The sequence below is a fragment of the Sulfitobacter sp. HGT1 genome, from assembly GCF_013282155.1.
Classification (GTDB): domain Bacteria; phylum Pseudomonadota; class Alphaproteobacteria; order Rhodobacterales; family Rhodobacteraceae; genus Sulfitobacter.
On record NZ_BLWI01000014.1, the window covers coordinates 57,672 to 112,451 of the forward strand.

The following is a 54,780-nucleotide window of genomic DNA, read 5'->3' on the forward strand; positions in this document are numbered from 1 at the left end:
ACAGAAATCGGCCTTGCCTATTACGACCGGGCCCGCCGCGTATTGAACGATGCAGGCGAAGCAGATGCGCTGGTCACGTCGATGCAATCGGCCCCCTCCGGCCTGCTGCGTATTTCGGTCGCAACGGATTTCGGGGTGAACCACCTGTCGCCTGCCCTCTCCGGTTTTCTGGAAGAATTCCCCGACATCACCGTCAACATGGTGCTGAACAACCGCTATGTTGAACTGATCAGCGAAGGCTTTGATATGGCTGTCCGCATCGGAGAGCTGGAAGACAGCACCCTGCGGGCCCGCAAGCTGACCGAAACCACCAAACGCATGATCGCCAGCCCCGGCTATTTCGAGAAATACGGCCGCCCTGAAAAGATCGACGATCTGAACGATCACAAGCTGCTGCATTATTCTAACCAATCCAGTGGTAACATGTGGAAGCTGACATCCCCCTCGGGCGAGAAGCGTCAGGTGCGCACCGCTGGCTGGCTTTCGGTCAATGACGGTCAATCCTTGCTGAACGCGGCTATTTCCGGTCTTGGCATCGCCTATCTCCCCAGCTTTTTATATGCCGACGCGATGGAAAAAGGCTTGGTCGAAGACGCCATCCCTGATTTGCCGCTGGAAACCCAAGGCATCTATGCCGTGTACCCGCCCGGCCGGTTCACCCAGCCCAAAGTACGCGCCTTTATTGATTTTCTGGTCCATGCCTTTGCCGACAAAGGCCCAACAGACTGGTAACCCCGAACACCACATCCCCTCGGTGCACTTGATCTGATTTCATCAGATCGCCCTCGCTCGCTGAAAGGCCAGCGGGGGATTTTTTGCTGTGGAATTTCAGGCAAGGATCGCAATCCAGCGTCTATAGGGCGAATGGCAAAATCTTTGTTGTCAGGATGGGATCAGCCGGGCGTTGTTAACAATACCACCTCGACCCTGCGATTGGCCTCGCGGCCTTCCGGCGTCAGGTTGGATGCAACAGGGGCAAGATAGCCCATGCCTTCGGCATCCATCTGCGCAGCGGGAACATCAAAATTCTGGATCAGCCTGTCGCGTACAGCAACTGCCCGACTGCGCGACAAGGCGATATTCGCGTCAAGCCCACCGACACTATCGGTATGCCCTACAAGCGCCACGCGCGCCGTTGGCTGGTCTTTCAGAAACGCCGCAAGCTGCCCCAGCGCAGCGTCGCCCGCTGCACCCAAAGTCGCCGTGCCGGATTTGAAATCAAGCCCCGACAAAACCGCATGTCCCTGACCAAGCAACGCATCGACCAGACCGTTGCCGCCTGCAGCAATCACAGGCCCTGTGGCATCGGCAACCGGAACATCGGCTTCGCCTTCCGAAATGGCCTGAATAATCTGGACATAGGCCGACGAAGACGCCGTGCTGGCAAGCACCGTCACAACAGAGGTCGGGGCCGATAGCGGACCCTGCACAGCGGTGACAAACTGATAGGACCGGATGTTGACGTACATGTTCGGACCCGGCAGCGTCTCGGTCGCAAAGCGAAAGTCGAAACCACCACAGGCCGCAGCGCTACATTCAAGCACCACGTCGTACCCTGCCGCCTCAAGCTGCGACCGAAGCGGGCGCAGCACTTGCAGCGGCGTCAGGCCCGCGGCCTCCAGCCTCCAGGCCTGTCGGGCGACGGACCCCTCAACCGTTACCGTATCAAGGGTTCCGTCCTGAAACGTGCTGATGGGTGCGGCATAGCTGTCGGGACTGGTGTTCCGTTCAACCGTCAGGCGCGCGATTTGCGGCAGCGATAGCTCTATCGCGCCGGCTTGGGTCGCCAAGACCAGCCACAGCAAACCAGCGCAACGTATCATCATCTGAATTGCGCGTGATAGCCCTCGTTGGGCTTCATGTTGGTCGCACTTGCCACGCGGTTGGTCATGTTGAAAAACGCCGCAACCGACGCGATGTCAAAGATATCACGGTCCGTGAAACCCACATCGCGCAGGGCCTGCCGGTCGGCCTCGGTGGTTTTGGCGCTGGCCACTGTCAGGTTTTCGGAAAATTCCAGCATCGCGGTTTGACGTGCATCCAGATCGGCCACGCGCCAGTTCATCACCATCTGTTCGCCCAGGATCGGATTGCCAGACAGTTGCCGCACCGCAGCCCCGTGCGCGGTCAGGCAATAGTAGCATTTATTCACTGACGACACGACGACCGCGATCATCTCGCGCTCAAGCTTGGACAGGTTCGACGCACCCAGCATCAGATCGTTGTACATCGCGGTAAAGCTGTTCAGCTTGTCGATATCAAACGCATAAGTCTGCAAGACATTCGGGATCATCCCCAGCTTTTCCTGGCAGACATCAAAGTATTTCTGTGTCGCTTCGGGCAGCGGATCGACCATTGGCAGGTCAAGGGCGGTTGGGGCGTCTTTGGCCATCTTGTGGCTCCTTCAATCAGGGGATTGGCGGTAATGATAGTCGCCCACATGGGCAAAGCCTAGCCCTTGATACAGCCGGTTTGCAGGCGCATTTTCCTTTGTGCAAAGAACCGCCAGATGGGTCGCCCCACGGGCCTGCGCCCACAGTGCCGCGCGGCGCATCATCCATTTTGCGACGCCCATGCCGCGCTGGTGTTCCAGCACCTCGACGGCATGAACCATGCACACCCCGTCGTGGATCGCGGCAAAAGCCACGCCGCCGGGCTTTTCCTTCCAGCGCGACAAGATTGCTGTCTTTTGCGCGGCGCGGCGCATCACGTCGATGCGGGCCGGACCGATGCCGCCTTTGGCCCAAATCTCGAGCATGATCGCCAGCGGTTCCCAGATCTCGAAGGCGGTCACCGGCGGGATCGGCACATCGGTCAGCTTTTCAACGGGCAGGACATACATATTGACGGGATCGATGATCTCATAGCCTCGCGCTGCCAGTTCGGCGTCCAGCGCTTCATCGCCTTGCCGGATCATGAAAAGCGGCGTTTGCCCCAATGCGCGCATGGCGGCTTCGGCAACTCCGATATCGGCATCATCGGCCACACGCGTCGCGGCCGAAGCACGCTTGCCCCCGCCTTGACCATCGCGCAAGGTCCAGCCGTTTTCTGTCCAACGTCTTGCGGCGGGCCATGTCTGGTCAACACCTTCGTACAGCTGTGGAATATCAGGCGTCATGGAAAAGCGGCCTCCAGAGTTTTCACGGCGGCGTCGATCTCGGCCTGAATACTGCCACGGATCACGATATGCGCACCGTATTTGCCGTCTTTTTGAAACGGATACGACCCGATCGACAGGGCTGGATAATCCTTGGCGATCTGCCCCAATGGCCCCGCGATATCGCCTTCGCCCCGATCAATCCGTAGGGTTGCGCTGATCAGGGGGGCACCGCCAGTCAGGGTGGGCAGAACCGACGCGACCATCGCCTCGAACACAGATGGAACGCCCGCCATCACATGCACGTTCTCAAGCTTGAAACCGGGTGCTGATGAAACGGGGTTGTCGATCAAGGTCGCATCATCGGGGATGCGGGCCATGCGCAACCGCGCCTCGTTCAGGTCGGTCCCTGACCGGGCGTAATGGGCTGCCAGAATTGCGCGGGCATCGTCGCGCACGTCGATATGTTTGCCAAAGGCCGCCGCGATGCAATCAGCCGTAATGTCGTCATGCGTCGGACCGATGCCGCCGCTGGTAAACACGTTATCATAGGCTTTCGACATGGCCTGAACGGCTGCAATAATCGTGCCGTGTTCATCGCCGATCACGCGGACCTCTTTCAGGTCGATCCCCACACTGGTCAATTGCCCTGCAAGATGGTGCATGTTGCTGTCGCGTGTGCGCCCGGACAGGATTTCATCGCCGATGACGATCATAGCTGCGGTGGGGTTTGGCATTGGCCTGTCTCCTTGAGGGGGCTATGATAGAGGTATAGGTCACACCCTATGCGCTTTCAAACTGAACTTGTCCCCGCCCGCCTGATCCGCCGCTACAAACGGTTTCTGGCCGATTGCACGCTTGACGATGGCCGCGAGGTCACGGCCCATTGCGCGAACCCCGGATCAATGATGGGGCTGGCCGAACCCGGCATGCGGATATGGCTGGAACCCAACGACGATCCCAAACGCAAGCTGAGCTATGGCTGGCGGCTGGTTGACCATGAAAACGGGCATTTCACCGGCGTTGATACCGCGCTGCCCAACCGCGCGGTCAAATCGGCCTTGATGGCGGGGCTGGTGCCGGCGCTGGCGCAATACGGCACCGTCAGACCAGAGGTGAAATACGGTGAAAATTCGCGGATCGATTTCCTTTTAACGCAGGCCGGTTTGCCCGACGCCTATGTGGAGGTGAAATCAGCGACCCTTTCGCGCACCCCCGGCTTGGTGGAATTCCCCGATAGCGTCACCGCCCGCGGTGCCAAGCATCTGAACGAGTTGGCCCGGATGGCCGAATTGGGGCACCGCGCCGTTTTGCTGTATTTGGTACAGCGCACGGATTGCACTGCGTTTTCCGTGGCCGCCGATATTGACCCGACCTATGCCGCCGCTTTTACGGCTGCCCGCGCCGCTGGGCTGGAAACATTGATCATTAGCACCCATATATCCCCCGAACAGGTCACTTTAGGCACTGAGTTACCCCTAAAGGGTTGACCTACACTGGCCCTTGGACCATCCCGAACGAAACAGTTTAGACCTACGGAGATACCGGTGATGAATGAACACCGAGGACGCCAGACAAAAGACGGCATTCGCATTTACGACCCATCGGATTTTGCAGGTATGCATGCCGCCGGCAAACTTGCCGCGCAGATTCTTGATGATATCGCCGCGCATGTTTTCGTTGGTCAAACCACAGGGGCCATCGACGGCCTGATCACCCAGATGGTCGAGGACGCAGGTGCCAAATCTGCCACGATCGGCTATAAGGGCTATCAGCATGCCAGCTGTATTTCGATCAACCACGTTGTCTGCCACGGCATCCCCGGTGACAAAAAGCTGAAAGACGGCGACATCCTGAACATCGACGTTACGGTGATTGTGGATGGCTGGTTTGGCGATACGTCCCGGATGTATGTCGCAGGCAAACTGGCCCGCAAGGCCGAGCGTTTGATCGAAGTCACTCATGACGCATTGATGCGCGGCATCGAAGTCGTCAAGCCCGGCAACACCTTCGGCGACATCGGCCACGCGATCCAAAGCTTTGTCGAAAGTCACCGGATGAGCGTTGTTACAGATTTCTGCGGGCATGGTCTGGGCCGCGTGTTCCACGCCCCGCCAAACGTACTGCACTATGGCCGCCCTGGCACCGGGGCCGTTCTGGAACCGGGCATGTTCTTTACCATCGAACCGATGGTGAATCTGGGCCGCGCCGAAACCAAGGTGCTGGCAGATGACTGGACGGCGGTCACCCGCGACAAATCGCTATCGGCGCAGTTTGAACATTCCATCGGTGTGACCGAAACGGGTTTCGAGATTTTCACCCTGTCGCCCGCCGGAAAATTCCATCCGACCTATTCGCAAGATTAAGCTTTGCGTTTGGCCAGCTTGAGTTCAATCACGGCCCACAAGACGCTGCCCGCATAGGCAAAGCAGCAGATCACAAGTGTGGTCCAGGGAAAGCTGACCAAACAGGCGATAAAGCCGGTAAAGAAGATCAGGAAATAGGTCACGTTGCTGCGCGAAAAGCTGACCGATTTGAACGACCATGTCGGGATGCGGCTGATCATGACCCAACCGACCAGCACGATGTACAGGCACGCCAGTAGATCCGGCATCGCGGCACCGGGGCCGAACGCATAGGGCAGATAGATCGGAAGCATCACCAGCATTGCGCCCGCCGGCGATGGCACGCCAGTAAAATACCCGCCATCGTCCAACGTGGTTTTGGTACGCGAATCGACGTTGAACCGTGCCAGACGCATCACGCAGCAGATTGCGAACACCAAAACGGCAAGCCAACCCGCACGGTAGGAATCCTGCAGGCCCCAGAAATACACCACCAAGGGGGGGGCCACGCCAAAGTTGACGAAATCCGCGAGGCTGTCCAGCTCGGCGCCGATTTTGCTGTCGCTGCCCAGATAGCGTGCGGCGCGCCCGTCCATGCCATCCAGAATACTGGCCAGCGTGATCAGAAACACCGCCAATGCGAATTTACCCTCGGCCCCGAAACGGATCGCTGAAATGCCTGCGCAAATCGCCGCAATGGTCAGCATGTTTGGCAACAACTGAAGCAATGAAAACTCAGCTTTCGCTTTTTCTGTGGGCGCGGGGGTTTGTTCAGTCATTTACGACAGCTCTGCCAAGACGGTTTCGCCAGCCACCATTGTCTGGCCAATGCTGACCTTGGGTTCGACACCTTCGGGCAGATACACATCCACACGCGACCCAAAGCGGATCAAACCGAAACGCTGACCTGCCTGCGTATGTGCGCCGGGCGTGGTAAAGCAAACAATGCGCCGCGCAACGAGGCCCGCAATCTGCACCACAGCAATGTCGCGGCCATCGGCCATCTTGATCCGCAGGCTGTTGCGTTCGTTATCCTTGCTTGCCTTGTCCAGCGACGCATTAAAGAACTTGCCGGCGCGATAGGCGATGTCAGTGATCTCGCCTGCGACCGGCGCGCGGTTCACGTGACAGTTAAACACGTTCATGAACACGCTGACGCGGGTCAGCGGCGTGTCGGCCATGCCCAGCTCTGCCGGGGGAACGGCAGGTTCGATCAACGAAATAATACCATCGGCGGGGCTAATCACCAGATTGTCGCCCTTGGGTGTCACACGTTCAGGATCGCGGAAAAAGTAATAGCACCAGACGGTCGCCCCAACGCCGATCCAGCCCAGAAAATCGGCCAGCAGGAATAGGACCAAGGTGATCGCGGCAAAGATCGCGACAAACTTGCGCCCCTCGGGGTGCATTGGTTTGATGAACGTACTGGTCATACTTAGGCTCATGGGGGCATCTTTCCATTGGAATAATTGACTAGCTCATAGGCGCAAGCGGGGAAAATGCAAAGCCTGAACAGGTTTTTCGGTTAGGTCACGGTCAAAAGGGTAATCCAGGTATCGCCATATTTTCTTTTGTCGATCCGCGTGAACCCGTCGGGCGGATCCATCGCGGCACTTTCCTCCCAAACGATCATCGCGTCTTTGGCAAGCCAGCCACCGGCCAGCGCTTTGACCAATGCGACCTGCCCCATCCCTTTGCCATAGGGCGGATCAAGAAACACCAGATCAAAGGGCGCTGCGATCCAATCGCCCAGCGTGGTGGCATCCGACCGCATCAACGTCGTTTCGCCTTCGGCCCGCAGTTTCTTGATGTTCTCGGTGATCAGCTTTTGCCCCACACGCCCGTTTTCAACGAACACCACTTCGCGCGCGCCCCGCGACAGGGCCTCAAGCCCCAATGCGCCCGTGCCAGCAAACAGGTCCAGAACCCGTGCGTTGTTAATGACGTTAAACGATGCCAGCATCGAAAACAGGCTTTCGCGCACACGGTCGGATGTCGGGCGCAGATGCGCGTCGTCGTCGCCGCGGCCGACCTCGGCCAGCCTTGTGCCCCGCGATTTGCCTGCGATGATCCTCATGCTTTCAGCAATGCTTTCAAATCGGTATCGGGGTTCTCGATCAGCTCCGGTGCGGGGGATTTTCCGGCCTCGATCAGACGCCGCCCGATCATGAACCCGCGCGGATCATTCATGGCATCCACGGCCAGCAGTTCGCTGCCCTTGTAATACCAGAACGCGACAGAATCTGCGTCCGTGCGGCGGGTGATGACCCGGTCATATCCGGTATTCAGACCCGCAATTTGCAGTTTCACATCATATTGATCCGACCAGAACCACGGTTTTGCCACGTAATCCTTGTCAGCCCCCATGATGTTTTCCGCAACACATTCCGCCTGATCAATGGCGTTCGGCACCGATTCAAGCCGGATACGGCCACCGCGATACGGGAATGACGCGCAATCGCCCGCAGCCCAGACATGCGGTGCCGATGTGCGGCCGTGGCTGTCGGTCTTAATGCCGTTGTCGATCTCGATCCCTGCGGCTTGGGCAAGGTCGATACCGGGGGCAATGCCGACACCGACGATCACGAAATCAACGGGCAGTTCCGACCCGTCCGACAGGTGCGCGGCGGTGACATGTGTGTCGCCGATCAGACGCTCAAGGCCTACGCCTTCGCGGATATCCACGCCGTGGGACCGATGCAGATCACGGAAAAAATCAGAGGTTTGCGGGGCCGCGACACGCTGCAAGATACGGTCGCCCATTTCAACCAGGGTCACGTTCAACCCCAGCTTGGCCGCGACCGAAGCGGCCTCCAGCCCGATATATCCCCCGCCGACGATCAACACGCGCGCCGCTTTGGTGAACCGCGGTGCCATGGCATCCACATCGGTCAGATCACGTACCACATGCACGCCGTCCAATGCACCGCCAATGCTGGCAGGCAGGCGGCGCGGGACCGATCCGGTGGTCAGCACCAAATCATCATAGGCCATATCGGCACCATTTACCCGAATGGTCTGGGCGGCCGTGTCGATGCTGTCGACATGGGTGCCAAGCCTCAGATCAATGTCATATTCGCCATAGAAACTTTCGGGGCGCAGAAACAAACGCTCTAGCGTCATGTCGCCCAGCAGGTAGGCCTTGGACAGGGGCGGGCGTTGATAGGGGGGCACGTTTTCGGCACCGATCAGGGTCACTTTACCGTCAAAGCCGGAATTGCGCAGCTTGGCCACACAAGAGGACCCGGCCTGCCCTGCCCCGATCACAATAACATGTCCCATCCTATGCCCCTAACTTGAAAAAACCAGTTTCCTGCCCGCGTCCGAAACCTATATCTAAGCAAGAGACAAACGCAATGACACGAAAGGTCACATATATGACGATTTCTCAAGGTGATATGCTGCCGGATGCCACACTGATGCAAATGGGCGCTGACGGCCCCGCGCCTGTCCAGATGGCCGACAAACTGAAAGGCCGCAAAGTTGTGGTATTTGCGGTTCCCGGCGCTTTCACACCGACCTGCCATTCGGCGCATGTGCCCAGCTTTATCCGCACCAAAGACCAGTTTGACGCCAAAGGCGTGGACGAGATCATTTGCGTATCCGTCAACGACCCCTTTGTCATGCAGGCATGGGGCGACGCGACAGGTGCTTCTGCTGCGGGCATCACAATGCTGGCCGATGGCAATAGCGCCTTTACCAAAGCGATCGGCATGGATTTCACCGCCGAACCTGTTGGCCTGATGGCGCGGTCCAAACGCTATGCGATGCTGGTGGATGACGGCAAGGTTGCGCTGTTCCAGGCCGAGGAAAGCCCCGGCATGTGCGAACTGTCCGGCGGCGAGGCGCTTTTGGACAACATGTGATCTGTACCACCCGTTAAAATGCAAAACGCCGCCCCGTAACGGGCGGCGTTTTTGTTTCCTGCGGGGTGCCGGCGCTATTAGCTGGCAGGGCCCATCAACCCGTCCATCTTGCGGGCCAGCTTGGCATCCAGCGCGCTTAGGCCATCCACATCATGGGTTGTTAGCGTGACGACCACCTTGCCATACACGTTTTCCCATTCGGGATGGTGGTTCCATTTTTCAGCCCAGATCGCGGCGCGGGTCATCCAGCCGAATGCGTCGGCAAAGTCGTTGAACTTGAATGTCTTGACGATTGCATCCCGCCCGTCGACCATTTCCCAGCCTGTTGCAAACAACGGGGCAAGGACGGTTTTGCGGGTCTCTTCGCTTAATTTTTCGCTCATTGTTGTTCCTCGATATTGGGGCGTTTAAAGGGGCCGTATTCTGTCAGTATCTCGATCTCTTCGTCCACGGCGGCGCGTTCCTGACGCAGGTAATCGCCCACTGCGCGGGCAAACCCCTGATCGCGCATCCAGTGCAGTGACCAAGTTGCGGTGGGCAAATAGCCGCGCGCCAGTTTGTGTTCGCCTTGCGCACCGGCCTCTACGGTTGCCAATTTCATGTCGATCGCGATGTCGATTGCGCGGTAATAGCACAATTCGAAATGTAGGAACGGGTGGTGCTCGCGACACCCCCAGTACCGACCATATAACGCATCAGCCCCGATAAAGTTCAGCGCACCCGCGACCCATCGCCCGTCGCGCCGCGCCAACACCAAGGCCATATCATCGCGCAAGGTTTCCTGGGCAATGTCGAAAAACTGGCGAGTCAGATACGGGGTGCCCCATTTGCGCGCACCGGTATCTTGGTAGAATTCCCAGAACGCATCCCAATGTTCAGGTTCGATCTGGTCACCGGTGAAGGTTTCAATCGTTCCGCCAAAGTCTTGCGCTTGCTGGCGTTCTTTGCGGATGTTCTTGCGCTTGCGTGAACTGAGCGTGGCAAGGAAGCCGTCAAAATCATCATATCCGTGATTTTGCCAGTGAAACTGCTGGCTCTTGCGTGCCATCAGCCCCAACTCCTCTGCCGCCATGGCCTCTGCCTCGGTGCAGAATGTGATGTGCAGCGATGATAACCCGTTGGTGTCGGTCAATTGCACAGCGCCCTGGATCAACGCGGCCACGCCTGCATCCTCGAACCCCGGACGGGTCAGAAAACGGCGGCCCGTGGCTGGGGTATGCGGCACCGCAATTTGCAGTTTCGGATAATACCGGCCACCCGCACGTTCCAGCGCATGAGCCCAGCTGTGATCAAAGATATATTCGCCCTGACTGTGGGATTTGGCATACATGGGTGCCACGCCAACCATCTGGCCGCCAATGGACGCGGTCAGGTATTGCGGCTGCCAGCCCGTACCAGGGCCGACGCTGCCGCTGTCCTCCATCGCGGACAGAAAGCGGTAGGTGGTGAACGGGTCATCGGGCCGTGCGCCATCCGTGGCTTCTGGGCAGGCACAGGCATCCCATTCGGCCTGACCGATATCGGAGATCTTGGGGAATATTCTGATTTCGACTTCTTGTGCGCTCATTCGGGTATCCCGGTTGCCATGGGTCTAATCTGTGGCCAAAGCGCCGGGGTTCAAGCGGGGCGCACCGCGTCGTAGCCCTCGAATGTGATATTATCGGCGTATTGCCGCGCTGTCGTTTCGATTTCAGTGCTTCGGACTGTCCAGCAGCATACCATCGCGCCGGTCTTTCGCAGGTCGGCCACGCGGGGGCGTGACAGGTCGTCGACCTCGTGACTGATAAAGGACGCGCCAGACCGGCCGTAATCAGGTATCTCGCGCAGGTGGTCGCAGGTGGCCTTGGACAGCGGCCAGTCGGCATAGCGATAGGCACTGCTCACGATCCCACGCGTCAGATCGGGCGCAAGCAGCGCCATGCGCGCGACCGAATGGGGGTTGAACGACATGACCGCCACATCACCGGCATAGTCGTGCAGCGCGCGGGCTGTTGCGACTTCCAGCGGGCCGATGGCATCGCCCATTGCGCCGTCCTGATCCTTGATCTCGACCAGCAGCGGGACGCGCCCGTCGATCAATGACAGGATTTGCGGCAGGGTCTGAATGGTGTCTGTGCCACCTTTCAGCTTGATCTGCGCCAGCGCCTCTGCGGTGCGTTGCTGGATGGGGCCGGATTCAGCCGTCAGCCGGTCGAGGGCGTAGTCATGAAACACCATCGCCTGACCGTCCGAGCTAAGCTGGACATCCAGTTCAATCGCATAGCCACGTTCCACCGCGGCACTGAACGCGGCCGGGCTGTTTTCAGGCCGGCCCGCGTTCAGATCATGAAAGCCCCGGTGGGCAAACGGGGCTTTTACAAGCGCAGCTGGAAAGGTCATTTGATCTCGAAGATGCCTTCGATTTCGACGGCAACACCCAAAGGCAAGGATGCCGCAGACACCGCAGAGCGCGCGTGCCGCCCCGCATCACCCAATGCTTCGACCAAAAAGTCGGACGCGCCGTTGATCACTTTGGGCTGATCGGTGAAATCAGCGGTAGAGTTCACAAAACCGGTCAGCTTTACCACACGCACAAGGCGTTCAATATCCCCACCACAGGCAGCTTTGACTTGGGCCAACAGGCTGATCGCGCAGGTTTTCGCGGCGGCGGCACCGGCGGCCACATCCATTGTATCACCCAGTTTGCCAAGGATCAGACCGTCAGGACCGTTCGAAATCTGGCCGGAAATATAAACGATATTCCCCGTTTTGACGAAAGGAACATAGTTGGCCGCTGGTGCGGGCGCGTCTGGCAATGTGACGCCAAGTTCGCTGAGACGGTTGGAAATGCTCATGGGGTTCTTCCTTTGAGGTCAGATGTATTTGCGGCCTACGTTAACGCCCTGCCAGCCAAACTGAAAGGGGGCAAAAAAGTCATAAAACAAAAGCTTTCGAAGGCTGGATACCGCCCCTCAAAGATATGTTGCTAATCGCATGTGCTGTCCGCATAAGGTGCAGAATTCTTATCGGCACAAAGGGGGCTGCTATGGTCAATTTTTCTACGGCACCCAAGGTTTTGCGGAACTTTACGGTGTGCGTTTTGGTTGCTGGCCTTGCCGCGTGTGGCAGTGCCGCGCGTGTGCAGCCGACAGGCATCAATGATCCGCACGAGCAAAGCAACCGCAAGGTGCATGCCCTGAACAAGCAAGTCGCGGGTTCCGGCAAGGGCGGCGGCTTGGCCAAGGCTGTGCCCAGCGAATTCCAGACGGTTATTCACAACGTTGCCGAAAACATGGCGATGCCGCAGGTCGCTGTGAATTCGTTCCTTCAGGGTGACGTCACAGGTTTCGGACTGGCGACATCGCGGTTTGCAATCAACACGGTCCTTGGTTTTGCAGGCGTGGTTGACGCGGCCAGCGCATTCAAAGTGCCAGAGCACGACACCGATTTCGGCGAAACGCTATATGTTTGGGGCGTCGGCGAAGGCCCGTATTACGAATTGCCGATCATCGGCCCCTCGACACGTCGGGATGTGGCAGGTCGCATCGTTGATCTGTTTACCAACCCGCTGTCCTACACGCTGGAAAGCCCCGAGAAATATGTGGGCACCGTGACCGGCCTTGCCGATCGCGTGTTCACAAAAAGCCGTCGCAGCGACGTGATCGCTGACGCGGTGGATGGCAGCACCGACAGCTATGCGCAGGCCCGCCTGAACTATCTGCAAAAACGCCGTTTTGAACTGTCACAGCCCACGGGCACAATGCGCCCTGACGCGGACTAAGCCAGCAGGCGCGGCTTGATCCGCCGCGCGTCTGCGGGGTTAGCGATCACCGGCTTTTGAATTGCCACCGCCACCACCTGACGCACCACCGCCAAAGATGTCACGCAACACCTGATCAATCAGACTGATCGGATTTTGCGGCTGTGACACCGGGGCAGGTCTGTTGTCTTGGGCCTGCGATACGTCAGCTACGGAAGGTGCCGGCATGATCATCGGCAAAGGTCGGACAGGCAATCCTTCGTGGACCCGCTCCATGACCTCTTTCCAGATCTCGGTCGGCAGGCCGCCACCCGAGACACCTGTTAGCGGCGTGTTATCGTCATAGCCCATCCAGATGCCCGCCACATAATCGGCAGAGAACCCGATGAACCACGCATCACGGTTGGCTTGGGTTGTGCCGGTTTTGCCCGCCAGTTCACGCCCCCCAAACTGCGCCCGCTTGCCAGTGCCCTCGGACACGACCTTTTCCATCATATAGACCAGCTGAAGCGCCGCATCTTCCTGGATCACCCGTTCACCGATGCCGCCGCCCGTGCCCATCAAGGGTTCGCTATCGCCCTGTAGCTTTAGATCAATCAGGCCATAAGGTTTCACCGAAGACCCCCCGTTCAGAATACCCGCATAGGCACCTGTCATCTCGAGCAGGGTACTCTCAGACGCACCAAGCGCCAGCGCGGGGCCTGCGGCCAGATCGCTTTTGATGCCGAATTGCGTTGCCACCTGACTGACCAGATCACGCCCGACGCTTTCGGACACTTTGACCGCAGGAATGTTCAACGATTCCTTAAGCGCGGTGGTCAGGGTCACATTGCCTTTAAAGCTGCTGGTATAGTTTTTGGGGCACCATTCGCCCGATCCCGGAATGTTCAGGCAATAAGGCGCGTCGTTGATCAGGTCATTCGGGGAATACCCCAGATCCAGCGCGGCGGCGTAAATGAACGGTTTAAAGGACGACCCCGTCTGGCGCATCGCCTGCGTGGCGCGGTTAAAGGCACCGGCAACCTTGGTTTTGCGCCCCCCCACCATGGCCCGCACGGCACCATCGGCAGACATTACCACAACAGCGGCCTGCGCCTTGGACCCGGCGCGCACCTTGTTGTCAAAGACCCAGTTCAACCCATCCTCGGCGGCACGTTGAATGCGCTGATCCAGGGTTGTTTTGATGATGACGTCTTCGGTGGTGTTACGGGTAAAAAATTCAGGGCCCGATGACATCACCCAGTCGGCAAAATATCCGCCCGCCTCGGCCTCGGCCGCTTCGGACAGTTCGGCGGGATGCGCGATCGCGTCATCCGCTTCGGCTTTGGTCAGGTAACCCTGACCCTGCATCAGGCGCACCACCGTGGCAGCGCGGTTTTGCGACCGGTCAAGATTGTTGGTCGGCGACAATGTGGTGGGGGCTGTCAGCAAACCGGCCAGCATCGCCCCTTCGGCAGGGCGCAAGGCGGATGCGGGTTTACCGAAAAACCGTTGTGCCGCGGCTTCGGCACCGAAGGCACCGCCGCCCATATAGGCACGGTTCAGGTAGATCGACAGAATATCATTCTTTGAATACTTCGCCTCCATCGCCATGGAGAACACTGCCTCCTTGGCCTTGCGCTTGAGCGATGAACGCCGGCATTCGGCTTCGTATTCTTTTTCGGTCTGGCCCGATGCCGTATCAAAGGGTTCGCCCAGACACAGCAGCTTGGCGACCTGTTGGGTGATCGTCGACCCGCCATGCCCCGAAAGCGGGCCACGGCCTTCGCTCAGGTTGATGCGCACGGCGGATGCGATACCGCGTGGCGATACACCAAAGTGGCTGTAGAACCGTTTGTCTTCGGTCGCGATGACCGCATTCTTTAGATGTGGCGACACGCTGGTGGCCGTTACAACGCCGCCGAACTGGTCACCCCGCCAGGCAAACACAGCACCGTTGCGGTCCAACATGGTGACTGATCCGCGCGCGCGTCCGTCCAACAGCGCCTCGAGAGGCGGCAAGGTTGTATAGAAATAGCCAACGGCACAGGCCAGAAGCAGCAGGGCGACAATTGCCACCCGCGAAACGATCTTCCAGATAAGACCGAAAATCCAACGGATAATCGCGCTGAAAAACCCCATGATACCGCCGCGCCGTACCGGGGCCTTGCGCGCTGGCTTGCGCCTTGCAGGTGCCTTTTTCGCAGGGGCTTTTTTGGCCGAAGCCGTCGCTTTGCCGCCATATCGCTTGTCAGCGACCAAAGGGCGCTTCCGCTTGGGTGAATCACTCATTCAGCTGCTCGCTCGACCGTTCTTTTTTTGCACTCTACCCTGCCTCGAGCTGATTGTTTAGCTTAGAGCGCTGTGGCGGCCATCAATTTTGTGTCTATTTTTTAATCGTTTTATTTTATTTGCCCACTTTTTAATCACAAACAGGGTTCCACGGCCCCGGCGCAGGCCCTTTGGGCTTCCTTATCCGGTCAGTCTCGCTCTTTTCTTCTCAGGTATCACGCAGGAAGAACCTGCATTCTAGAAGAGGGACTTTAGGTGAAACTCATCATAGCAACAATTAAGCCTTTCAAACTTGAAGAGGTCCGCGAAGCGCTGACCGAAGCAGGTGTGCGCGGGCTGATGGTAACAGAGATCAAGGGTTTCGGTGCCCAGTCTGGCCACACTGAAATCTATCGCGGCGCTGAATATGTCGTGAACTTTGTACCCAAGGTGAAACTTGAACTGGTCGTCGCCGATGCGCTGGCAGACCAGATGGTCGAAACCATTACCCGCACCGCCCACACCGGCAAAATCGGTGATGGCAAAATCTTTGTGCTCGACGTCGAGCAGGCCGTGCGTGTGCGCACCGGTGAAACCGGCGAAGACGCCATCTGACCCTTAATGCTTGAGGAAATGACGACATGAAATCACGAATTCTTCTTCCCCTGGCCGCGACAGCCGCGCTGTTGCCGACGCTGGGCTTTGCACAGGACGCCGAGTTTGCAAGCGCGTCCGAGACTGCATTCATCTTTAACACGCTGCTGTTCCTGATCGGGGGCTTCCTGGTCTTCTGGATGGCCGCCGGTTTTGCCATGCTCGAAGCGGGGCTTGTCCGCTCCAAGAACGTGACAACACAGCTGACCAAGAACATCGCCTTGTTCGCGCTGGCCGCGATCATGTACTGGCTGGTTGGCTATAACATCATGTATCCGGGCGATGCCTGGATCATTCAGGGTGTGTTCGGCACAATCGGCACCAAAGACATCAAAACCACGATCGACGCTGGCGGCTACTCCAATGCCTCCGACTTCTTCTTCCAGTTGATGTTCTGCGCTACCACAGCTTCCATCGTTTCGGGCACCTTGGCCGAGCGTATCAAACTGTGGCCCTTCCTGATCTTCACCGTCATCCTGACCGGCTTTATCTATCCGATCGAAGCAAGCTGGCAGTGGGGCGCAGGCTGGTTGTCTGACGCAGGTTTCTCTGACTTCGCCGGCTCCACTCTGGTACATGCAGCTGGTGGTTTTGCTGCCCTTGCAGGTGCCCTGATCCTTGGACCACGTATCGGCAAATACAAAGACGGCCGTGTTGTGCCAATGCAGGGTTCGAACCTGCCGCTTGCCACCTTGGGTACGTTTATCCTGTGGTTGGGTTGGTTCGGCTTTAACGGTGGTTCGCAGCTTGCAATGGGGTCGATGATCGATGCCGACGCTGTGGCCCAGATTTTCGCCAACACCAACATGGCCGCTGCCGGTGGTGCTGTTGCAGCGATGATCCTGACGCAGATCCTGTACAAGAAGATCGACCTTACCATGCTGCTGAACGGTGCGCTGGCAGGTCTGGTGTCCATCACTGCGGGTCCGCTTGACCCGACGTTGTTTGGTGCGCTTTGGATTGGTGCTGTTGGCGGTGTGATCGTAGTCTTCGCGGTTCCATTCCTGGACAAGCTGAAGATCGACGATGTTGTCGGTGCGATCCCTGTTCACCTGCTTGCCGGTTTCTGGGGCACCTTGGTGGTTCCGGTTTACACCGAAGGCACATCCTTTGTGACACAGATCATCGGCTTTGCCTCCATCGGTGCATTCGTCTTTATCGTGTCGACGGTTGTCTGGCTGATCTTGAAAGCCACCATGGGCATCCGCGTCACCGAAGAGGCCGAGATCATGGGCCTCGATGTATCGGAACTGGGTATGGAAGCGTATCCCGAGTTCTCGAAGAGCTAAAACCAAACGCCTTCGGGCACGCAAGAACCCGGGCGTCCGCGCCCGGGTTTTTTGTTTGTCCGGTGGATGGTTGGGCAAAAAAATAGCGCCGTGCTGGGAGACAGCGCGGCGCTATTGAGTATTTAAGAAAGGGTGAAGCGGTAAGAATCGCTTAGATCCCTACGTCGATGATTGCCTTGGCGAGGATCGGGACGGTTTTTGCATTCAGGCCCGCGATGTTCATGCGGCTGTCGCCCACCATATAGATCCCGTGATCGGCGCGCAGTTTTTCAACCATTTCCGGGGTCGTACCGAGGCGCGAGAACATGCCGCGATGTTCGGCAAGGAAGCCAAAACGGTCTGATCCGGCAAGGCGCTGCAATTCACCGGCCAGTTGGCTGCGCAAGCCGAGCATGGTGTTGCGGATGTCTTCGAGTTCGGCCATCCAATCGGCGCGCAGGGCGTCGTCATTCAGGATCATGGTCACGATCCGCGCACCGTGGTCGGGCGGGAAGCTGAAGTTCTGGCGGTTGAGGAAGGCCAAGGTGCCCTGGTTCAGTTTCTGCGCCGATGCATCGGAGGAGACCGCCATCAATATGCCGGTGCGTTCGCGGTAGATGCCGAAGTTTTTGGAACAGCTGGCGGCGATCAGGCATTCTGGCACCGATGCGGCGACCTTGCGGGTTGCTGCTGCGTCTACCTCAAGGCCATCGCCGAACCCTTGGTATGCGATGTCGATCATTGGCGTGGCACCGGTGTCGTGCAAAACCTTGATCATCTCGTCCCACTGGGCGGCATTCAGGTTTGCGCCGGTGGGGTTGTGACAGCAACCGTGCAGGAGGATCACGTCGCCCTTATGTGCCGTCTTGAGGTCCGCCAGCATGCCGTCGAAATCAACGCCGCGGGTTTCATCATCGAAATAGCGGTAGGGCACCACAGCCATGCCAAGGTATTTCAGGATCGACAGGTGGTTCGGCCAGGTCGGATCGGACACAAAGACCCGCGCATCGGGCCGTGCCATCTGGATCATTTCGAAGGCCTGACGGATGGCACCCGTGCCACCGGGGGTCGCGGCGGCAGCCACATTGGCGCGCGGCACGGCATCGCCAAGCACCATTTTAACCATCGCATCGCCAAAGGCCGGATCACCGGCAAGGCCGGTATAGCTTTTGCTGTCCTGGTTTTCCCAGATCCGGTGTTCGGCGGATTTGACCGCCCGCATGACCGGGGTCAGCCCTGATGCGTCCTTGTAGACGCCCACGCCAAGGTCGATCTTGGTGTCGCGGGGGTCGTCCTTGTACATTTGCATCAAGGCGAGGATTTTATCGGCGGGCTGCGCCTGCAGGTTTTCGAACATTATGCGTCTCCGGTCGCAACGGGCACTGTGGGGAACATCCCCCATTCGGCCCAAGATCCATCGTAAAGGGACCAGTTTTTATGGCCCATCAGTTCCAGTGCAAGGGCCAGAACCGCCGCTGTAATGCCCGAGCCGCAGCTGGTGATCACGGGGCGGGACAGATCAACGCCAGCGGCCTCGAAGGCGGCTTTCATCTGGTCCACGGATTTCATCGTTTTGTCTGCATTCAGCAGATCAGTATAGGGCAGGTTGCGCGAGCCGGGGATATGCCCGGGGCGCAGGCCTTCGCGGGGTTCCGGTTCATCACCGCGAAACCGGCCTGCGGAGCGGGCATCGACAATCTGCGGGTCTTTCAGCTTGGACGCCTGGGCCACCTGAGTGACATCGCGGACCAGATGGTTTTGGAAACGGACCGTCATGTGGCGATCGCGGGGGATCGGCGGCATATCTTCGGTCTTGCGCCCTTCGGCGACCCATTTGGGCAGACCGCCATCCAGCACCGCGACGTTATCCTGCCCCATCAGTTTGAACAGCCACCACACACGCGCCGCCGACATCAGGCCAGCGCCATCATAGACCACGACCTGATGGCCGTCACCGATGCCCATGGCACGCATGCGCGACATGAATTTTTCAGCCGGAGGGACCATGTGCGGCAAATCCGACCGCGCATCCGAAATCTCGTCTATGTCAAAGAACCGCGCGCCGGGGATGTGGGCTGCGTCGTATTCCGCTTTGGGGTCACGGCACATGTCTGGCAGGTACCAAGAGGCATCCACAAGGCGCAGGTCGGGATCTTTGAGGTGTTGTGCCAGCCAGTCGGTTGAAACAAGCGTTTTCGGATCGTCGGACATGGGTCAGCCCCCTTTGAGAACAGGTTTTGTTATGCCTAACCCTGCAGGCGGGGGCAGGCAAGGGTTTGGCCGACCTATAGCGCTGCGAAAGGGCAGATCAGATGCTGTCTTGAGCGCCCGCCGGACCCAGCGGTCAGCCGTGGTCTTTCAACAGACGCTGCTTTTGACGCGACCAGTCGCGCTTGGCCTCTGTCTCGCGTTTGTCATGCAGCTTTTTGCCTTTGGCGATGCCGATCTTGATCTTGGCCATCCCACGGTGGTTGAAATACATCACCATCGGCACAAGCGTCATACCCTTGCGCTGCGTTTCATTCCACAGGTTCGACAGTTGCTTTTTCGACACCAGCAGTTTCCGGCGGCGGCGTTCTTCGTGGGTGAACGTCTTGGCCTGGCTGTAAGGCGCGATATAGGAATTCACCAACCACAATTCGCCGTCTTCGACAGTGGCATAGCTTTCCGCGATGTTGGCCCCGCCGTTGCGCAGCGATTTGACCTCGGACCCCTCGAGGATGATGCCGCATTCAACATCGTCGTCGATCGCGTAATCAAACCGCGCGCGGCGGTTTTCAGCGATGACCTTGTAATTGGGGTCGGACTTGGATGATGATTTTACCTGTGACATGTGCTTGATGTAGGCTGCGCTGGCCCCGCGTGCAAGATCAGCCGCACATCGTTTGGGATTGTCCACCACATCATCAGCGCTGTTTCCAATCCGAGAACTCAATTCCATAAAGTTGACAGGGTTTACCAATATTCAACTATTCAACGGGAAATAACGAAGGAGATATTTGATGCGCCGTTTCTGCACTCTGCTCAGCGTTGCCGTCGCATTGGTATTGTGTTCAGCTTCGATGACCCAGGCAAAGGACCCGCTGCGCATTCTCGTGTTAGGCGATTCGTTCATGACGTCTCATGCGCAATCCGATCAGGCCGTACCGAATGTTCTGGCCAAGACATTGGGGGCCCAGGTGAAAAGCCGTGCAATCACGGGTGCGCGGTATCGCTATATGCTGCCCTTCTCGGGTGCGCTCGGGATGAACATATCAAAGCAATATCGCGACGGCCCCTGGGACTGGGTGGTGATCAATGGCGGCGGCAACGACATGTGGCTGGGCTGCGGCTGTATCCGGTGTGAACGCCGGATGAACAAATTGATCAGCCCGGACGGCACACGGGGTGAAATCCCGGCACTTGTGTCGAAAGCCCGCCGTGCGGGGGCGAAAGTTGCCTATGTCGGGTATCTGCGCAGCCCCGGCATGTGGTCCCCGATCGAGCATTGCAAAGGCGAAGGCGACGCCCTTGAGGCACGGATCGCGATGATGGCGCAGCGCGACGAAGGCGTCACCTTTATATCCCTGGCTGACATGGTGCCGACGGGCGACAGCTCGTTTCACGCGGCCGACATGATACACCCGTCTGCCAAGGGCAGCCGTGCCGCAGCCGCGCGTATTGCCCAAGTGCTTCAGACAAACTGAAGGCTGGGCTTTAGGCGGCGGGTAAAATGCAAAAATACGGCCGCCGATCCCGCGATAGGCCCTATCAGCGATAGAGCGGTTTGCGCCAAGGCAACCGCCCCAGATCCCTGTTCGCCCTGGGCAAACCGGAAAACGATGACCACTTTATGAATGGCGGCACGGTTAAGGATTATCGGGATCAGTCGCCTAGTTTGGCGTGAACCTCGTCAAGGTCGATTTCACCGATTGGCATCTTGTTGGCGGGATTATCAAAGTCGTATTTGAACAGCTCGAAATCACGCTTGTAAATTTCGCGCATCAAATGCATCGACAAGTCGTCAAAGTAATCCTCGACCGGATGGGCACGTTTCGGGCCATGGCCTTCGGATTCATTGAACCGCGGGATATCGGCCAAGGTTACCTGATGCGGTGTTTTGATCGCATCCAGTACTTCTTGCATGCCATTGTTAAAACTTTCGGTCCACACGATCTTGTCGTAGCTGCCACCGTTCACGATAAACGTGCTGACATGGCCCGCCTGACCTGACCAGTGAATGTCGGGGTCCATCGGCCTGCGCCAGCGGATGGTATCGCGCGCGAACAGCAAAAAACGGCGGAAGCTGGCGATCTGGTCGAACTCTTGCTTGCCATCGGCACCGCCGACCTCGATCCCGTATTTCTGAACCAACAGCGGCACAAGGTTCCCCCGATAGCGCTTGCCATTGCGCTGAATGCCGCAAATCTTGTCAAAGAACGAACTCAGGATCCGCGTGTAGGGGTTGCGCACACAGGTAAACGCATATGATCCGTGGCTTTGTACATTTCTGGCGATAGGCTCTTGCGAGTCCTCAAGCGCCCATTTGTGCATGCCAGACTTGGCATCGTGAATGTCGCCATCGAAAAATTCGCCATGATCCGAATAAAACATGATCTGCCCGATGGTCGAGCATGCGCATTTGGGTACCACACGGTACACAACGCTTTCACTTTCCGTCATCCACGTCCCTGGAAAACCCATATTCTGCTCGGCGTCCTTATTTTTTTACCATTTTTACCATAGTTTATGGCAACAGTTTGGCCTCTGGCCGAAAAAAGCAAATATTCGCGGTTTATTCAATCACTGATCGCCATTATCTACAGATCAGAAACAATACAAAGAGCAACCCCGTCACTCATGGCCAGAATCGCCTATATCCTGCTTTGTCACAAGGACCCTTCTGCAATTATCAAGCAGGCGGAGCGGTTGACGTCGTCTGGTGACTATATGGCGATCCATTTTGACGCCTCTGCCAAACCGGCAGAATTTGCCCAGATTACAGCCGCGCTTTCGGCCAACCCGAATGTCGCCTTTGCGCGCAAACGCATTCGCTGCGGCTGGGGCGAATGGTCTTTGGTGCAGGCCACGTTGAACGCCGTCGAAAGCGCCGTTGACGCATTTCCGCGCGCCACGCATTTCTACATGCTGTCGGGTGACTGCATGGCAATCAAATCGGCGGAATATACGCATAACTACCTTGACGATAACGACGTCGATTTCATCGAAAGCTTTGACTATTTTGAAAGCGACTGGATCAAGACAGGCTGGAAAGAAGAGCGGCTGATCTATCGCCACTGGTTCAACGAACGCACCCAGAAAAAACGCTTTTACTGGATGTACAATCTGCAAGAACGTCTGGGTCTGACCCGTGAAATTCCGGCAGATTTGCAAGTCCAGATCGGCAGCCAGTGGTGGTGTTTGCGGCGTCAAACCGTCGAGATGGTGCTGGAGTTCACCAAACGGCGCAAAGATGTCATGCGGTTTTTCCGCACCACCTGGATCCCGGACGAGACGTTTTTTCAGACAATCGTTCGGCACCTGATTCCCGAAAGTGAAATCCGGGCCCGCACGCTGACCTTCTTGATGTTTACCGATTACGGTATGCCGCTGACGTTTTACAACGATCACTATGATTTGCTCCTGGCACAGGATTACCTTTTCGCACGCAAAATCAGCAGCGAGGCAATGGACCTCAAGCGCCGGCTTGGCCTGCTGTACACGGCACAAGGCGTCGAATTCCAAATCAGCAACGAAGGGCGCAGCCTGTTCAACTTCCTCAGTGGGCGCGGCCGTATCGGACGGCGCTTTGCCACGCGGTTCTGGGAAACAGAAAGCACGTTGGGCCGCGAACGCGAATTGCTCATCGTTATCTGCAAAAAATGGCACGTGGCCAAACGTGTGCTGGAACGCATCCGCCAAACGACGAACCTGCCATCGATCGAATATCTCTTTAACGAGGAAAGCACCCCGCTCCCCGATCTTGGCGGCATTCAGAACACGCTGGGAAAACGCACACGGCACCGGCGGGCCTTGATGCGGATGCTTTTCGACTATTACGAAACCGACCGGCTGATCGTGTGTATGGACCCGGGCAATATTGATCTGCTCAACGACTTTGCCTCCGACCGGTCCGTGACACGTATCCTTGAAATCGAATGCCAGTTCTCGGATGATTATCTGGCAGGCCACGCGATGCGCGTTGGCCTCGCAGGGGAACGCACCTCCGAAGAAACGCTCGACCGGCTACTGCCCACAATCCGCAACGACATGACGTTTGAATCCGATCGCATCCGCGACGCGCAATTCGAACATTATACGCGCATGCGCGAAAATGCATCGACAGAAGAGAACGCGAGCGTCTTGGCCGCATTCCTTCAAATTCCGCAAGACAAGGCGCTTGAGATTGCCAAGACACATTATCTCTTTTCAGACTAAGGACACTCCATGGCCTACGCCTATGACGATCAAAACATCTTTGCCAAAATCCTACGTGGCGAAATCCCCAACGACACGGTCTTTGACTCCGATCACGCGCTTGCGTTTCGTGACATCCAACCGCAGGCCCCCACCCACGTGCTGGTGATCCCCAAAGGCCCCTATGTCAGCTTCGACCATTTCGCCGCCGAAGCATCGGATGCCGAAATCGTCGGCTACATCCGCGCCATTTCCGAAGTCTGCAAATCCGAAGGGGTAACGCTCGAGGCGGGCGAAGGCTTTCGGATGATCTCAAACGCCGGCGCACATGGCGTGCAAGAGGTCCCGCATCTGCATGTCCACATCCTGGGCGGCCGCCCGATGGGGCGCATGGTAGCACGCGCAGACTAATCCCCCGCTTCTCTGGCTCAAAATATCCCGGGGGGGCCCGCAGGGCGGGGGCTGGCCCCCTCCTGCCTTGCCAAAACGCGCAGCGGTTACTTTTTCCAGCTGGCGATCCAGCGTGAAAAACGTCCCTGCCGTTCCGCAAAATCATCCTCAATACGCTCCAGCGTCGGGTCGATCCGCTGTTCCCTGAACCTGCGCCACCGCACCCAGATCGCATAGACGAAGGCCGCGAACAGCGTCAGGATGATGATATTCAAAAACGGTATGCCCTTTGACACATCCGGTCCGGCGACAAGCCGCACTGAAATCGCATTCGGAAAGATCGACATGAACTCGTTGCGCCAGCCGTAATGCTTGAGCGCAACATATTGCGGCGCGCCCGAACCAGACTTCAGATCCGATGCCTCTGCCTGCAAATTAGTCGTGTCAAACTTGAAATAGGGTGGCCATCCCCAGCCGGTATCTTCGTTGCGATACACCATCACATCGCCTTTGGCGCGGCGGGTCTGGATGAAAAACACATCGCGGTTGCCCAAGGTATTGTTGTTACCGACGTCAGCATTCGACCAAAAGATCGAATTTTCGCCAAAATCAATCCGCTTTTCATAGGTGTCGGTGATCCGCACAATATCGACCTGCGGCAGCGTATAGTGAAAGAACGCGGCGACGATCGTCCAGATTGTGATCCAGAACGCCCATTTGATAATCCCCATAGTGCCGACTTTCCCTAACTGAAGTTGGTGAGGTAGATAATTAGCACGACCAGCACCACTGGAACAATATAGACACCCCAGATCAGTTTACGACGGATCGAGCTGTCATATCTCTTGAGCCCTCGTTGCACGAAACTGTCCATATCCACAAGGCGCGGGCCGCTCCGCCATTTCTGACGTAATTTGCCACGGCGGATACGGCGGGAATACATCGACAATCCAATAAAGATCACGGTCAACACAACAAAGCCGACCACAATCAGTTGAAGTAACGCAAGCATAGGTGAACGCCTCTCTGTCGTGATCCGGTTACGGGCCCAATCTTGACGCCCGCGGCACGAGGATCAAGCCCTAGACACAACCTATGTCAGTCTTTGACGGGCCACACGACGGTAATCTCGCAGCCAGTGTCGCGCTCCGGCGTCAACAATTCGCCGCCCAACTGCTGTGCAGCCGCCAGCAAGATACGCATCCCAAGGCCGGTGCCGGGTGTTTGCACCGCGGGGATACCGGGGCCGTCGTCAATGCAGCTCAGGTGATAGAACCCACCGGTATGTTTGCCCGTCACATTGAACGTACCGCGTGTGCGGCCCGCATAGGCATATTTCGCGGCGTTGGTCATTGCCTCGTTCACGAACATCCCGACTGACGACGCAGACCGCGACGAAAGCCTGCATTGCCCGATCTGCGCATTGACGGTCACGCCATCGGGCATTTGTTCCTGTGTTGACCTTACGACCTTTGACAGGAACGCAGACACATCAACAAAAGCAGAACTATCTGTCAGATACAGCGCTTCGTGCAGGCGGCTGATCGTTGCCAGACGCCCCTGCACCGCATCCAATGCAGCGCGGGCTTGGGGTGATTGTTCGGTTCTGATCTGCAACCTGATCAGCGATTCAAGCGACTGGAGCGAATTCTTGACCCGGTGATCGACCTCTTTGCGCAGGATTTCAGCATCGGCCAGCGCCTTGCGCAGCTCGATCTGCCGCATGGCTTGTCGCGCCAATACCTGAAGCGCATTGCGCTGGAAGTCATTCAGCTCACGCGGTCGCTGATCCAACACGCACAGCGTCCCGAGCGGCAGCTTTCTGCTGTCCTCAAGAAGTGCACCTGCGTAAAACCGGATTGAATCCTCGCCCGTGACAAATTCATTATCGACGGTGCGGGGGTCAGCCGACGTATCGCCAATTTCCAGATAATCATCGCCTGCAATGGCATGGGCGCACATGCTGCTTTCGATTTTGCTGCCCGGTATCTCAAGCCCGACCTTTGCCTTGAACCATTGGCGATCCGTATCAACCAAGGAAATCAAGGCAATCGGAACGTTGCAAATCTCGGCGGCCAGCCGCGTGATTTCGTCAAAGCCATCATCGGGGGCGGTATCAAGGATGTTATAGTCCCGCAGCAACGCAAGCCGCATTTCCTCTTGTTCGATCAAGGTCGCTTTCATGGGAACTACTCAAACTCTAGTGTTATCAAAATGACTGAATGTCTGAGCAGCAAGCGTTTAGTGCAATCGCGTCAGGGTGAACGAACTGACGTTAAAAAATAAAGAAATGTTATCGCGCGTCAAGCACCTTGGCGGGTGGCGGGGAAACGCACAAAAACCCCATGGACAGCGAAATTCCAGCCCTGAAACCGGCCCAAGCGGCATTGGCTGATCGCCAGCGCCGCTTGGGTTCCGGGGGCAGATATCAGCCTATGACGTTCGTTTCCGGCCCGTAGGGGAAGCCGGTAATGTTGTCGTTGCCATCGTCGGTGATCACCAAGATGTCATGTTCGCGGTATCCGCCTGCGCCGGGTTGATTGGCCCCGACAGTCAGCATCGGCTCCATCGAGATAACCATGCCCGGTTCCAGCACGGTGTCGATGTCTTCGCGCAGTTCAAGCCCTGCCTCGCGACCATAGTAATGCGACAGCACCCCAAACGAATGACCGTAGCCAAAGGTACGGTATTGCAGCAGATCGCGTTCCTCGAAGAAATCATTGATCTTATGGGTGATGTCGGCGCAGCTTGACCCCGGTTTCAGCAGGCTCATCCCGTATTCATGGGCGGCGACGTTGGCCTCCCAAATCTTCAGGCTGGCGGCATCGACTTCGCCTGCAAACATCGTGCGTTCCAGCGCGGTGTAATAGGCCGAGATCATCGGGAAGGTGTTCAGCGACAGGATATCGCCGCGCTCCAACTGGCGTGCGGTCACGGGGTTATGCGCGCCGTCGGTGTTCAGCCCCGACTGGAACCAGACCCAAGTGTCGCGGTATTCGGCATCGGGGAAGCGTTTGGCGATCTCAAGCTCCATCGCGTCACGGCCAGCCATGGCGATGTCGATTTCGCGCGCACCGACCTTGACCGCATCACGAATGGCATAGCCGCCCACATCGGCCACCTGTGCCGCCTGACGGATCAGGGCGATTTCCGCCTCTGACTTGTGCATCCGCTGGCGCATCGTGGTCTCGAACAGGTCAACCATGACGACTGGCGCAAGGAAATCCTCAAGCTTGTCGCGCTGCATCAGGGTCAGATGGTCACCCTCGTAGCCGATCACGCCCCCCTTGCCCGTGACAGAGGCAACAGCACGCCAGTAGTTATCGCGCTGCCAGTCGGTGTAGGTGATGTTATCGGCAAAGCTGCGCCGCCACGGCTGGCCCGCGTCGATACCTGCCGAAATGGTCACACAATCGGTGTCTGTGACGACCAGACCGTAAGGCCTGCCAAAGGCGCAATACAGAAAGCCCGAATAATAGGCGATATTGTGCATCGACGTGAAGATAGCAGCGGTGACACCCGCGCTTTCCATCCGCTCGCGCAGCTCTTCCAGACGCGCCTCGTATTCCGCAGCATCAAAGGGCAACGGGGATTTATCTCCGTTGTGAAAACGATACATGTCGGGGCGCAAAACTTTAGATGTGTTGGTCATTACAGACCCTCCCTTGCAGAAAGGTCCCGGCGTTCAGGACGCAAGGGCCCATATTCAGGACGACGCCATCGTCCCAGCCCAAGCATCCTTTCGCCTATTTTCGCAAACCGATCAAGGGGTCACTTAATGCCCAGCAACGCTTTCATCATGTCGCTATCGGGGTCTTCCAGAAGGTCGATGATGTCAAAATGATGCCGCCCTTCGACCGCTGTCATCTTGGCCCCCCAAACCCGAGAAAGCTGCTCTGCCTGTTCGATAAAGGCGGGGCGTTCATCGGCACCGACCCAGATTGTGACATTCACCCCATGCGGGGGGGTCATGTTCACGGGGCTTTCGGCAGCGGCTTCGGCCTCGTCCAGCTGCAAAATCTCGTTCATCGAGGTTTGCAAAAGCGGCGTCAGATCGGCAACAGGCGAGATCGAAACAATGTTGGCGATCCGTTCGCGCACATCCCCCGGCAAGATCAACGGATCGGTCATGCGTGCAACCAACTGCCCTCCGGCAGAGTGGCCCACCAGTGAAATCCCGCCCTGGGTCCGCTTGGCAACATCTGCCAGCCCTTTGGCAACCTGGGTTGTGATCTGGCTGATCCGCACATTGGGGCACAGGTCATAGCCGATCATTGCAACCGCATATCCGCGGGACAAAGCCCCGGCCGCCAGATGCGACCAGTCAGAGGGCGCAAAGGCCTTCCAATATCCGCCATGCACAAAGACGACCGTGCCGCGTGATACCCCTTCGGGTTCGAAAAAATCATAGACTTCGCGGTCTGTCGGGCCATAGGAAATGTTCTTTTGCGCCCGAAATCCCAACTTTTTGCGGAACGCTGCTGCCGCCTTTTGCCAGCGGGGCGGATAATCTTCTGCACCCTCGATATAAGCGGCATTGGCATAGGCATCATCTAACTGCATTTGGGTCTCCCTTAACGCTCCATAACAAACTGGAACTAGACAATCATAGCGAATGTTGCTTTGGGTTCCACAAACAAAAGCGGAGAGATCAAAATGACTGACGCAAAGACAGACCTGAAATCCATGCTAAAAGACCCCAGCCTGCTGGAAACCCGTGCCTATATTGGCGGCAAATGGGTGGATGGTGACGATGGAACCTTTGATGTGACCAACCCTGCGCGCGGGGATGTGATTGCCAAAGTTGCCAACCTAAGCCGCGCCCAAGTCGCAGGCGCGATCGCCCAGGCTGAGAAAGCCCAGAAAGAATGGGCATCCTGGACCGGCAAGGAACGCGCAGGCGTGATGCGCAAGTGGTTCGATCTGATGATGGAAAACCAGGACGATCTGGGTGCCATTCTGACCGCCGAACAAGGCAAACCACTGGCCGAAGCCAAGGGCGAGATCGCCTATGGCGCGTCGTTTATCGAATTCATGGGCGAACAGGCCAAACGCGTGTACGGTGAAACCATCCCCGGCCACCAGCGCGACAAGCGTATCACCGTGATCAAGCAGCCCATCGGCGTTGCGGCATCAATCACACCGTGGAACTTCCCCAACGCGATGATCACCCGCAAGGCCGCACCTGCACTGGCCGCTGGCTGTGCATTCGTTGCGCGCCCTGCTGCCGAAACGCCGCTGTCAGCCATCGTCATGGGTGTGTTGGCCGAACGTGCGGGCATCCCTGCGGGCGTGTTCAACGTGGTGCCGTCGTCGTCCTCCTCTGCCATCGGCAAGGAATTCTGCGAGAACCCCGCCGTGCGCAAGCTGACCTTCACGGGATCGACCGAAGTCGGCCGTATCCTGATGAAGCAAGCTGCCGATCAGGTTATGAAATGCTCGATGGAACTGGGCGGCAACGCCCCGTTCATCGTGTTTGACGACGCCGATCTGGATGCCGCCGTCGAAGGTGCAATCCTGTGTAAATTCCGCAACAATGGTCAGACCTGCGTGTGCGCCAACCGGATTTATGTGCAGGCCGGTGTCTATGACGCTTTCGCCAAAAAGCTGAAGACAGCGGTTGAAAAGCTCAAGGTCGGTGACGGCTTTGAAGAAGGCGTGACCCTTGGGCCGCTGATCAACCCCGCCGCTGGCGAGAAAGTCAAAGAGCATATCGAGGATGCGAAATCCAAAGGTGCCCAGGTGATTCTGGGCGAAGGTGGCGATATGAACGGCAACTTCCTGCCGCCCACAATCATGACCGGGGTCACCCAGGACATGATGGTCGCGACCGAAGAAACCTTTGGCCCGCTGGCACCGCTGTTCAAGTTCGACACCGTCGATGATGTGATCGCCATGGCCAACGACACGATCTTTGGTCTGGCGTCCTACTTCTATGCCAAAGACCTGAGCCGCGTTTACAAGGTCGCAGAGGCGCTGGAATACGGCATCGTGGGCGTGAACACCGGCATCATCTCGACCGAGGTCGCACCGTTCGGCGGCGTCAAGCAATCCGGTCTGGGCCGCGAAGGCAGCCACCACGGGATCGAGGATTACCTCGAGATGAAATACATCTGCATGTCGGTCTGATCGGCATATGCGGGCGGCGGGATGATCCTGCCGCCCGTTTTCGTTCAGGCGTCCAGCGCTTTGGTGATCAGATTGCCCAACCGCTTGATGCCTTCGGCAATCTTGGCCTCGTCCGAGGTTGCATAGCTGAGCCGCAGCGTGTTGCGCCCTGACCCGTCGGCAAAGAACGCATGACCGGGCACAAAGGCGACCCGTTCTGTTTTCAGCGATTCGGCCAGCAAATCGGCCCCGTCCAGTGTGTCTGGCAATGTCACCCAGATGAACATCCCGCCTTCGGGTTTGGTCCAACTAACGGCCTCCGGCATGTGCTCTTCCAATGCCTTCAGCATCACATCACGCCGCGCACTATAGGCGCTGCGGATTGTGGCAACATGGCTGTCGAAATGCTGTTCGGCCACCTGAGTAATCGCGATCTGATTCAGCGTCGCGCTGTGCAAATCCGCCGCCTGTTTCATCAACACAAGCTGGCTGATCACCGGCATCGCGGCACAGACCCAACCGACCCGCAAACCGGGCGACAAGGTCTTGGAAAAGCTGCCGCAATAGATCGTGCGACACGCCTCAAGATCACCGCCCTTGCGCGCGGCCTCAAGCGCCAGAATCGGCGGGATCGCCTCGCCATCGAAACGCAACGCCTGATAGGCGGCATCTTCGATCACCGCGATCTCCATCTCGTCGGCCAGATCGATGACGCGCTCGCGGGCGGCACGGCTGACGGTGGCACCAGTGGGGTTGGCGAAATCAACCGACAGATAGGCGAATTTGGCCTTGCCGCCCGCCGCCTCAGCCTCTGCCGCGTAATCGGCACCGGAGCGGTTGCTCAGCGGGTCCAGCTTGTCATAGCGCGGCTCGTAGGCGTTGAACGCCCCCAAGGCACCCAGATAGGTCGGCCAGCCGACCAAGGCGGTGTCACCGGGCGACAAAAACAGCTTGCCCAGATAATCCAGCGCTTGCTGTGAACCCGATGTGATCAGGATGTTGTCCGGCGTTGCGGGAATGCCGATTTCCTGCATCTGTTTGGCAATCCAGACGCGCAGCGGTTTATGGCCTTCGCTGGTGGAATATTGCAAGCCTTGCGCGGCCATCGGGCCGGTCAAGGCCTCGGCAAATGCGTCTTGGAACGCTTGCTTTGGAAACAGGTCAGGGTCGGGAATACCGCCCGCAAAGGATATGATATCGGGTTGATCCAGCAGCTTTAACAGCTCGCGGATTTCAGACGCTTTCATGCGTGTCGCGCGAGTGGCGAAGATTTCTTGCAAGGACATAGGACACCCCTCCCCGGATGGTTTTGAGCACATTGCTGCGGGGACAAATTCAAGTCAATATATATGACCTAAAAGGGATGACAGAAATGCAGCACAAACCCAAAAGACCCGAGGCAATGCCCCGGGCCAATTTCGTCTCGCTTGCGTGATGCTTAGTTCACCGACTTCGCATCAACCACGTCTTTTTCGATAGAACGGGGGCTCCCTGAAATCTGGATCTGGCGTGGCTTCAGTGCTTCGGGCACCTGACGTTCCAGATCGATATTCAGCATGCCATCAACATGGGTCGCACCGGTCACTTGGACGTGGTCGGCCAGATGGAAGCGGCGCTCGAAAGCACGGGTCGCGATGCCACGGTGCAGGTACTGCCGCTCTGTTGCGTCATCCGCCTTGCGGGCAGAGACGATCAGCGACTTCTCACGCACTTCGACATTTAGGTCGGCCTCGGAAAAACCGGCGACAGCAATCGAGATACGATAGGAATCGTCGTCGAATTTTTCAATGTTGTAAGGGGGGTAGCTGTTTTGTGCGACATCATTGGTCGCGACGCGATCCATCAGATTGGCGATTTGGTCAAAGCCGACTGTGGAACGATAAAGCGGTGCAAAATCAAAATTACGCATAGGTGTTCATCCTCGTTTGAGCGATTTACATATCCGGACCTTCCGTTGCGGACAGGCCCCAGTTTCAGTCCCAAAACCCTATCTAGGCATCTTGGTGAAACTGATGTGGGGATGGATAAATGCGGTTTCAAGGGGCTGATCGCAGCGCGATCAAAGCAAAATTCGGCCTAGGGTTTTACGAATTTTGCACCGGTTGTGCGGCGGCGGTCTGATGCCGTCACTGTTTTTTGCGCGATGCCGGGCTTGTGATAAACACCTTTGCCCGCGACAAGCTCGGCTTGCAGCAACGCAAGGGGCGTGCCCAATGCCGTGCCCAATGATACCTGCTGGCCGTCAACTTGGGCCTTGGCCGAAACCACCGAAACGATTTGTGGAACGCCGTTTTCAAAAGTGAATATCGGCGCGCCACTTGATCCGAAATCGACGGAACATGTGGTCACCAGAACACCTTCCTGACGCGCCAGAACGCTGCAAACTTCTTGCAGGGACGGGGCCTCGGAACGGTCTTTGGCATAGCTGACCACGCCTAACTTGTCGCCCCGGCGCGGACGGGCGGCGGTCTCGAACGGGACGATTGTGGTGTTCTGGATCGCGCGGTCCAGTTCAAGCAGGGCCAGATCGTTGCGCACCCGTTCGGAGGACACGACCCCGTCATAAACATAATCCGGATGCACCACGGCGCGGCGGATATTGCGGTAGGCCCCGGCACGACCATTGCGCCACCCCGCAAGGAACTCGACCTCGCTATGGTCAATACGTTGCTTTGTGTCGCGATCAAACAGGCAATGGGCCGCTGTCAGAACAAGACGCGGCGCGATCAGCGCACCGGTACAAAACCCCGTTCCCCCGATATCAAGCCTGCCGACGGCCTCCCAATCACGCGCATCCACACCGCTATCCAGCCGGCGCAAATGGCCGTCTTGCGACAATGCCGCCGTTGCAACGGTCAAGGACATCAATGAAAGGGCAACCCAACGTCGCACGGCAAGGCTCCCTACCTTTGGAATTCGCTCTGAGTGGATCTATGAAGTAATCGAAAGATAAGGCAGAATTAGGGCGATATTTACCGTAGCTTGGGAATTTCACCTTTCGGGTCATATTCCCGTGCCAGCGCAGGCGGTTTGGGGCCACCGCTGGCCCAATCCAGCAGTTCGACCGTGTGAACGACAGGGATACCTGCGGCAGACCCGATCTGCATCATGCAGCCGATATTCCCTGCGGCAATCACATCCGGGTTCTTGGCCTGCAACGTCTTGATTTTACGATCTTTCAACTGCTTCGATATCTCTGGCTGCATCAAGTTATACGTCCCTGCCGACCCACAACATAAATGCGAATCTACCGGTTCGACGACGGTAAAACCGGCCTGCTTCAGCAAATCCTTGGGAAAGGTTTTGATCTGCTGGCCGTGTTGCAACGAACAGGCCGCATGATAGGCAACAACCATCCCCTGATGTGCGGGTTCATTTGGCGCAACGGTGCCGGTGACATCGGCTGTGTTCAGATCAATCAGAACCTCTGACACATCACGCGCGATCGCTGAAACCCGCGCGGCATCTGCGGCCAAAGGATCATTGCGGAACATATGCCCGTAGTCTTTCACAGTGGTGCCGCAGCCCGACGTGTTGATGACAATCGCATCCAGCCCCTGCCCGTCAATCTCGGCGCACCACGCCTTGATATTCTTGGCCGCTGTTGCATGGCTCTCATTGGTTTTGCCCATGTGATGGGTCAACGCGCCACAGCACCCCGCCCCTTCGGCCACCACAACTTCGCAACCCAGCCGTGTCAGCAGACGGATCGTGGCATCGTTGATGTCGGTGTTCAGCGCCTTTTGCGCACACCCCGTCATCAACGCCACCCGCTTTTTGCGCGCCCCTTGGGCGGCAAAGCTTTGCGGATCGTCATTGCGACTGACAGGCGGAATGGTTTTCGGAGCCATCTCGAGCATGGCGCGCAGCCGCGCATCCGGCATCAACCGTGCAAAGGGCCGCCCGATCTTGGCCCCCAACAGGGCCAACCGAAACCGTGTCGGATAGGGCAATATCCGCGCCAATATCCAACGCAAGGCACGGTCGCTGAAAGGCCGTTTATACCGCTGCTCGATATAGTCACGGGCATGGTCCACCAGATGCATGTAATGCACACCCGACGGGCAAGTCGTCATACAGGCAAGGCACGACAAACACCGGTCGATATGTTTTACTGTTTTGGCATCCGGATCACGGTCGTTCTCCAGCATGTCCTTGATCAGGTAAATCCGCCCCCGAGGGCTGTCCAGCTCGTCCCCCAACACCTGATAGGTCGGGCATGTGGCCGTGCAAAACCCGCAATGCACACAGGCGCGCAATATCTCGTTGCTGCGTTTGATCGCAGGGTTTTTCATCTGCTCTGGGGTGAATGTGGTTTGCATGGATACTCCGGCGATTAAAGGTCATGGACCATAGGCATCTGAAAGGTCAGGCGGCGACAAGGCTGGCCCAGGCCAGCCCGAACCAGGGAATTGTGGTACCGATGGCCCCCAAAACAGCAGTCCAACGCCGTGTTGAAGGGCCGGGATGGGCGCGGCGCAGGGCTTGGGTGCCAAAGGCCAGCACGCCGATCCAGCCCAGCCAGATCAGCAAAAGGCTGACCCCCGCCATCAGCATGTCGTCGCCCCAGCTTTTTGTCAGCCCATAGCGGATTGCAAGGGCGCAGGCGGCGCAGACAAAAGTGAAGACTGCCAGAAACCATGTGCCGCTTTTCGACGGCGGTCTTTTCGTCAGCGCGCGAAAGATCAGCGGCCCCACGACAAAGACAAGGAAAAAGAGGGCAATCAACGTCACGCTGCGTGCTCCATCAGGCCGGCGTTGAAAATGCCCCTTGGATCAAACTGTGCCCGCAACCCTGATGTCAGTCGCGCCAACCCGGCAGGTTCGGGGTGGAACATACCCAAGCGGGCTTTGGTTTCCACATCGGCCCGAACAAGCGTCGCATGGCCATCAAACGGCCCCAACGCCGCGCGCAGATCATGGCCAGCGTTCGCCAGCAGCCAGATCAACCCGCCAGCCCAGTCATAGAACCACGCCTGCGCACCTGATCGTGCAGCAAGCGCAGGCCCGTCAGACGGTTTGCAGGATACGCGCCACACATCGCCGGGCTTTCCCTGAAACGCCGCCACATCGCGGGTTTGGACCCACAGTCTGTCAGAATCTGCTGCTCCCTGAACATCAATCTCGGCACCTGTTGCCGACAACAGCGTGCGCAGCTTGTCCATTCGGTAGGTGACCGACGTCTCGAACCCTTCAATCCGCAACATCGTATTCTGCGCGGCAGGATCATGGGCCGCACCTGTTACTTCAAACGGACTCCCAAGCGCGTTTGCCATTGCCGCAACGCCGCGCACATCATCCAACCCATGCAAGACTAACGTGGCTTGGGTTTCAGGTCTGGGCAGCACCTTAAGCGACACCTCGCTGAGCACCCCAAGTGTGCCAAAAGACCCCGCCATCAGCTTGACCAGATCATAGCCGGTCACGTTTTTCATCACCCGCCCGCCGTTTTTGACGACAGTGCCGCGCCCGTCAACATACCGGACACCCAACAGAAAATCGCGCGCGGCCCCGACCGAAATGCGGCGCGGTCCGCTTACATTTGCAGCCATCACACCACCAATCGTCGGTGTGCCCTTGCTCCCCAGCAAGGCCCGGTGATCCATCGGCTCGAAGGCCAAACGCTGGTTTTCCTTGGCCAGCGCCGCCTCGATCTCGGCCACGGGCGTGCCTGCCTTGGCAACGACGGTCATCGCACCGGGCTCGTACAAGGAAATCCCGCTTAGCCCCGCAACCGACAGGACCGTCCCGCCCGCAGGAACACCGCGTGTGCCGCCACCCTGAACGGCCACCGGCCCACCAGCGCCTTTTACCGCATCCACAAGCGCTTGTTCTGAAGTGATGTCCATTCTTCTCTGGCTCCTAAATATCCAATTCCGACCCTGCGCCAAAACCACAGCGGCCAGCGTTCAGCCTATTCCGCGGCAAGCTGTACCGCGCGGCGGCTTTCCGAGGCGTCCAATGGAAATACCTTGGCCGGGTTCAACAGCCATGCAGGGTCGAACACATCCTTCACGGCCATCTGGGCATTCAGATCGGCCGCCGCATATTGCACATGCATCAGATCGCGCTTTTCAATGCCAACGCCATGTTCGCCCGTCAAACAGCCGCCCACTTCGACGCACAGCTTCAACACCTCGGCCCCGAATTCCTCGCACAGCTCCAGATCACCGGGCTTGTTCGCGTCGAACAGGATCAGCGGATGCATGTTGCCGTCACCTGCGTGAAACACATTCCCGACCTTCAGCCCGTAATGGTCGCTCATCTCGCCGATACGTTTCAGCACATGCGGCAAGGACGACACGGGGATCGTTCCATCCAGACACATATAATCGTTGATCTGACCCATCGCCCCAAAGGCAGACTTGCGGCCCAGCCAGATTTTGGCACTTTCTTCGGCGGATTTGGACTGGCGCAGCTCGACCGGGTTATGCCGGCGCGCGATCTCGGAAATCAGCTCAAGCTGGTGATCAATCTCGGCATCCGATCCCTCGACCTCGACGATCAGCAAGGCTTCGCACATCGGATACCCGGCTTTGGCAAAGGCCTCGGTCGCCTCGATACAAGGGCGGTCCATGAATTCGATCGCAACCGGCAGCACGCCCGCCTTGATGATGTCGGACACACAGGTGCCCGCGACTTCGTTGTCGTCAAAGCCGATCAGAACGGGCCGCGCGCCTTCGGGCTTGTGCAGGATGCGCAAGGTGGCTTCGGTCACAACGCCAAGCTGCCCTTCGGACCCGCAGATCAGCCCCAACAGATCAAGCCCCCCCGCATCCAGATACGCGCCGCCGACGTCGATGATTTCACCATCCATCAACACCATTTTCACGCCCATCAGATTGTTCGTGGTCACGCCGTATTTCAGACAATGCGCCCCGCCCGAATTCATCGCGATATTGCCCGCAATGGCGCAGGCAAGCTGGCTGGACGGATCGGGTGCATAAAAGAAACCGTGTTCCTCGACCGCGCCGGTCACGCTCAGGTTTGTGCGGCCGGTCTGCACGCGGATGATGCGGTTTTCGTAATCGGTTTCGATCACGTCATTCATGCGCGCCACACCCAGAATAACACAATCGGCTGTCGGCAGCGCCCCGCCAGCAAGCGATGTCCCCGACCCGCGCGGCACGACGGGCACACCTTCTTCGTGGCAGATGCGCAGCACATCGGACACTTCCTGGGTCGATGACGGCAGCACAGCAACCATTGGTGGGCATTTATAGGCGGTCAGCGCGTCGCATTCGTAAGCGCGGGTTTCGCGCTCATCAAAGATCACGGCATCAAAGGGCAAGACCCCCTGCAACCGCTCAACAACCCGCGCTTTGCGGGCCATGATTGCCGGGTTGGGAATTGGCATTTCCATCGAGCACCTCCAATTTGGTAAAATAATATGACCAATTTATGCCATTGGCAAGCTGGAACCGTAAGGCGTATGCATCATTGCATGACTTGGATGGATCGCATCACCCTTTTTGGGCCCCTAGATAGCGCAGCGCTGGCGTGCATTTTCGCCGTTTGGGTCGTCATTGGCTGGATGATTGAAAACGCAGGCTCCAAACGCCCTTCCATGTCACAGCTCATGGCGGCACATCGGCGCGAATGGATGGTTCAGCTGATCACCCGTCAACCACGGATCTTTGATGCCCATATTCTGGGCACGCTCCGCCAAAGCACCGCATTTTTCGCCTCAACCAGCGTCATCGCTTTGGGGGGTACATTGGCGCTGCTTGGCAATTCCGAACAGATGGCAACGGTCGTCGAAGATTTATCTCTGACCGACCTTCCCACAATCGTGTGGGAGATCAAGATGCTGCTGCCGCTGTTCTTTTTGACCAACGCATTCCTGAAATTTGTCTGGTCAAACCGGCTGTTCGGCTATTGCTCTGTTCTGATGGCGGCTGTGCCAAACGACACGCAAGACCCGCGCGCGCCGAAACTGGCGTCGAAAGCCGCCGAGATCAACATCACCGCAGCGCGGAGCTTCAACCGCGGGCTGCGGTCGCTTTATTTTGCGCTGGCAAGTCTGGCCTGGCTGGTCGGGCCCATTCCCTTGGCAATTGCCGCGATTGTTACTCTTATTATCATCTGGCGGCGTGAATTCACCTCGGAGTCTCGGCGCATCCTCTTGGAAAGCTGATGTCGACGCCCTATGTCTGAGGCTAATAGTATTGGTGGAATTATGTTTAAGACTGCAATTACCCTCGCAATGATCTTAACTGCGCAGGCAGCCGCCGCAGACAACCCCGTGATTCAAAACGTCCACGCCAACCAGTCCGGCGGGCTTTGGACATTTGACGTTACCATCAGCCACGGCGACGATGGGTGGGGCCATTTCGCCGATGCTTGGCGGATTCTTGATAGTTCGGGCAAACAGATCGCCGTTCGCGAACTGATCCACCCGCATGTTGACGAACAGCCCCTCACACGGTCGCTTTCGGGCATAGCGATTCCCGCAGGCACAGCCGAAGTGGGCGTTCAGGCCCGTGACACCGTTGCTGGTTGGGCAAAAGACATCAAAAAAGTGAAGCTCAAGTAAGCTTAGATCCGATGGTACGGGCCACCGGATAGGATCGAGGCCGCGCGGTACAATTGTTCGGTCAGCATCACGCGCACCAGCATATGCGGCCAGACCATTTTGCCAAATGACACTGCGTGATCCGCGTCTTTGCGCAGGTCTTTGGCGATGCCATCCGCGCCGCCAATGACAAATGCCACGTCGCCGCGGCCCTGATCGCGCCACCCGCCAAGCCGGTTCGCAAAATCGGGTGACGATTCGACCCCTCCGCGTTCATCCAGAACGCAGATCAGGGACCCGTCAGGAATAGCGCGGCGCAGCAAAGCCGCTTCCGCGGCCATCCCGCCGTTTTTCTTGTCTTCGACTTCGAGGATTTGTGCAGGCCCAAGGCCCAATGCGCGACCCGTTCGATCAAACCGTTTCAGGTAGTCGTCGATCAGGTCTTTTTCTGGTCCGGCGCGCAAACGCCCGACCACACAGATATGAACGCGCATACCAAAAAGCCTTGCGGGCTTAGTGTGGCATTACGGCTGGCGGTTCAGGTGTGTCAGTAGGCATCCACATCTTTTCCAGCTGATAGAATTCGCGCACTTCGGGGCGGAATACGTGAACAATCACGTCACCCGTATCGATCAAGACCCAGTCGCCTGTGTCTTTACCTTCGACGCGCGGCGTGCGGCCGTACTCGTCCTTGACCATCTGTGCCAGCTTTTCGGCAATCGACGTCACCTGACGCGAGGACCGGCCGGAACAAACAACCATATAGTCGCCGATAGCCGTCTTGCCGCGCAGATCAATCTGCACGATTTCTTCGGCTTTATCGTCGTCCAACTGGGATAGAATGGAAGCAAGCAAAGCATCGCTTGATGTTACATTTGCATCGACAGTCATCATAGCTGCCTGCGGCTGCGCAGTGGGAGCTGCGTTTGAGAGAGTAGACAGGACATTGTCCTCCTTTAGGCGCGCCGACAGTCCCCCGGCGCTGGGGATACCTTACGATATGCTCCCATGGGTCAAATTTCAATGACAAGCAAGGTGATCAGGCGCTTACCAGCCGTCTTCTGTGACAATGCTGCCTTGTTTCGCGCCAAGTTCTTTCAAGGCGTCACGCATTGCATCCACAAAACCGCCGGGCCCGCACAGGTAAAATTTCTGGTTAAAACCCTTTATTTCCGCCTCCAGAAAGGACTTATCGATCTGACCATTGTGCAATCCAGCGACTTCTTCATCCGTTACGATGAAAGTCGTCTTTAGGCCCTGCATTGCCTCCCATTGGCCGCGCAGGATGATGTCTTTTTCGGTTTTATTCGAAAATATCAGATGTGATCCCTCCATCCGGCCATCAAGGGCGCGCTTTTTTAGAATCGGGATGAATGGCGTGATGCCGGCACCGGCGGCCAGAAAAACACCCGGCCCCTGATCTTGGATCGCGCCAAAAGGACCGTCGATGGTCACTTCGGCACCCGGTTCCAGCAGGGACATCTGCTCTGTCACGCCATCATGGTCGGGGTATGTTTTGATCACGAATTCCAGATCGGAATCGGACGGCATCGACGTAAAGGTAAAGGGGCGGCCTTTGTCCTTCCAGCCGTCTTTCTGAACGGCAATCTCCGCGGCCTGTCCGGGCTCGAACGCCATCCCGTCGGGCCGGCTGAACACATAGTGGTTGGTGTCGTGGGTCACTGCGGACTTTGACTTGAGGATACTTCTATCGGACATTTTGTTCTCCTTTGCGGGGAAAACGCATCGCGACAGGGCCGGGTTCCAACCACCCGCTGGTTCAGCTGCCCGCGTATCTGACAAACAGGTCGCGCCAGCCCTGATCCAATGCCGCCACAGCATTGGGATCAACCTTGCGGATGTCTTCCCAATACCGGCCGGTCGGGGTGTGATAGCCCAACGCGTCCTCTTTCTCGCGCAGGGCAGCATAGCGGGCGCGGTCCAGATCAAGGTTCACCCGACGATTGCGCAGGCTGTCAGGCTCAGCACGCGGGAAAAGAAGGGCTGACGGGTCTTTTGACAGGTTCACACAGGAACATCCCTGTTCAGCAGCCACCAATGCCAGACGCGCGGATTTTGCCCCCAGATCGCGCAGCGTGATATCATCGCGCAACGGGTCAGCGGTACCTGTTCCGTAAAAATGCGTATTGCCCGATTTGGGGTAAACCATGTCGCAGCCCATAAAAGCCAGAACTGTGGGCCGCAAAGCAGAGAGCGCCCAATAGGCTGTAGTATAGGCCATCGTTCCCCCCGCATAGACAAACCCGCCATAGACGTTTTGCGCTGGCACGAATGCGTTGGCGTCAATCAGACTTTGCTGGGCTGAAACGGCATCTGGCATTCTATCGGCGGGGAAATCTTCGGGATAGACCAGCGCGTTCCAGTCCGGGCGCACCCGCCACGCGTTGTTCATCACAACGATGTCGTCAAACCATTCGGATGGCCAGTTCTGGCTGATTGTCACATTGGGGCTACTGCCCAGGATCAACACCACTTTTTGTTCGCCGGTCATGGGAATTACCACTCTGCTAACACGCTGTGCGATTAAGATAGGTCATAGCCCCCCGCCGGCAAGTCAATCCTCGGATACGGTTGATGCGGCATCGCCAAGCATCCTGACCTCGCGTTGCGGGAACGGGATCGAGATGTTGTTTTCCTTGAACGTGTCCCAAAGCGCCAGATAGACATTACCGCGAATGTTGGTCAGTCCGGCTGTCGGGTCCTTGATCCAGAACCGCAGGATATAATCCACGCTGCTGTCGCCAAATCCGACGATATGGCACACCGGCGCATTATTGGCCAACACGCGGTTGACGCCTTTGGCCGCTTCGATCGCCAGTTTGCGCACCAAATGAGGATCATCCCCATAAGCCGTGCCAAAATAGATATCGAGACGCACAAAATCGTTGGAATGCGACCAGTTCACCACCTGTCCGGTAATCAGGTCTTCGTTCGGGATCAGGTATTCCTTGCCATCCCGTGTCACAACCGATGCGTAACGCGCGCCCAAAGTCTGAATCCAACCAAAGGTTTCGCCAAGGCTGATCACATCGCCCGGTTTGATCGACTTGTCGATCAGGATGATGATCCCTGAAACAAGGTTCGACACGACCTTTTGCAGACCAAAACCAAGGCCCACACCAATCGCACCGGACAGCACCGCAAGCCCGGTCAGGTCAATGCCAACCGCCTTGACCCCCAGAAAGAACGCAATGCCGTAGAATGTCAGCTGGATCCCTTTGACTGCCAGCACCTGCATCGACGGGCTGATGTCTTCGTTCTTGCGAATGGTCGCGGCGGTCGTCTGGCTGACAATTCGCGCAATCGAGAAGAACAAACCAATCACCACAAGCGCAGTAATCACCGTAAGAAGGGACAACCTGAAATCCCCGACATGCAGCGCCAGCGAATCCAGAAATGCCGACACATCTTCGACAACGTTCAGGAAATATAGCGTCGCGTAAATCCACAGGCCCCATGTCACCAAGCGGCGCATCGGGCGGTTGCGGACCAGCCGCGCGGCAAAGGCAATACAGACCCAGACCAGCACCAATGTCGCGAAAATGCCGATCAGGTAAGACCGCGACGGCCATGTGATGTTCTGCATCACAAGATAGATCATGCCCGCAATGACGGCGAACCAGATCAGGCCAAGCCGCCGCTTGATCTGGACGACCATGCGCAACTGCCACTTGGACCAGCCCTCGTGGCTGCGGACCCATGATTGAATCCAGTTTCCCGACAGGTGGTGCAACGCCCAAGAGGCAAGGGCCACAACGATCAGAATTAGGATCTGGTATTGACGCCAGCCCGGATGGATCAGGCTTTCCGCTAGGCTCATGCCGCCCGCGATCAGCGCCTGAACGCTTTCGATAAAACTAACGTAAGGATCAGGGGTCATGGGTGGGCATCTCGCGGACAGGTATTTGAAACTTGGTCCAATGGTGGGACAATCAGCCTGATTGAGCAAGCAGTGATCCGCCCGCCCCATGGCCGGCTCGCCAATATGCCCGCATTTGCCCGCGATGTTCCTTGTCAGAATCCTTGCTTGCAGGGCCGAAAGGGTCTAATCAGCGCGATATGACACATGTTTCAGACGACTTGTTCAACATTTGCGACCGCGCCCGCTTGCGCGAACGCTTTTTCGGGGCGACCCACACCGTGCTGGCGCGACTATAACGCCTGCCTGCCTGCGCCCCTGCGCGCACCATCTGAACACCCCAACCACACTTAATATACGGGAGAGGACCACATGTCCCCCAAAACGCTCTATGATAAAATCTGGGATGCCCATGTCGCGCATGAAGCTGACGATGGCACCTGCCTGTTGTACATCGACCGCCATCTGGTGCACGAAGTAACCAGCCCGCAGGCCTTTGAAGGTTTGCGCATGACCGGCCGCACCGTGCGTCGCCCGGATCAGACAATCGCGGTACCCGATCACAACGTGCCCACCACGCTGGACCGCGCCAATGCGGCCACAATGACCGAAGACAGCCGCGTTCAGGTGGCTGCCCTGGATACCAACGCCAAGGAATTCGGCCTGCACTATTACCCTGTGTCCGACGTGCGTCAGGGCATCGTGCACATCGTCGGCCCCGAGCAGGGCTGGACCCTGCCCGGCATGACCGTTGTTTGCGGCGACAGCCACACAGCGACACATGGTGCGTTCGGGTCATTGGCCCACGGTATCGGCACATCCGAGGTTGAACATGTTCTGGCCACGCAAACGCTGATCCAGAAGAAATCGAAAAACATGAAGGTCGAGATCACCGGCAAGCTGCCGGCAGGTGTGACCGCCAAAGACATCACCATGACCGTGATTGGTGAAACCGGCACTGCCGGCGGCACCGGCTATGTCATCGAATATTGCGGCGAAGCAATCCGCGACCTGTCGATGGAAGGCCGCATGACTGTCTGCAACATGGCCATTGAAGGCGGCGCACGCGCTGGCCTGATCGCGCCGGATGAAAAGACATACGAATACTGCATGGGTCGCCCGCACGCCCCCAAAGGCGCACAATGGGAAGCCGCCCTTGCATGGTGGAAGACACTGTATTCCGATGACGACGCGCATTGGGACAAGGTGATCACCATCAAGGCCGAAGACATCGCGCCAGCGGTCACCTGGGGCACATCGCCCGAAGACGTGCTGCCGATCACAGCCAAAGTACCTGCTGCCTCCGACTTCAAGGGTGGCAAGGTTGATGCGGCGAAACGGTCCATCGAATATATGGGCCTGACCGAAGGCATGGCGCTGACCGACATCGAAATCGACACCGTGTTTATCGGGTCTTGCACCAACGGCCGGATCGAGGATTTGCGCGCAGCTGCCGCGATCCTGAAGGGCAAGAAGATCAAGGAAGGCATGCGTGCCATGATCGTTCCGGGCTCCGGCCTTGTACGCGCACAGGCCGAGGAAGAAGGCCTTGCCGACATCTTTAAGGAGGCCGGTTTTGAATGGCGTCTGGCCGGATGTTCCATGTGTCTGGCGATGAACCCGGACCAGTTGGCACCGGGCGAACGCTGCGCTGCAACGTCGAACCGCAACTTTGAGGGCCGTCAGGGCCGGGGCGGACGCACCCACCTGATGTCGCCCGCAATGGCTGCGGCTGCGGCGATTACCGGCAGACTGACCGATGTACGCGAGATGATGTAAGGCATTGGCAAGGGGTTCGCCCCTTGCCAGCCACAAAGGACATAGCATGCACAGACGCAGTTTTCTCTCCATGATCGGCGCGGCCAGCCTGACGCCACTGTTGCCAGCCATCGGTGCATCTGCACCGGCGGCGGCAATGGCGGGCAGCTATAACCGTTACCAGTATGGGCTGGCGGTATTCCACGCCCGCACCACACGCATTGGAGTGAACACTGCCGATCTGATGGCCAAGCTTCGGGTCAATCCGGCGCAGGCGCATGCGATGATGGGGGAAATGTCAGCCTCCGGCATCTTGACCCGCGGCGTTTCCGGCGCAGTCAGCGTGTCCTCAAATCGCATCACATCCAAACCTTATGTGCGCAAAACGCTTCGTCAGATTATTGACGGCGTGTGTGACGCACCCGATGAACAGACCGCAGAAACACAGCCTGACGGTTCACAAACTGGAGTTCAGTCATGAACAAGTTTACCACCCTCAGCGGCATCGCCGCCCCCCTGCCCCTGATCAATATCGACACCGATATGATCATTCCAAAGCAGTTCCTGAAAACCATCAAACGGTCCGGCCTTGGCGTGAACCTGTTTGACGAAATGCGCTATGATGACGACCGCAACGAAATCCCCGATTTCGTGTTGAACAAGCCCCAGTACCGCGATGCACAGATTCTTGTTGCAGGCGATAACTTTGGCTGCGGGTCGTCGCGCGAACACGCGCCTTGGGCGATTGCCGATTTCGGGATCACCTGCGTGATCGCGCCCAGCTATGCCGATATTTTCTATAACAACTGCTTCAAGAACGGCATCCTGCCGATTGCCCTGCCGCAAGAGCAGGTCGATGTCTTGATGAAAGACGCTGAAAAAGGGGCCAACGCCCGTATCGAAGTTGATCTGGAAGCACAGACAATCACCAGCTCTGACGGCGAGGTTTTCAGCTTCGAGGTCGACAGCTTTAAAAAGCACTGCCTGATGAACGGTCTGGACGACATTGGTTTGACCATGGAAAAAGCCGCATCCATCGACAGCTTCGAAGCCAGCGCATCGCAAGCACGCCCTTGGGTCTAAGCTCGATTCTACCTGTGGTTATCCATTTTTGACAATGTAGTGGGCCCCTCCCAGTGGCCCACTACATCTTGTGTTTTGCCTTATTTTTACCCAACTAATGATGCAAGAACGCACCACCCTCTTCTTCAAAATGCCAGATATCTTAAGTCATATTAACGAACAGACTTGAGAACTAAGGCGAAAGAAGGCACAAATTGGGCAAGAATGAGGCAGGCCTTTGGAACCGAAGGCAACAAGGTGGAACAAGCACGCGGCATCGTATCGCGGCTGGCCAGTCTTGGAAGGGTAGTTTAGTGATTGCACGTATATCAGGCGCGGGAGCGCGTGGCATCCTTGTGGCGTTGTTAGTCGCCACACCAGCCTTGATGCTGCCGGATATCATAACCGATTCCAGCCAGATCACCATGTTGGTGGCGCTGCTGGCCTATTTCCTCACCTTCGTCGAATATAACTCCAATTACCCCAGCATAGTGGAGTTCCGCGACGCGCCGCCGTTTAACCGGCTTCGTTTTGCATCCCTGTTTGCAACCGTGATTGTGCTCACGCTGATTTTGCAGGACAAAGCACACCCCTCGGTAACCTCAAGCGCATTGACCTCCATCGGGACAATCATTGGCAACGCGATGGACTTTCCATTTTCGCCAGTGCGCATGATCGTGCTGATGCTGCCGGAAAATTCAAGCTATGAACTGGTCAACTCGGTTCGGGTGTCGGCAGGAATGGCTTATCTGATCTCGCTCATGTCGATGGCCGCGTTCCTTGTGCTGGTACGGATCATGAACTGGCCGGCCCGCAAGGGCGCGTTTAACGTCTGGGTGAACCTGCCCTTGTTTGATCCGACCGCCGGTGGCGATGTTATCCACCGTCTGCATCGCGATGCGCGGATCAATATCGTGCTGGGTTTCCTGCTGCCCTTCCTGATCCCTGCAGTAGTCAAGGCAGCCGCCGATCTGATAGACCCGATTACATTGCAGAACCCGCAAACCCAGATTTGGACAGTCGCCGCATGGGCCTTTCTTCCTGCCAGTATCATTATGCGCGGCATTGCCATGGGCAAGATCGCGGACATGATCGAGCAAAAGCGCCGCCGCGCCTATGCTGCGGATGCAGACGAAAAAGGAATGCAGCTCGCCTGATTGCAGGGCTGCTGGTCCTGCCCGCAGCCTTACCGGCCGAGCCGATCCGCATCGCCACCTACAACACCGAACTTTCCCGAGACGGCCCCGGCCTGTTGCTGCGTGATATACTGAAAGGCGATGATCCGCAGATCACCGCCGTCGTGCAGACGATTATCGAGTCGTCCCCCGATGTGTTGATCGTTCAGGGGTTTGACTATGATCTGCAAGGGACAGCGCTGGCTGCATTTGCCGAGCTGATTGCCCGCGATGGTCCCGATTATGCCACCCGGTTCGCACTGCCCCCGAATGCGGGGCTGAAAACAAACTTGGATATGGATGGCGACGGCAAGACCGGCGGGCCGCGCGATGCGCAGGGCTTTGGCCGGTTTTTCGGCGATGGTGCCATGGCGATCCTGTCGCGCTACCCTGTCGTGAAAAATCAGGTTCAGGATTATTCCGCCCTTTTGTGGCGCGATCTGCCCGCAGCATCTTTGCCCGTGACAAAATCAGGCCCCTTTCCATCGGATGCCGCGCAGGACATCCAACGTCTGTCTTCCCATGGGCACTGGGTTGTGCCCGTTGAAACGCCCACGCTTGGGGCTGTCACACTGATGACATCCCACGCCACGCCGCCGGTCTTTGATGGCCCCGAAGACCGCAACGGCCTGCGAAATCATGATGAGATCGTGTTTTGGGATCACTTCCTTGCTGGTGCCTTCGCCGCGCCACCGGTTGAAAAATTCGTGCTGCTTGGGGATATGAACAATGACCCCGACAAGGGCGAAGGATTGAAACCGGCGATCCGAAGATTGCTGGACCACCCCCGCCTTCGCGATCCCCTGAAAGGTCAGCCGACCGCAACATTCGACGGGCTTGGCGATATGCGCGTCGATTATGTGCTGCCCTCAACCGACTGGCGCGTCGTGGCATCAGGCATGGTCCGGACCCCCGCAGCCAGCCGCCACAGCCTGATCTGGGTCGATCTCGACCGTTAGCCGTTCTTGACGCCCCAAGCTGCCCGCGCTACGCCGCTTGCAACATATTTTTCAGGAGTTTTCCAATGGCCAACCCAACATTGCTTATCCTCGCCGGTGACGGCATCGGCCCCGAGGTCATGGACCAAGTTGTCCGTATCATTGACTGGTATGGCGAAAAACGTGATCTGGCGTTTGATGTCGAACATGATCTGGTCGGCGGTGCCGCCTATGACAAGCACGGCACCCCCCTGCATGACGACACGATGGCCAAGGCACTGGCGGCAGATGCCGTATTGCTGGGTGCCGTGGGCGGGCCAAAATACGATGTGCTGGATTTCAGCGTAAAGCCCGAACGCGGCTTGCTGCGTCTGCGCAAGGAAATGGACCTGTTTTCCAACCTGCGTCCGGCGCAGTGCTTTGACGCCCTGGCGGATTTCTCGTCGCTGAAAAAAGACATCGTCGCAGGTCTGGACATCATGATCGTGCGCGAACTGACGTCGGGCGTCTATTTCGGCGAACCACGCGGTATTTTCGAAGAAGGCAACGAGCGGGTCGGCATCAACACCCAGCGCTACACCGAATCCGAGATTGACCGCGTCGCGCGGTCGGCGTTCGAACTGGCCCGCCGCCGTGGTAACAAGGTCTGTTCGATGGAAAAAGCCAACGTGATGGAATCGGGCATCCTGTGGCGTGAAGTCGTGCAAAAAGTACATGACGAAGATTACCCGGATGTCGAACTGACCCACATGTACGCCGATAACGGCGCGATGCAGCTGGTCCGCGCGCCCAAGCAGTTTGACGTGATTGTCACCGACAACCTGTTCGGCGACATCCTGTCTGACTGTGCCGCGATGCTGACCGGTAGCCTTGGCATGTTGCCATCCGCGTCTTTGGGTGCCCCCAATGCCGATGGTCGCCCCAAGGCGCTGTACGAACCCGTACACGGCTCTGCCCCCGATATCGCGGGCCAGGGCAAGGCGAACCCGATCGCGTGCATCCTGAGCTTTGCAATGGCGCTGCGCTATTCCTTTGATCAGGGCGACGAGGCGACACGCCTTGAGCAAGCCGTGGAAAAGGTGCTGGCCGATGGTGCACGCACAGCCGATCTGATGGGACCAGAGGACGGCACGCCGATCTCGACCACACAAATGGGCGATGCGATTCTGGCCGCACTCGACGCCAGCCTCTAAACCTTGACCGCCCCGACCTGAAAACGGGTCGGGGTGGCACCGCCCCCAAAGACCAGGCAGACGGTATGAACCAGACAAACAACGTTGCTGAACCGTCTGTCGCACTTGGGTCCACCTTGCGCGGGATGGTGACTGGACTGGTTGCCTTTGGCGTCTATGCGACCCATGACGCCGCGATCAAACAGCTTGGGGAAAAATATTCTCCGGTGCAGATCGTTTTCTTTGTCGTCCTGCTCAGCTTTCCTGTCGTGACGCTGATGCTGATCAGTGACAAGACCGCCGCGAATTTGCGGCCGAGATCGCCGTTTCTGGCACTGGTGCGCACGGTTGCGGTTGTGGTCGGCGGCTTCAGCGCCTTCTACGCTTTTTCCGTCCTGCCCCTGGCCGAAACCTATGCGATCCTGTTTGCCGCCCCGATCCTGATCACGATCCTGTCCGTTCCCATTCTGGGCGAAGTCGTGCGCGCGCACCGTTGGGTGGCCGTGGTGGTCGGCATGTTGGGCGTGCTGGTCGTGCTGCGCCCCGGCACGGCTGATCTGGGGCTTGGCCATCTGGCCGCGTTCATCTCTGCCTTTGGCACCGCACTCACCGCCGTCGTGATGCGCAAGATCGGCGGCCAGGAACGCCGCGAGGTGTTGTTGCTTTATCCGCTGATGGCGAATTTTGTGGTGATGCTGTGCCTTCTGCCCTTCGTCTATGTCCCCATGCCGATTGAGGATTTGGGGCTGGTGCTGGCCGTATCTGTGCTGGCGGTCCTTGCGATGACCCTGATGATCCGCGCCTATACCCTTGCCGATGCTGCGCTGGTGGCCCCGATGCAATACAGCCAGATCATCTGGGCAGCGCTGTTCGGCTGGCTGTTCTTTGACGAAACAACCGACCTGATGACATTTCTGGGCGCGGGCATCATCATTACCAGCGGCATCTACATCGTCGTGCGTGAAACCGGCGGTGCCGTATCGCTGAACAAACCGGTGCTGCGCGCGCTAAGCCGCCGGCCCGAAATGGGCGGCCTGCCCCGTATCAGTGTGGCAAGCCCCGAGACACAACAGACCGTTGAGGATGCCAGCGATTAGTGCCAGTGTCGCCGAAAACCACAGCGGAAGCCTGACATGACACACCCGATCCAAGCCGAAGTTTTGCTGCCCACAAAAGAGCTGCGCGATGACCTGCCGTTCTTTACCAAAACGCTTGGCCTGCGGTTGGACAGTATCTTTCCCGCCGATGACCCGTCTGTGGCCAGCTTCTCCGGTCACGGCCTGCGCATCCGGATCGAAAAAGGCGCAGATGTGCCGCCCGGTAAAATCCGCATCCTGACCGATGATCCCGACAGCTTTGCCGGTGGTGCCCGCGCGCTGGTGGCCCCAAACGGTACGCAGATTGAAATCGCCCCGCTGTCGCCAACGGTTGACCAACCACAAACACAGCATGAATTCGCCGTGCGCCGCCTGCGCGACGAGGCCCCTTGGGTCATTGGCCGCGCAGGAATGCATTATCGCGATCTGATCCCTTCGCGGCTTGGCGGGTCGATCATCGCCAGCCATATCCGCATCCCAGATGGCGGCCCCGTGCCGGACATGGTGCATTACCACACGGTCGGGTTTCAGCTGATCTTTTGCTACCGCGGGTGGGTCGATGTCCTGTACGAGGATCAAGGCGACATGATCCGCCTGCATGCAGGCGATTGCGTGACCCAGCCCCCCGGCATCCGGCACCGCGTGGTCGAAGCGTCGCCCAACATCGAAGTGATCGAAATCGGTGTGCCTGCCGAACATGTGACCACCATCGACCACGAGATGACGCTGCCCAACGGCACAGGCGACCCCATGCGCGAATGGGACGGCCAGCGTTTTGTGCATCACCTGAAAGACGGCGCAGTTTGGCAGCCGTTCCGCATCCCCGGCTTTACCGCGCGCGACACAGGCATCAGCGACGGCACCAAAGGCGTGGCAGGTATTCAGGTCGTGCGCGTTGACGGGCAAACCCCGCCGCCCAGCAAACACGACGCCGACATCCATTTCACCTTTGTCATGGAAGGGTCGATGACCCTCACCGCCGAAGGCCAAGACCCCCGCGATTTGCAACCCGGTGACGCCTTTGTCATCCCGCCGGGGATGGTCGCGCAATACACCGACTGCTCGCCCGACCTTGAACTGCTCGAGGCCGGATTGCGCGGTGATTTCAACACAACTGTACTGGATTAAGCGGCCCGCCCTAGCGCCAGAAGACCTGCGGGCTTTCGCCATTCGCCAAAAGCGGCACATCCGCCAGCGATTGCCCGTCGCCGCGCACTTGGTGCATGTCACAGCCCATCGACGCCCCAAAGCGTTTCAGGTCGGCCTCGAGCGCTGTTTTGTCCAGCGCCTGCCATGGTCCTGCATCGTCAATCATGCCGTGTTTCAACAGCACCTGCGCCATCGCGGCAAAATCCACCTCGGCCGACATCATCAGGGCGGCACGGCGCACACCAGCCGGTGCCCAGTAGGACAGGCAGTGATCCAGCGGAATACCGGTGCCTGCCTGAAACCAGCGTGTCTGATCCAGCATATACCGGTATTCGATTGATTTACGCCGCTTGATGATCGCCACATTGGTATCAGCCCCGCAGACATAGTTCACCAGATGAAAGGGCGATCCGTCGGGCCCGATGATATGGCGCGCCGATCTGTAGTGCCGCACCTGATCGGCAAGGCTGTGGTTTTGCGGATGAAAGACCAGATAGCCCTCGGCCTCCAGCAATCCTTCCAGCGCGGTTTCCCCAAGAATGCTGCGCCGCTTTTCGGCAAATTTCGACCGCGAGATATAGATTTTGTCATGTCCTGTCGGCGCAAGATCATCGCGGATATGCCCGCGAAGATACGCACGGTATTCCGGCGACGACATCATATCGGTTTTGATACCGCTGCCCTGGGGCGGGATAATCAACTTATCCACCTGATAGAACTGATCCACAATTTTCCAGTTGAACCGCGTATCGAAAATGGAAAACAGATCGTCAAAGCTGCTTTCCACCATGTCTTGATAGGTGGTGTAGGCCGGAAAAAACAACACGCCCTCGATCTTTTCGTCGATATGATCCAAGGCCCAGACACGGGCCATCGTCTCGCTAAAGAAATGACCGAACTGCGGGTTGTACACCCCGCCAAACAGCCAAGTCCCCGCGAGATGCGTGATCCGGTTGGGTCGGGGAAACCCGGCCTCGACCGTGGCGGGCTGCCCTTCGGAATGCCAGCAAATCGCTTGCGGCACTTCGGCTTGCTGCGCGTCGTACACGCTTGCCTTGATCCGCCACCCTTCGGTTCTGGGACGATGAACAAGCACGGCACCGTCAACGGAGATGATCCCATCGACCAACGGCACGCCCGGATCAATTGCAAAGCCAGCAGCCCCAGCCGTCGAAGATATATTCATGGTGTTAACATCCTGCCTTGGCCGCTGTTCAGCGCCACATTAGCAGTTGATACGCGCTTCAAACAGGGCTGCGTGGCAATTCAAGGCGCTGCTGAAAGCCACAGGTTTCACATCTGACCAGATCAAGCTTGCGAACATGGGCCCGCCCACTGCAATATGCGCCCAAGACAGTGGGAAACCCAAATAAAACACCACAGGGACGAATTGATGGCAGGCACAAAAAAAGCAACAGCAGCACCCGATGTGCGCGCGACCCTTCATAACGTTGAAATTCTGGGCGGCAGACATCTCAAGCGGCGCATCCTTGAAACCATGATCGACGGATCCTTTGAAAAGCCCGAGATCGACGCAGGTCTGGGCTGCATCAAACCGGGCGACCGGGTGATCGAGATGGGCGCAGGGTCTGGCACCGTGGGCGCGATCCTGACCAAGAACATCCCCGATGTGCAAATCATGTCGTTCGAGGCAAACCCGAACCTGTTGCCCGCCATCAACGAATTATACGCCCATAACGGTCTGACCGACCGCAACACGGTTCAGAACAAAGCCGTTGTCGCGGGCAAGGACGCGCCCAAGACGATTGATTTCTTTGTGCGCAAGAATTTCCTTGGCTCGCGGGTTTTCGCTGAAAACAACGAACCCGATGTCGAAGAGGTCAAAGTCAAAACCATCCAGTACGAAAAACTGCGCAAGGATTTTCGCCACAATGTCCTGATGATGGATATCGAAGGGGCCGAACTGGATTTCCTGCGCGGGGCCGATTTATCCGATGTGGATCTGGTGATCATCGAACTGCACCGCAAAGTGTACCACCGCCCCGGCATGCAGGAATGCAAACGCGCCTTTGCGGACCAAGGGTTCATTCTGGACGAAGCCCATTCAAAGCGCAGTGTGTTCACCTATAAAAAGCAAAACCGGATCGACGCGGAATAGGCACCGATCCGGCGGCGGGGGCTTTGGCTATGCCCCGACCCGCCCTTCAAAACACTTCAGCGCGATGCCGGCCTTTTGCAGTGCCGATTTGACCGAACGCGCGATATCAACCGCTTCGGGGGTGTCGCCGTGCAGGCAGATCGTGTCGATGGCAGCGGGGATGTGTTTGCCGCTTTCGGTGATGATTGCGCCCGCCTGAACCATTTTTACCATCCGGTCACCGGCAAGGGCCGCATCATGGATCACGGCACCGGGCTTTGACCGGTCCACCAGCGTGGCGTTGTCGTTATAGGCGCGATCGGCAAAGATCTCTCCGGCCCATTTACAGCCCAGTGACTGCGCGGCGTCCTGTTGCGCCGTTGCAGACAACACCATGATGATCAGATCGGGGGCAACGCTCAGCGCCGCCTCATAGAGATCACGGGCAAGGGTTTCATCCTCGGACGCCATATTGGCCAGCGCGCCGTGCAGTTTCAGGTGGCGCACCTGCGCCCCGATACTGCGCGCCATGCCAACGCTTGCGGCGACCTGATAGCGGACCTGATTTTGCAAAGTGCCACGCGGCACCGACATGCGGTTGCGGCCAAAGCCTGCGATGTCCATGAATCCCGGATGCGCGCCAATGCCGACGCCGTTTTCATGCGCCATCTTCATCGTGGCCGCCATCACATCAGCGTCGCCCGCATGGCCGCCACAGGCAATATTGGCCGAGCTGATGATTTTCAGCAAAGCCGCGTCATCGCCCATTGTCCACGGGCCAAAGCTTTCGCCCATATCGGCGTTCAGATCGACGGTGGTCATGTCATGTGTCCTTTTCAAACGGGTTGTCCGTGGCCGAGGTCATCCCCCCGACCAGTTGGTAGGAAAGCAGGTTCTTGATGGTTGCAGGGTCACGGATCAGCGCGGTCAACTGCCCCGGCAACGCCTTGATGTCGCGGCGGTGCTGGGTTTCTAGCAAGATGGCCTGTTCAAGCGTGACGAATTCGAACGTGATCTTGGTGCCTGCCGGTGCTTGCGCCACGCGCGGCAGATCGCGGGGGATCACGGTGCCGATGCGGGGATAACCGCCCGTGGTTTGCGATTCACCCATCAGCACAAAAGGCGCGCCATCGCCGGTGATCTGGATATCGCCCGGCACGATGACTTCGGACAGGATGGTCAGCCCGCCTTCGGCATGAAAGCCTGCGCCGTCGTGATCCATGCGCACGCCCATGCGGTTGGCACGCGGGTCGCGGGCGAATTGCGTCGCGGTAAAGCGGTCGCGTTCCTCGGCCGTGAAACGGTCGGTTTGCATGCTGGCGACAACACGCACGACGCCGCCATCAAAGCGCGTGTCGCGCGGCAGTTGCATGCCCGTGGCACGGCCTTTGTCTGGGCCGATCGGAAAGCTGTCGCCGGATTTCAGCGCGGCACCCAGACCGGCGCTCAGATGGCTGGCACGCGCGCCCAACAAGGGCTCTGTCGCGATGCCGCCGCCGATGTGCAGATAGCCGTAGGTGCCGGTTGTCGCCCCGCCAATGGTCAGCCTGGCCCCGGCGGGCAGCAGGTGGCTGGCGTTCCAGACGATGGCTTCGCCGTCGATATTGGCGGCCATGCTGGCCCCGGTGAGGGCAATGCGAATATCGGCGTCAGCGGTAAAGGTGCCACCGGTGCCTGTCATCTCGATCGCGGCCAGATCGGGGGACTGGCCCAGCAATGCCGCGCCTTCGTAAAGCGCCACCAGATCGGCAGCACCGCCCTTGGTCAGCCCTTGGGCCAACCAGCCCGCGCGGCCACGGTCCTGAATCGTCAACGCCGGGCCG

At 57.9% G+C, this 54,780-nt stretch carries 60 protein-coding genes (2 of these 60 running past the window's edge); 23 read left to right on the plus strand and 37 right to left on the minus strand.

The window, feature by feature from the left end; all coding sequences use genetic code 11:
• A protein-coding gene (locus HGT1_RS16395; RefSeq protein ID WP_176251038.1) for a LysR family transcriptional regulator crosses the window boundary here: on the plus strand, positions 1 to 732 show its 3' portion. Its footprint begins 174 nt before the window's first position; 732 of the gene's 906 nt are visible here — the last part of the coding sequence; its start codon lies beyond the left edge, outside the window; the stop codon is at positions 730 to 732.
• Between the two features lie 161 nt (positions 733 to 893).
• Here the strand turns inward: HGT1_RS16395 and HGT1_RS16400 are convergent, their stop codons facing one another.
• From HGT1_RS16400 to HGT1_RS16415, 4 genes are read right to left on the minus strand one after another with little or no spacing between them, the layout of a single operon-like run.
• Complete coding sequence (locus HGT1_RS16400; RefSeq protein ID WP_176251039.1) at positions 894 to 1,826, minus strand: OmpA family protein; 933 nt, start codon at positions 1,824 to 1,826, stop codon at positions 894 to 896.
• Positions 1,823 to 2,392, minus strand: a complete 570-nt coding sequence (locus HGT1_RS16405) for a peroxidase-related enzyme (RefSeq protein ID WP_176251040.1) — start codon at positions 2,390 to 2,392, stop codon at positions 1,823 to 1,825. The genes HGT1_RS16400 and HGT1_RS16405 overlap by 4 nt, the downstream gene beginning before the upstream one ends.
• 12 nt (positions 2,393 to 2,404) lie before the next feature.
• On the minus strand, positions 2,405 to 3,118 hold the full coding sequence (locus tag HGT1_RS16410; RefSeq protein WP_176251041.1) for a GNAT family N-acetyltransferase: 714 nt from the start codon (positions 3,116 to 3,118) through the stop codon (positions 2,405 to 2,407).
• Complete coding sequence (locus tag HGT1_RS16415) at positions 3,115 to 3,834, minus strand: molybdopterin-binding protein (RefSeq protein WP_176251042.1); 720 nt, start codon at positions 3,832 to 3,834, stop codon at positions 3,115 to 3,117. The genes HGT1_RS16410 and HGT1_RS16415 overlap by 4 nt, the downstream gene beginning before the upstream one ends.
• A 48-nt stretch (positions 3,835 to 3,882) precedes the next feature.
• Here HGT1_RS16415 and sfsA point away from each other — a divergent pair, with 48 nt between their 5' ends.
• Both sfsA and map read left to right on the plus strand, forming a co-directional pair.
• Entirely contained in the window at positions 3,883 to 4,587 is a 705-nt protein-coding gene (sfsA, locus tag HGT1_RS16420; RefSeq protein ID WP_176251043.1) for a DNA/RNA nuclease SfsA, read from the plus strand.
• Between the two features lie 60 nt (positions 4,588 to 4,647).
• Entirely contained in the window at positions 4,648 to 5,463 is an 816-nt protein-coding gene (gene map / locus HGT1_RS16425) for a type I methionyl aminopeptidase (RefSeq protein ID WP_176251044.1), read from the plus strand.
• Here the strand turns inward: map and pssA are convergent.
• The 4 genes from pssA to HGT1_RS16445 all read right to left on the minus strand — a co-directional run bounded on the left by pssA (position 5,460) and on the right by HGT1_RS16445 (position 8,724).
• Positions 5,460 to 6,221: a CDP-diacylglycerol--serine O-phosphatidyltransferase gene (pssA, locus tag HGT1_RS16430; protein WP_176251045.1), complete on the minus strand. Its 762-nt coding sequence runs from the start codon at positions 6,219 to 6,221 to the stop codon at positions 5,460 to 5,462. The genes map and pssA overlap by 4 nt on opposite strands.
• Positions 6,222 to 6,887, minus strand: a complete 666-nt coding sequence (locus tag HGT1_RS16435; protein ID WP_176251046.1) for a phosphatidylserine decarboxylase — start codon at positions 6,885 to 6,887, stop codon at positions 6,222 to 6,224. It lies immediately after the preceding gene.
• 80 nt (positions 6,888 to 6,967) lie between these two features.
• Positions 6,968 to 7,519: a 16S rRNA (guanine(966)-N(2))-methyltransferase RsmD gene (gene rsmD / locus HGT1_RS16440; RefSeq protein ID WP_176251047.1), complete on the minus strand. Its 552-nt coding sequence runs from the start codon at positions 7,517 to 7,519 to the stop codon at positions 6,968 to 6,970.
• Positions 7,516 to 8,724: an NAD(P)/FAD-dependent oxidoreductase gene (locus HGT1_RS16445; protein WP_176251048.1), complete on the minus strand. Its 1,209-nt coding sequence runs from the start codon at positions 8,722 to 8,724 to the stop codon at positions 7,516 to 7,518. The genes rsmD and HGT1_RS16445 overlap by 4 nt, the downstream gene beginning before the upstream one ends.
• A gap of 95 nt (positions 8,725 to 8,819) precedes the next feature.
• Here HGT1_RS16445 and HGT1_RS16450 point away from each other — a divergent pair, with 95 nt between their 5' ends.
• On the plus strand, positions 8,820 to 9,308 hold the full coding sequence (locus tag HGT1_RS16450; protein WP_176251049.1) for a peroxiredoxin: 489 nt from the start codon (positions 8,820 to 8,822) through the stop codon (positions 9,306 to 9,308).
• Between the two features lie 77 nt (positions 9,309 to 9,385).
• Here HGT1_RS16450 and HGT1_RS16455 read toward each other — a convergent pair whose 3' ends face one another.
• Genes HGT1_RS16455 through HGT1_RS16470 form a run of 4 tightly spaced genes read right to left on the minus strand, consistent with a single transcriptional unit; the run spans position 9,386 to position 12,142 of the window.
• Entirely contained in the window at positions 9,386 to 9,691 is a 306-nt protein-coding gene (locus HGT1_RS16455; RefSeq protein WP_176251050.1) for a 4a-hydroxytetrahydrobiopterin dehydratase, read from the minus strand.
• Entirely contained in the window at positions 9,688 to 10,875 is a 1,188-nt protein-coding gene (locus HGT1_RS16460) for a GNAT family N-acetyltransferase (RefSeq protein WP_176251051.1), read from the minus strand. The genes HGT1_RS16455 and HGT1_RS16460 overlap by 4 nt, the downstream gene beginning before the upstream one ends.
• Positions 10,876 to 10,925: 50 nt before the next feature.
• Positions 10,926 to 11,687, minus strand: a complete 762-nt coding sequence (locus tag HGT1_RS16465) for a glycerophosphodiester phosphodiesterase family protein (RefSeq protein ID WP_176251052.1) — start codon at positions 11,685 to 11,687, stop codon at positions 10,926 to 10,928.
• Positions 11,684 to 12,142: a RidA family protein gene (locus HGT1_RS16470; RefSeq protein ID WP_176251053.1), complete on the minus strand. Its 459-nt coding sequence runs from the start codon at positions 12,140 to 12,142 to the stop codon at positions 11,684 to 11,686. The genes HGT1_RS16465 and HGT1_RS16470 overlap by 4 nt, the downstream gene beginning before the upstream one ends.
• A 191-nt stretch (positions 12,143 to 12,333) precedes the next feature.
• Here HGT1_RS16470 and HGT1_RS16475 point away from each other — a divergent pair, with 191 nt between their 5' ends.
• Positions 12,334 to 13,068 (plus strand): VacJ family lipoprotein, encoded by a 735-nt coding sequence (locus HGT1_RS16475; RefSeq protein ID WP_176251054.1) that lies wholly within the window; start codon positions 12,334 to 12,336, stop codon positions 13,066 to 13,068.
• Between the two features lie 39 nt (positions 13,069 to 13,107).
• Here HGT1_RS16475 and HGT1_RS16480 read toward each other — a convergent pair whose 3' ends face one another.
• Positions 13,108 to 15,318 (minus strand): transglycosylase domain-containing protein, encoded by a 2,211-nt coding sequence (locus HGT1_RS16480; protein ID WP_176251055.1) that lies wholly within the window; start codon positions 15,316 to 15,318, stop codon positions 13,108 to 13,110.
• Positions 15,319 to 15,573: 255 nt separating this feature from the next.
• Between HGT1_RS16480 and HGT1_RS16485 the strand changes: the two genes are divergently transcribed.
• Together HGT1_RS16485 and HGT1_RS16490 are read left to right on the plus strand one after the other, a co-directional pair.
• A complete protein-coding gene (locus HGT1_RS16485; RefSeq protein WP_005851080.1) occupies positions 15,574 to 15,912 on the plus strand; it encodes a P-II family nitrogen regulator in 339 nt (112 codons plus the stop codon).
• Positions 15,913 to 15,938: 26 nt separating this feature from the next.
• Positions 15,939 to 17,240, plus strand: coding sequence for an ammonium transporter (locus HGT1_RS16490; protein WP_176251056.1), 1,302 nt, complete (start codon positions 15,939 to 15,941; stop codon positions 17,238 to 17,240).
• Positions 17,241 to 17,391: 151 nt separating this feature from the next.
• Here HGT1_RS16490 and HGT1_RS16495 read toward each other — a convergent pair whose 3' ends face one another.
• The 3 genes from HGT1_RS16495 to smpB form a co-directional block, all read right to left on the minus strand.
• On the minus strand, positions 17,392 to 18,576 hold the full coding sequence (locus HGT1_RS16495; protein ID WP_176251057.1) for an amino acid aminotransferase: 1,185 nt from the start codon (positions 18,574 to 18,576) through the stop codon (positions 17,392 to 17,394).
• Positions 18,576 to 19,430 (minus strand): 3-mercaptopyruvate sulfurtransferase, encoded by an 855-nt coding sequence (gene sseA / locus HGT1_RS16500; RefSeq protein ID WP_176251058.1) that lies wholly within the window; start codon positions 19,428 to 19,430, stop codon positions 18,576 to 18,578. The genes HGT1_RS16495 and sseA overlap by 1 nt, the downstream gene beginning before the upstream one ends.
• A gap of 133 nt (positions 19,431 to 19,563) precedes the next feature.
• A complete protein-coding gene (gene smpB / locus HGT1_RS16505) occupies positions 19,564 to 20,052 on the minus strand; it encodes an SsrA-binding protein SmpB (protein WP_176251110.1) in 489 nt (162 codons plus the stop codon).
• Positions 20,053 to 20,221: 169 nt separating this feature from the next.
• On the opposite strand from smpB, the gene HGT1_RS16510 reads away from it, so the two are divergent.
• Positions 20,222 to 20,905, plus strand: coding sequence for an SGNH/GDSL hydrolase family protein (locus HGT1_RS16510; protein ID WP_176251059.1), 684 nt, complete (start codon positions 20,222 to 20,224; stop codon positions 20,903 to 20,905).
• A 178-nt stretch (positions 20,906 to 21,083) separates the two neighbouring features.
• On the opposite strand, the gene HGT1_RS16515 is transcribed toward HGT1_RS16510, so the two are convergent.
• Positions 21,084 to 21,902, minus strand: a complete 819-nt coding sequence (locus HGT1_RS16515) for a sulfotransferase family protein (RefSeq protein WP_176251060.1) — start codon at positions 21,900 to 21,902, stop codon at positions 21,084 to 21,086.
• 156 nt (positions 21,903 to 22,058) lie between these two features.
• Here HGT1_RS16515 and HGT1_RS16520 point away from each other — a divergent pair, with 156 nt between their 5' ends.
• A complete protein-coding gene (locus HGT1_RS16520; RefSeq protein ID WP_176251061.1) occupies positions 22,059 to 23,636 on the plus strand; it encodes a DUF5928 domain-containing protein in 1,578 nt (525 codons plus the stop codon).
• A 9-nt stretch (positions 23,637 to 23,645) separates the two neighbouring features.
• The gene (locus HGT1_RS16525) at positions 23,646 to 24,026 is read left to right on the plus strand and encodes a histidine triad nucleotide-binding protein (protein ID WP_176251062.1); all 381 of its coding nucleotides are present in this window, start codon (positions 23,646 to 23,648) and stop codon (positions 24,024 to 24,026) included.
• 86 nt (positions 24,027 to 24,112) lie between these two features.
• Here HGT1_RS16525 and HGT1_RS16530 read toward each other — a convergent pair whose 3' ends face one another.
• The 5 genes from HGT1_RS16530 to HGT1_RS16550 form a co-directional block, all read right to left on the minus strand.
• Positions 24,113 to 24,736 carry a DUF1523 family protein gene (locus HGT1_RS16530; protein ID WP_176251063.1) on the minus strand — a complete coding sequence of 208 codons (624 nt, stop codon included), beginning with the start codon at positions 24,734 to 24,736 and terminating at the stop codon, positions 24,113 to 24,115.
• Between the two features lie 14 nt (positions 24,737 to 24,750).
• Complete coding sequence (locus tag HGT1_RS16535; RefSeq protein WP_176251064.1) at positions 24,751 to 25,017, minus strand: hypothetical protein; 267 nt, start codon at positions 25,015 to 25,017, stop codon at positions 24,751 to 24,753.
• An 86-nt stretch (positions 25,018 to 25,103) separates the two neighbouring features.
• Complete coding sequence (locus HGT1_RS16540; protein WP_176251065.1) at positions 25,104 to 26,189, minus strand: sensor histidine kinase; 1,086 nt, start codon at positions 26,187 to 26,189, stop codon at positions 25,104 to 25,106.
• A gap of 244 nt (positions 26,190 to 26,433) precedes the next feature.
• Positions 26,434 to 27,657 (minus strand): aminopeptidase P family protein, encoded by a 1,224-nt coding sequence (locus tag HGT1_RS16545; RefSeq protein WP_176251066.1) that lies wholly within the window; start codon positions 27,655 to 27,657, stop codon positions 26,434 to 26,436.
• Between the two features lie 119 nt (positions 27,658 to 27,776).
• Positions 27,777 to 28,568 (minus strand): alpha/beta hydrolase, encoded by a 792-nt coding sequence (locus HGT1_RS16550; protein ID WP_176251067.1) that lies wholly within the window; start codon positions 28,566 to 28,568, stop codon positions 27,777 to 27,779.
• Positions 28,569 to 28,661: 93 nt separating this feature from the next.
• On the opposite strand from HGT1_RS16550, the gene HGT1_RS16555 reads away from it, so the two are divergent.
• Positions 28,662 to 30,134 carry an NAD-dependent succinate-semialdehyde dehydrogenase gene (locus HGT1_RS16555; RefSeq protein ID WP_176251068.1) on the plus strand — a complete coding sequence of 491 codons (1,473 nt, stop codon included), beginning with the start codon at positions 28,662 to 28,664 and terminating at the stop codon, positions 30,132 to 30,134.
• A gap of 44 nt (positions 30,135 to 30,178) precedes the next feature.
• On the opposite strand, the gene HGT1_RS16560 is transcribed toward HGT1_RS16555, so the two are convergent.
• The 7 genes from HGT1_RS16560 to HGT1_RS16590 form a co-directional block, all read right to left on the minus strand.
• Positions 30,179 to 31,399, minus strand: a complete 1,221-nt coding sequence (locus HGT1_RS16560) for a PLP-dependent aminotransferase family protein (protein WP_176251069.1) — start codon at positions 31,397 to 31,399, stop codon at positions 30,179 to 30,181.
• Between the two features lie 152 nt (positions 31,400 to 31,551).
• Entirely contained in the window at positions 31,552 to 32,022 is a 471-nt protein-coding gene (locus HGT1_RS16565; RefSeq protein ID WP_176251070.1) for an Hsp20 family protein, read from the minus strand.
• A 167-nt stretch (positions 32,023 to 32,189) separates the two neighbouring features.
• A complete protein-coding gene (locus HGT1_RS16570) occupies positions 32,190 to 32,978 on the minus strand; it encodes a serine protease (RefSeq protein ID WP_176251111.1) in 789 nt (262 codons plus the stop codon).
• A gap of 107 nt (positions 32,979 to 33,085) precedes the next feature.
• Positions 33,086 to 34,435, minus strand: a complete 1,350-nt coding sequence (gene glcF, locus HGT1_RS16575; protein ID WP_176251071.1) for a glycolate oxidase subunit GlcF — start codon at positions 34,433 to 34,435, stop codon at positions 33,086 to 33,088.
• Between the two features lie 46 nt (positions 34,436 to 34,481).
• A complete protein-coding gene (locus HGT1_RS16580) occupies positions 34,482 to 34,847 on the minus strand; it encodes a hypothetical protein (RefSeq protein ID WP_176251072.1) in 366 nt (121 codons plus the stop codon).
• Positions 34,844 to 35,962, minus strand: coding sequence for an FAD-binding protein (locus HGT1_RS16585; protein WP_176251073.1), 1,119 nt, complete (start codon positions 35,960 to 35,962; stop codon positions 34,844 to 34,846). Before HGT1_RS16585 ends, HGT1_RS16580 begins: the two co-directional genes overlap by 4 nt.
• Positions 35,963 to 36,027: 65 nt before the next feature.
• On the minus strand, positions 36,028 to 37,476 hold the full coding sequence (locus tag HGT1_RS16590) for an FAD-linked oxidase C-terminal domain-containing protein (RefSeq protein ID WP_176251074.1): 1,449 nt from the start codon (positions 37,474 to 37,476) through the stop codon (positions 36,028 to 36,030).
• Positions 37,477 to 37,557: 81 nt separating this feature from the next.
• On the opposite strand from HGT1_RS16590, the gene HGT1_RS16595 reads away from it, so the two are divergent.
• Together HGT1_RS16595 and HGT1_RS16600 are read left to right on the plus strand one after the other, a co-directional pair.
• The gene (locus HGT1_RS16595; RefSeq protein ID WP_176251075.1) at positions 37,558 to 38,250 is read left to right on the plus strand and encodes a DUF599 domain-containing protein; all 693 of its coding nucleotides are present in this window, start codon (positions 37,558 to 37,560) and stop codon (positions 38,248 to 38,250) included.
• A 42-nt stretch (positions 38,251 to 38,292) separates the two neighbouring features.
• Positions 38,293 to 38,649 carry a hypothetical protein gene (locus HGT1_RS16600; RefSeq protein ID WP_176251076.1) on the plus strand — a complete coding sequence of 119 codons (357 nt, stop codon included), beginning with the start codon at positions 38,293 to 38,295 and terminating at the stop codon, positions 38,647 to 38,649.
• 2 nt (positions 38,650 to 38,651) lie between these two features.
• Here HGT1_RS16600 and rlmH read toward each other — a convergent pair whose 3' ends face one another.
• From rlmH to HGT1_RS16625, 5 genes are all read right to left on the minus strand, one after another.
• The gene (gene rlmH / locus HGT1_RS16605; RefSeq protein WP_176251077.1) at positions 38,652 to 39,122 is read right to left on the minus strand and encodes a 23S rRNA (pseudouridine(1915)-N(3))-methyltransferase RlmH; all 471 of its coding nucleotides are present in this window, start codon (positions 39,120 to 39,122) and stop codon (positions 38,652 to 38,654) included.
• A 19-nt stretch (positions 39,123 to 39,141) separates the two neighbouring features.
• A complete protein-coding gene (rsfS, locus tag HGT1_RS16610; RefSeq protein ID WP_176251078.1) occupies positions 39,142 to 39,519 on the minus strand; it encodes a ribosome silencing factor in 378 nt (125 codons plus the stop codon).
• A gap of 156 nt (positions 39,520 to 39,675) precedes the next feature.
• The gene (locus HGT1_RS16615; protein WP_176251079.1) at positions 39,676 to 40,347 is read right to left on the minus strand and encodes an FAD-binding oxidoreductase; all 672 of its coding nucleotides are present in this window, start codon (positions 40,345 to 40,347) and stop codon (positions 39,676 to 39,678) included.
• 61 nt (positions 40,348 to 40,408) lie between these two features.
• Positions 40,409 to 41,140 carry a hypothetical protein gene (locus tag HGT1_RS16620; RefSeq protein ID WP_176251080.1) on the minus strand — a complete coding sequence of 244 codons (732 nt, stop codon included), beginning with the start codon at positions 41,138 to 41,140 and terminating at the stop codon, positions 40,409 to 40,411.
• A 63-nt stretch (positions 41,141 to 41,203) separates the two neighbouring features.
• Positions 41,204 to 42,529, minus strand: a complete 1,326-nt coding sequence (locus tag HGT1_RS16625; RefSeq protein ID WP_176251081.1) for a mechanosensitive ion channel domain-containing protein — start codon at positions 42,527 to 42,529, stop codon at positions 41,204 to 41,206.
• Between the two features lie 179 nt (positions 42,530 to 42,708).
• On the opposite strand from HGT1_RS16625, the gene HGT1_RS16630 reads away from it, so the two are divergent.
• From HGT1_RS16630 to HGT1_RS16670, 9 genes are all read left to right on the plus strand, one after another.
• A complete protein-coding gene (locus HGT1_RS16630) occupies positions 42,709 to 42,807 on the plus strand; it encodes a hypothetical protein (RefSeq protein ID WP_037954076.1) in 99 nt (32 codons plus the stop codon).
• A gap of 73 nt (positions 42,808 to 42,880) precedes the next feature.
• Complete coding sequence (leuC, locus tag HGT1_RS16635; protein ID WP_176251082.1) at positions 42,881 to 44,287, plus strand: 3-isopropylmalate dehydratase large subunit; 1,407 nt, start codon at positions 42,881 to 42,883, stop codon at positions 44,285 to 44,287.
• A 46-nt stretch (positions 44,288 to 44,333) separates the two neighbouring features.
• On the plus strand, positions 44,334 to 44,747 hold the full coding sequence (locus tag HGT1_RS16640; protein ID WP_176251083.1) for a hypothetical protein: 414 nt from the start codon (positions 44,334 to 44,336) through the stop codon (positions 44,745 to 44,747).
• Positions 44,744 to 45,349: a 3-isopropylmalate dehydratase small subunit gene (gene leuD, locus HGT1_RS16645; RefSeq protein ID WP_176251084.1), complete on the plus strand. Its 606-nt coding sequence runs from the start codon at positions 44,744 to 44,746 to the stop codon at positions 45,347 to 45,349. Before HGT1_RS16640 ends, leuD begins: the two co-directional genes overlap by 4 nt.
• 293 nt (positions 45,350 to 45,642) lie before the next feature.
• Positions 45,643 to 46,485 (plus strand): hypothetical protein, encoded by an 843-nt coding sequence (locus HGT1_RS16650; RefSeq protein ID WP_255200247.1) that lies wholly within the window; start codon positions 45,643 to 45,645, stop codon positions 46,483 to 46,485.
• An 11-nt stretch (positions 46,486 to 46,496) separates the two neighbouring features.
• Positions 46,497 to 47,462, plus strand: coding sequence for an endonuclease/exonuclease/phosphatase family protein (locus tag HGT1_RS16655; RefSeq protein ID WP_373027895.1), 966 nt, complete (start codon positions 46,497 to 46,499; stop codon positions 47,460 to 47,462).
• A gap of 65 nt (positions 47,463 to 47,527) precedes the next feature.
• Positions 47,528 to 48,634, plus strand: a complete 1,107-nt coding sequence (gene leuB, locus HGT1_RS16660; RefSeq protein ID WP_176251086.1) for a 3-isopropylmalate dehydrogenase — start codon at positions 47,528 to 47,530, stop codon at positions 48,632 to 48,634.
• 65 nt (positions 48,635 to 48,699) lie between these two features.
• Entirely contained in the window at positions 48,700 to 49,710 is a 1,011-nt protein-coding gene (locus HGT1_RS16665) for a DMT family transporter (protein ID WP_176251087.1), read from the plus strand.
• A gap of 36 nt (positions 49,711 to 49,746) precedes the next feature.
• Entirely contained in the window at positions 49,747 to 50,838 is a 1,092-nt protein-coding gene (locus HGT1_RS16670; protein ID WP_176251088.1) for a cupin domain-containing protein, read from the plus strand.
• 10 nt (positions 50,839 to 50,848) lie between these two features.
• On the opposite strand, the gene HGT1_RS16675 is transcribed toward HGT1_RS16670, so the two are convergent.
• The gene (locus HGT1_RS16675) at positions 50,849 to 52,045 is read right to left on the minus strand and encodes a DUF563 domain-containing protein (protein ID WP_176251089.1); all 1,197 of its coding nucleotides are present in this window, start codon (positions 52,043 to 52,045) and stop codon (positions 50,849 to 50,851) included.
• 207 nt (positions 52,046 to 52,252) lie between these two features.
• On the opposite strand from HGT1_RS16675, the gene HGT1_RS16680 reads away from it, so the two are divergent.
• Positions 52,253 to 52,978 carry an FkbM family methyltransferase gene (locus tag HGT1_RS16680; RefSeq protein ID WP_176251090.1) on the plus strand — a complete coding sequence of 242 codons (726 nt, stop codon included), beginning with the start codon at positions 52,253 to 52,255 and terminating at the stop codon, positions 52,976 to 52,978.
• Positions 52,979 to 53,005: 27 nt separating this feature from the next.
• On the opposite strand, the gene HGT1_RS16685 is transcribed toward HGT1_RS16680, so the two are convergent.
• Positions 53,006 to 53,779, minus strand: coding sequence for a LamB/YcsF family protein (locus HGT1_RS16685; RefSeq protein WP_176251091.1), 774 nt, complete (start codon positions 53,777 to 53,779; stop codon positions 53,006 to 53,008).
• A 1-nt stretch (position 53,780) separates the two neighbouring features.
• Positions 53,781 to 54,780: the 3' portion of a biotin-dependent carboxyltransferase family protein gene (locus HGT1_RS16690; protein ID WP_176251092.1), read on the minus strand. Its footprint extends 29 nt past the window's final position; 1,000 of the gene's 1,029 nt are visible here — the last part of the coding sequence; its start codon lies beyond the right edge, outside the window; it ends in the stop codon at positions 53,781 to 53,783.

What these genes read in the sequence shown, in the direction of transcription:
- HGT1_RS16570 (WP_176251111.1), bottom strand. Translation starts at nt 32,978, where the DNA reads ATGTCCTTGACCGTTGCAACGGCGGCATTGTCGCAAGACGGCCATTTG.
- HGT1_RS16525 (WP_176251062.1), top strand. Translation starts at nt 23,646, where the DNA reads ATGGCCTACGCCTATGACGATCAAAACATCTTTGCCAAAATCCTACGT.
- HGT1_RS16630 (WP_037954076.1), top strand. Translation starts at nt 42,709, where the DNA reads ATGACACATGTTTCAGACGACTTGTTCAACATTTGCGACCGCGCCCGC.
- HGT1_RS16490 (WP_176251056.1), top strand. Translation starts at nt 15,939, where the DNA reads ATGAAATCACGAATTCTTCTTCCCCTGGCCGCGACAGCCGCGCTGTTG.
- HGT1_RS16405 (WP_176251040.1), bottom strand. Translation starts at nt 2,392, where the DNA reads ATGGCCAAAGACGCCCCAACCGCCCTTGACCTGCCAATGGTCGATCCG.
- HGT1_RS16670 (WP_176251088.1), top strand. Translation starts at nt 49,747, where the DNA reads ATGACACACCCGATCCAAGCCGAAGTTTTGCTGCCCACAAAAGAGCTG.
- HGT1_RS16435 (WP_176251046.1), bottom strand. Translation starts at nt 6,887, where the DNA reads ATGAGCCTAAGTATGACCAGTACGTTCATCAAACCAATGCACCCCGAG.
- HGT1_RS16445 (WP_176251048.1), bottom strand. Translation starts at nt 8,724, where the DNA reads ATGGGACATGTTATTGTGATCGGGGCAGGGCAGGCCGGGTCCTCTTGT.
- HGT1_RS16495 (WP_176251057.1), bottom strand. Translation starts at nt 18,576, where the DNA reads ATGTTCGAAAACCTGCAGGCGCAGCCCGCCGATAAAATCCTCGCCTTG.
- HGT1_RS16640 (WP_176251083.1), top strand. Translation starts at nt 44,334, where the DNA reads ATGCACAGACGCAGTTTTCTCTCCATGATCGGCGCGGCCAGCCTGACG.
- smpB (WP_176251110.1), bottom strand. Translation starts at nt 20,052, where the DNA reads ATGTCACAGGTAAAATCATCATCCAAGTCCGACCCCAATTACAAGGTC.
- HGT1_RS16585 (WP_176251073.1), bottom strand. Translation starts at nt 35,962, where the DNA reads ATGGACATCACTTCAGAACAAGCGCTTGTGGATGCGGTAAAAGGCGCT.
- HGT1_RS16400 (WP_176251039.1), bottom strand. Translation starts at nt 1,826, where the DNA reads ATGATGATACGTTGCGCTGGTTTGCTGTGGCTGGTCTTGGCGACCCAA.
- HGT1_RS16590 (WP_176251074.1), bottom strand. Translation starts at nt 37,476, where the DNA reads ATGGAAATGCCAATTCCCAACCCGGCAATCATGGCCCGCAAAGCGCGG.
- HGT1_RS16510 (WP_176251059.1), top strand. Translation starts at nt 20,222, where the DNA reads ATGCGCCGTTTCTGCACTCTGCTCAGCGTTGCCGTCGCATTGGTATTG.
- HGT1_RS16480 (WP_176251055.1), bottom strand. Translation starts at nt 15,318, where the DNA reads ATGAGTGATTCACCCAAGCGGAAGCGCCCTTTGGTCGCTGACAAGCGA.
- HGT1_RS16615 (WP_176251079.1), bottom strand. Translation starts at nt 40,347, where the DNA reads ATGTCCGATAGAAGTATCCTCAAGTCAAAGTCCGCAGTGACCCACGAC.
- leuC (WP_176251082.1), top strand. Translation starts at nt 42,881, where the DNA reads ATGTCCCCCAAAACGCTCTATGATAAAATCTGGGATGCCCATGTCGCG.
- HGT1_RS16530 (WP_176251063.1), bottom strand. Translation starts at nt 24,736, where the DNA reads ATGGGGATTATCAAATGGGCGTTCTGGATCACAATCTGGACGATCGTC.
- HGT1_RS16625 (WP_176251081.1), bottom strand. Translation starts at nt 42,529, where the DNA reads ATGACCCCTGATCCTTACGTTAGTTTTATCGAAAGCGTTCAGGCGCTG.
- HGT1_RS16415 (WP_176251042.1), bottom strand. Translation starts at nt 3,834, where the DNA reads ATGCCAAACCCCACCGCAGCTATGATCGTCATCGGCGATGAAATCCTG.
- HGT1_RS16535 (WP_176251064.1), bottom strand. Translation starts at nt 25,017, where the DNA reads ATGCTTGCGTTACTTCAACTGATTGTGGTCGGCTTTGTTGTGTTGACC.
- HGT1_RS16520 (WP_176251061.1), top strand. Translation starts at nt 22,059, where the DNA reads ATGGCCAGAATCGCCTATATCCTGCTTTGTCACAAGGACCCTTCTGCA.
- HGT1_RS16685 (WP_176251091.1), bottom strand. Translation starts at nt 53,779, where the DNA reads ATGACCACCGTCGATCTGAACGCCGATATGGGCGAAAGCTTTGGCCCG.
- HGT1_RS16600 (WP_176251076.1), top strand. Translation starts at nt 38,293, where the DNA reads ATGTTTAAGACTGCAATTACCCTCGCAATGATCTTAACTGCGCAGGCA.
- HGT1_RS16620 (WP_176251080.1), bottom strand. Translation starts at nt 41,140, where the DNA reads ATGACCGGCGAACAAAAAGTGGTGTTGATCCTGGGCAGTAGCCCCAAT.
- HGT1_RS16515 (WP_176251060.1), bottom strand. Translation starts at nt 21,902, where the DNA reads ATGGGTTTTCCAGGGACGTGGATGACGGAAAGTGAAAGCGTTGTGTAC.
- map (WP_176251044.1), top strand. Translation starts at nt 4,648, where the DNA reads ATGAATGAACACCGAGGACGCCAGACAAAAGACGGCATTCGCATTTAC.
- HGT1_RS16465 (WP_176251052.1), bottom strand. Translation starts at nt 11,687, where the DNA reads ATGACCTTTCCAGCTGCGCTTGTAAAAGCCCCGTTTGCCCACCGGGGC.
- HGT1_RS16470 (WP_176251053.1), bottom strand. Translation starts at nt 12,142, where the DNA reads ATGAGCATTTCCAACCGTCTCAGCGAACTTGGCGTCACATTGCCAGAC.
- HGT1_RS16595 (WP_176251075.1), top strand. Translation starts at nt 37,558, where the DNA reads ATGACTTGGATGGATCGCATCACCCTTTTTGGGCCCCTAGATAGCGCA.
- rsmD (WP_176251047.1), bottom strand. Translation starts at nt 7,519, where the DNA reads ATGAGGATCATCGCAGGCAAATCGCGGGGCACAAGGCTGGCCGAGGTC.
- HGT1_RS16460 (WP_176251051.1), bottom strand. Translation starts at nt 10,875, where the DNA reads ATGAGCGCACAAGAAGTCGAAATCAGAATATTCCCCAAGATCTCCGAT.
- HGT1_RS16675 (WP_176251089.1), bottom strand. Translation starts at nt 52,045, where the DNA reads ATGAATATATCTTCGACGGCTGGGGCTGCTGGCTTTGCAATTGATCCG.
- HGT1_RS16565 (WP_176251070.1), bottom strand. Translation starts at nt 32,022, where the DNA reads ATGCGTAATTTTGATTTTGCACCGCTTTATCGTTCCACAGTCGGCTTT.
- rlmH (WP_176251077.1), bottom strand. Translation starts at nt 39,122, where the DNA reads ATGCGCGTTCATATCTGTGTGGTCGGGCGTTTGCGCGCCGGACCAGAA.
- pssA (WP_176251045.1), bottom strand. Translation starts at nt 6,221, where the DNA reads ATGACTGAACAAACCCCCGCGCCCACAGAAAAAGCGAAAGCTGAGTTT.
- glcF (WP_176251071.1), bottom strand. Translation starts at nt 34,435, where the DNA reads ATGCAAACCACATTCACCCCAGAGCAGATGAAAAACCCTGCGATCAAA.
- rsfS (WP_176251078.1), bottom strand. Translation starts at nt 39,519, where the DNA reads ATGACTGTCGATGCAAATGTAACATCAAGCGATGCTTTGCTTGCTTCC.
- sseA (WP_176251058.1), bottom strand. Translation starts at nt 19,430, where the DNA reads ATGTCCGACGATCCGAAAACGCTTGTTTCAACCGACTGGCTGGCACAA.
- HGT1_RS16410 (WP_176251041.1), bottom strand. Translation starts at nt 3,118, where the DNA reads ATGACGCCTGATATTCCACAGCTGTACGAAGGTGTTGACCAGACATGG.
- HGT1_RS16540 (WP_176251065.1), bottom strand. Translation starts at nt 26,189, where the DNA reads ATGAAAGCGACCTTGATCGAACAAGAGGAAATGCGGCTTGCGTTGCTG.
- leuD (WP_176251084.1), top strand. Translation starts at nt 44,744, where the DNA reads ATGAACAAGTTTACCACCCTCAGCGGCATCGCCGCCCCCCTGCCCCTG.
- leuB (WP_176251086.1), top strand. Translation starts at nt 47,528, where the DNA reads ATGGCCAACCCAACATTGCTTATCCTCGCCGGTGACGGCATCGGCCCC.
- HGT1_RS16545 (WP_176251066.1), bottom strand. Translation starts at nt 27,657, where the DNA reads ATGACCAACACATCTAAAGTTTTGCGCCCCGACATGTATCGTTTTCAC.
- HGT1_RS16560 (WP_176251069.1), bottom strand. Translation starts at nt 31,399, where the DNA reads ATGTCCTTGCAAGAAATCTTCGCCACTCGCGCGACACGCATGAAAGCG.
- HGT1_RS16550 (WP_176251067.1), bottom strand. Translation starts at nt 28,568, where the DNA reads ATGCAGTTAGATGATGCCTATGCCAATGCCGCTTATATCGAGGGTGCA.
- HGT1_RS16665 (WP_176251087.1), top strand. Translation starts at nt 48,700, where the DNA reads ATGAACCAGACAAACAACGTTGCTGAACCGTCTGTCGCACTTGGGTCC.
- HGT1_RS16680 (WP_176251090.1), top strand. Translation starts at nt 52,253, where the DNA reads ATGGCAGGCACAAAAAAAGCAACAGCAGCACCCGATGTGCGCGCGACC.
- HGT1_RS16475 (WP_176251054.1), top strand. Translation starts at nt 12,334, where the DNA reads ATGGTCAATTTTTCTACGGCACCCAAGGTTTTGCGGAACTTTACGGTG.
- sfsA (WP_176251043.1), top strand. Translation starts at nt 3,883, where the DNA reads ATGCGCTTTCAAACTGAACTTGTCCCCGCCCGCCTGATCCGCCGCTAC.
- HGT1_RS16555 (WP_176251068.1), top strand. Translation starts at nt 28,662, where the DNA reads ATGACTGACGCAAAGACAGACCTGAAATCCATGCTAAAAGACCCCAGC.
- HGT1_RS16450 (WP_176251049.1), top strand. Translation starts at nt 8,820, where the DNA reads ATGACGATTTCTCAAGGTGATATGCTGCCGGATGCCACACTGATGCAA.
- HGT1_RS16455 (WP_176251050.1), bottom strand. Translation starts at nt 9,691, where the DNA reads ATGAGCGAAAAATTAAGCGAAGAGACCCGCAAAACCGTCCTTGCCCCG.